At 48.1% G+C, this 57,176-nt stretch carries 54 protein-coding genes, 1 tRNA gene and 11 pseudogenes (2 of these 66 cut by a window edge); 61 read left to right on the top strand and 5 right to left on the bottom strand.

Annotated elements, in window-relative coordinates; all coding sequences use genetic code 11:
* From jag to rsmG, 4 genes and pseudogenes are all read left to right on the top strand, one after another.
* Positions 1 to 485: the 3' portion of an RNA-binding cell elongation regulator Jag/EloR gene (gene jag / locus DWZ16_RS03920; protein ID WP_118522298.1), read on the top strand. It extends 184 nt beyond the left edge of the window; the window shows 485 of its 669 coding nt (coding positions 185-669); its start codon lies beyond the left edge, outside the window; it ends in the stop codon at positions 483 to 485.
* 189 nt (positions 486 to 674) lie between these two features.
* Positions 675 to 2,054: a tRNA uridine-5-carboxymethylaminomethyl(34) synthesis GTPase MnmE gene (gene mnmE / locus DWZ16_RS03915; protein ID WP_107000955.1), complete on the top strand. Its 1,380-nt coding sequence runs from the start codon at positions 675 to 677 to the stop codon at positions 2,052 to 2,054.
* A 346-nt stretch (positions 2,055 to 2,400) separates the two neighbouring features.
* Entirely contained in the window at positions 2,401 to 4,308 is a 1,908-nt protein-coding gene (mnmG, locus tag DWZ16_RS03910; protein WP_118493311.1) for a tRNA uridine-5-carboxymethylaminomethyl(34) synthesis enzyme MnmG, read from the top strand.
* Positions 4,309 to 4,511: 203 nt separating this feature from the next.
* Positions 4,512 to 5,194, top strand: a pseudogene (gene rsmG / locus DWZ16_RS03905) (16S rRNA (guanine(527)-N(7))-methyltransferase RsmG).
* 676 nt (positions 5,195 to 5,870) lie between these two features.
* Here the strand turns inward: rsmG and DWZ16_RS03900 are convergent.
* Positions 5,871 to 6,821: an alpha/beta fold hydrolase gene (locus DWZ16_RS03900; RefSeq protein ID WP_022358786.1), complete on the bottom strand. Its 951-nt coding sequence runs from the start codon at positions 6,819 to 6,821 to the stop codon at positions 5,871 to 5,873.
* Positions 6,822 to 7,279: 458 nt separating this feature from the next.
* On the opposite strand from DWZ16_RS03900, the gene DWZ16_RS03895 reads away from it, so the two are divergent.
* The 19 genes and pseudogenes from DWZ16_RS03895 to DWZ16_RS03805 all read left to right on the top strand — a co-directional run bounded on the left by DWZ16_RS03895 (position 7,280) and on the right by DWZ16_RS03805 (position 21,200).
* The gene (locus DWZ16_RS03895; RefSeq protein ID WP_243021913.1) at positions 7,280 to 7,819 is read left to right on the top strand and encodes an HD domain-containing protein; all 540 of its coding nucleotides are present in this window, start codon (positions 7,280 to 7,282) and stop codon (positions 7,817 to 7,819) included.
* A 158-nt stretch (positions 7,820 to 7,977) separates the two neighbouring features.
* Positions 7,978 to 8,748 carry a ParA family protein gene (locus tag DWZ16_RS03890; protein ID WP_107000951.1) on the top strand — a complete coding sequence of 257 codons (771 nt, stop codon included), beginning with the start codon at positions 7,978 to 7,980 and terminating at the stop codon, positions 8,746 to 8,748.
* Between the two features lie 77 nt (positions 8,749 to 8,825).
* Positions 8,826 to 9,536: a ParB/RepB/Spo0J family partition protein gene (locus tag DWZ16_RS16550; RefSeq protein ID WP_412694276.1), complete on the top strand. Its 711-nt coding sequence runs from the start codon at positions 8,826 to 8,828 to the stop codon at positions 9,534 to 9,536.
* Positions 9,530 to 10,000 (top strand): hypothetical protein, encoded by a 471-nt coding sequence (locus tag DWZ16_RS16545; protein WP_412693859.1) that lies wholly within the window; start codon positions 9,530 to 9,532, stop codon positions 9,998 to 10,000. Before DWZ16_RS16550 ends, DWZ16_RS16545 begins: the two co-directional genes overlap by 7 nt.
* A gap of 51 nt (positions 10,001 to 10,051) precedes the next feature.
* On the top strand, positions 10,052 to 10,555 hold the full coding sequence (locus DWZ16_RS03880) for a DUF4446 family protein (RefSeq protein WP_107000950.1): 504 nt from the start codon (positions 10,052 to 10,054) through the stop codon (positions 10,553 to 10,555).
* Positions 10,556 to 10,691: 136 nt separating this feature from the next.
* A complete protein-coding gene (locus DWZ16_RS03875) occupies positions 10,692 to 11,507 on the top strand; it encodes a DUF3881 family protein (RefSeq protein WP_412694279.1) in 816 nt (271 codons plus the stop codon).
* 509 nt (positions 11,508 to 12,016) lie between these two features.
* Positions 12,017 to 12,093, top strand: a tRNA-Arg gene (locus DWZ16_RS03870).
* A gap of 569 nt (positions 12,094 to 12,662) precedes the next feature.
* Positions 12,663 to 12,866 (top strand): hypothetical protein, encoded by a 204-nt coding sequence (locus DWZ16_RS03860; protein WP_223385014.1) that lies wholly within the window; start codon positions 12,663 to 12,665, stop codon positions 12,864 to 12,866.
* A pseudogene (locus DWZ16_RS03855) lies at positions 12,863 to 13,791 on the top strand (DUF6017 domain-containing protein). Before DWZ16_RS03860 ends, DWZ16_RS03855 begins: the two are co-directional and overlap by 4 nt.
* 6 nt (positions 13,792 to 13,797) lie before the next feature.
* Positions 13,798 to 14,625 (top strand): ParA family protein, encoded by an 828-nt coding sequence (locus DWZ16_RS03850; RefSeq protein ID WP_002304313.1) that lies wholly within the window; start codon positions 13,798 to 13,800, stop codon positions 14,623 to 14,625.
* Positions 14,582 to 15,508 carry a ParB/RepB/Spo0J family partition protein gene (locus DWZ16_RS03845; RefSeq protein WP_002304314.1) on the top strand — a complete coding sequence of 309 codons (927 nt, stop codon included), beginning with the start codon at positions 14,582 to 14,584 and terminating at the stop codon, positions 15,506 to 15,508. The genes DWZ16_RS03850 and DWZ16_RS03845 overlap by 44 nt, the downstream gene beginning before the upstream one ends.
* Before the next feature lie 8 nt (positions 15,509 to 15,516).
* Complete coding sequence (locus tag DWZ16_RS03840; RefSeq protein ID WP_002304315.1) at positions 15,517 to 16,044, top strand: hypothetical protein; 528 nt, start codon at positions 15,517 to 15,519, stop codon at positions 16,042 to 16,044.
* A 54-nt stretch (positions 16,045 to 16,098) separates the two neighbouring features.
* Positions 16,099 to 16,740: a DUF3846 domain-containing protein gene (locus tag DWZ16_RS03835; RefSeq protein WP_002588969.1), complete on the top strand. Its 642-nt coding sequence runs from the start codon at positions 16,099 to 16,101 to the stop codon at positions 16,738 to 16,740.
* 10 nt (positions 16,741 to 16,750) lie between these two features.
* A complete protein-coding gene (locus DWZ16_RS03830) occupies positions 16,751 to 17,062 on the top strand; it encodes a DUF5720 family protein (protein WP_002304317.1) in 312 nt (103 codons plus the stop codon).
* Between the two features lie 36 nt (positions 17,063 to 17,098).
* Positions 17,099 to 17,581: a PcfB family protein gene (locus DWZ16_RS03825; RefSeq protein WP_002304320.1), complete on the top strand. Its 483-nt coding sequence runs from the start codon at positions 17,099 to 17,101 to the stop codon at positions 17,579 to 17,581.
* Positions 17,581 to 18,534: pseudogene (locus tag DWZ16_RS03820) on the top strand (type IV secretory system conjugative DNA transfer family protein); the annotation flags it as partial. The gene DWZ16_RS03825 and the pseudogene DWZ16_RS03820, both read left to right, overlap by 1 nt.
* Positions 18,535 to 18,624: 90 nt before the next feature.
* Positions 18,625 to 20,504, top strand: a pseudogene (locus DWZ16_RS03815) (recombinase family protein).
* A 26-nt stretch (positions 20,505 to 20,530) separates the two neighbouring features.
* Entirely contained in the window at positions 20,531 to 20,884 is a 354-nt protein-coding gene (locus DWZ16_RS03810) for a TnpV protein (protein WP_007860259.1), read from the top strand.
* A gap of 16 nt (positions 20,885 to 20,900) precedes the next feature.
* Entirely contained in the window at positions 20,901 to 21,200 is a 300-nt protein-coding gene (locus tag DWZ16_RS03805) for a hypothetical protein (RefSeq protein WP_007860257.1), read from the top strand.
* Between the two features lie 27 nt (positions 21,201 to 21,227).
* On the opposite strand, the gene DWZ16_RS03800 is transcribed toward DWZ16_RS03805, so the two are convergent.
* Positions 21,228 to 21,596: a helix-turn-helix transcriptional regulator gene (locus tag DWZ16_RS03800; protein ID WP_118522297.1), complete on the bottom strand. Its 369-nt coding sequence runs from the start codon at positions 21,594 to 21,596 to the stop codon at positions 21,228 to 21,230.
* 144 nt (positions 21,597 to 21,740) lie between these two features.
* Here DWZ16_RS03800 and DWZ16_RS03795 point away from each other — a divergent pair, with 144 nt between their 5' ends.
* The 12 genes from DWZ16_RS03795 (at position 21,741) to mobQ (ending at position 30,468) form a co-directional block, all read left to right on the top strand.
* Positions 21,741 to 21,929, top strand: coding sequence for a helix-turn-helix domain-containing protein (locus DWZ16_RS03795; RefSeq protein ID WP_002596317.1), 189 nt, complete (start codon positions 21,741 to 21,743; stop codon positions 21,927 to 21,929).
* Positions 21,922 to 22,614, top strand: coding sequence for a response regulator transcription factor (locus DWZ16_RS03790; protein ID WP_118522296.1), 693 nt, complete (start codon positions 21,922 to 21,924; stop codon positions 22,612 to 22,614). Before DWZ16_RS03795 ends, DWZ16_RS03790 begins: the two co-directional genes overlap by 8 nt.
* A gap of 5 nt (positions 22,615 to 22,619) precedes the next feature.
* Entirely contained in the window at positions 22,620 to 23,537 is a 918-nt protein-coding gene (locus tag DWZ16_RS03785) for a sensor histidine kinase (protein ID WP_012816190.1), read from the top strand.
* A gap of 134 nt (positions 23,538 to 23,671) precedes the next feature.
* Complete coding sequence (locus DWZ16_RS03780; RefSeq protein ID WP_118522295.1) at positions 23,672 to 24,598, top strand: ABC transporter ATP-binding protein; 927 nt, start codon at positions 23,672 to 23,674, stop codon at positions 24,596 to 24,598.
* On the top strand, positions 24,591 to 25,376 hold the full coding sequence (locus DWZ16_RS03775; protein ID WP_007860246.1) for an ABC transporter permease: 786 nt from the start codon (positions 24,591 to 24,593) through the stop codon (positions 25,374 to 25,376). Before DWZ16_RS03780 ends, DWZ16_RS03775 begins: the two co-directional genes overlap by 8 nt.
* Positions 25,377 to 25,378: 2 nt before the next feature.
* Positions 25,379 to 26,158 carry an ABC transporter permease gene (locus tag DWZ16_RS03770; protein WP_006874367.1) on the top strand — a complete coding sequence of 260 codons (780 nt, stop codon included), beginning with the start codon at positions 25,379 to 25,381 and terminating at the stop codon, positions 26,156 to 26,158.
* Positions 26,159 to 26,165: 7 nt separating this feature from the next.
* Complete coding sequence (locus DWZ16_RS03765) at positions 26,166 to 26,627, top strand: hypothetical protein (protein WP_118522294.1); 462 nt, start codon at positions 26,166 to 26,168, stop codon at positions 26,625 to 26,627.
* A 455-nt stretch (positions 26,628 to 27,082) separates the two neighbouring features.
* Positions 27,083 to 27,496 (top strand): RNA polymerase sigma factor, encoded by a 414-nt coding sequence (locus DWZ16_RS03760; protein ID WP_112091016.1) that lies wholly within the window; start codon positions 27,083 to 27,085, stop codon positions 27,494 to 27,496.
* 103 nt (positions 27,497 to 27,599) lie between these two features.
* On the top strand, positions 27,600 to 28,052 hold the full coding sequence (locus DWZ16_RS03755) for an RNA polymerase subunit sigma-24 (protein WP_118522293.1): 453 nt from the start codon (positions 27,600 to 27,602) through the stop codon (positions 28,050 to 28,052).
* A gap of 9 nt (positions 28,053 to 28,061) precedes the next feature.
* Positions 28,062 to 28,523, top strand: a complete 462-nt coding sequence (locus DWZ16_RS03750) for an RNA polymerase sigma factor (protein WP_118522292.1) — start codon at positions 28,062 to 28,064, stop codon at positions 28,521 to 28,523.
* Positions 28,524 to 28,551: 28 nt separating this feature from the next.
* Complete coding sequence (locus DWZ16_RS03745; protein ID WP_118522291.1) at positions 28,552 to 28,842, top strand: DUF3847 domain-containing protein; 291 nt, start codon at positions 28,552 to 28,554, stop codon at positions 28,840 to 28,842.
* 180 nt (positions 28,843 to 29,022) lie between these two features.
* Entirely contained in the window at positions 29,023 to 30,468 is a 1,446-nt protein-coding gene (mobQ, locus tag DWZ16_RS03740) for a MobQ family relaxase (RefSeq protein ID WP_118522290.1), read from the top strand.
* Positions 30,469 to 30,575: 107 nt separating this feature from the next.
* Here mobQ and DWZ16_RS03735 read toward each other — a convergent pair whose 3' ends face one another.
* Positions 30,576 to 30,866 (bottom strand): type II toxin-antitoxin system YafQ family toxin, encoded by a 291-nt coding sequence (locus tag DWZ16_RS03735; RefSeq protein ID WP_002596328.1) that lies wholly within the window; start codon positions 30,864 to 30,866, stop codon positions 30,576 to 30,578.
* Entirely contained in the window at positions 30,863 to 31,141 is a 279-nt protein-coding gene (locus tag DWZ16_RS03730) for a type II toxin-antitoxin system RelB/DinJ family antitoxin (RefSeq protein ID WP_005924829.1), read from the bottom strand. Before DWZ16_RS03730 ends, DWZ16_RS03735 begins: the two co-directional genes overlap by 4 nt.
* Positions 31,142 to 31,267: 126 nt before the next feature.
* Between DWZ16_RS03730 and DWZ16_RS03725 the strand changes: the two genes are divergently transcribed.
* The 20 genes and pseudogenes from DWZ16_RS03725 (at position 31,268) to DWZ16_RS03630 (ending at position 47,647) form a co-directional block, all read left to right on the top strand.
* Positions 31,268 to 31,666, top strand: a complete 399-nt coding sequence (locus DWZ16_RS03725) for a cysteine-rich VLP domain-containing protein (protein WP_118522289.1) — start codon at positions 31,268 to 31,270, stop codon at positions 31,664 to 31,666.
* A gap of 113 nt (positions 31,667 to 31,779) precedes the next feature.
* A pseudogene (locus tag DWZ16_RS03720) lies at positions 31,780 to 32,513 on the top strand (phage replisome organizer N-terminal domain-containing protein).
* Positions 32,510 to 33,373, top strand: coding sequence for an ATP-binding protein (locus tag DWZ16_RS03715; RefSeq protein WP_118522288.1), 864 nt, complete (start codon positions 32,510 to 32,512; stop codon positions 33,371 to 33,373). The pseudogene DWZ16_RS03720 and the gene DWZ16_RS03715 overlap by 4 nt, the downstream one beginning before the upstream one ends.
* 43 nt (positions 33,374 to 33,416) lie before the next feature.
* Complete coding sequence (locus DWZ16_RS03710) at positions 33,417 to 33,611, top strand: transposon-encoded TnpW family protein (protein WP_002596333.1); 195 nt, start codon at positions 33,417 to 33,419, stop codon at positions 33,609 to 33,611.
* Between the two features lie 77 nt (positions 33,612 to 33,688).
* A complete protein-coding gene (locus tag DWZ16_RS03705; protein WP_097771823.1) occupies positions 33,689 to 34,054 on the top strand; it encodes a hypothetical protein in 366 nt (121 codons plus the stop codon).
* 95 nt (positions 34,055 to 34,149) lie between these two features.
* Positions 34,150 to 34,953, top strand: a pseudogene (locus DWZ16_RS03700) (TraG/TraD/VirD4 family protein); the annotation flags it as partial.
* Positions 34,954 to 34,965: 12 nt separating this feature from the next.
* Positions 34,966 to 35,286: a hypothetical protein gene (locus DWZ16_RS03695; RefSeq protein ID WP_002304332.1), complete on the top strand. Its 321-nt coding sequence runs from the start codon at positions 34,966 to 34,968 to the stop codon at positions 35,284 to 35,286.
* A gap of 5 nt (positions 35,287 to 35,291) precedes the next feature.
* A complete protein-coding gene (locus DWZ16_RS03690) occupies positions 35,292 to 35,684 on the top strand; it encodes a helix-turn-helix domain-containing protein (RefSeq protein ID WP_002304334.1) in 393 nt (130 codons plus the stop codon).
* Positions 35,685 to 35,767: 83 nt separating this feature from the next.
* Positions 35,768 to 35,983, top strand: coding sequence for a Maff2 family mobile element protein (locus tag DWZ16_RS03685; RefSeq protein WP_002576404.1), 216 nt, complete (start codon positions 35,768 to 35,770; stop codon positions 35,981 to 35,983).
* 25 nt (positions 35,984 to 36,008) lie between these two features.
* Positions 36,009 to 36,875 (top strand): VirB6/TrbL-like conjugal transfer protein, CD1112 family, encoded by an 867-nt coding sequence (locus DWZ16_RS03680; RefSeq protein ID WP_002304374.1) that lies wholly within the window; start codon positions 36,009 to 36,011, stop codon positions 36,873 to 36,875.
* 17 nt (positions 36,876 to 36,892) lie between these two features.
* The gene (locus DWZ16_RS03675) at positions 36,893 to 37,327 is read left to right on the top strand and encodes a PrgI family protein (protein WP_002304375.1); all 435 of its coding nucleotides are present in this window, start codon (positions 36,893 to 36,895) and stop codon (positions 37,325 to 37,327) included.
* Positions 37,287 to 39,674: a VirB4-like conjugal transfer ATPase, CD1110 family gene (locus DWZ16_RS03670; protein WP_002588967.1), complete on the top strand. Its 2,388-nt coding sequence runs from the start codon at positions 37,287 to 37,289 to the stop codon at positions 39,672 to 39,674. The genes DWZ16_RS03675 and DWZ16_RS03670 overlap by 41 nt, the downstream gene beginning before the upstream one ends.
* Positions 39,675 to 39,677: 3 nt before the next feature.
* Positions 39,678 to 41,414, top strand: a complete 1,737-nt coding sequence (locus DWZ16_RS03665; protein WP_002304377.1) for a C40 family peptidase — start codon at positions 39,678 to 39,680, stop codon at positions 41,412 to 41,414.
* A gap of 14 nt (positions 41,415 to 41,428) precedes the next feature.
* On the top strand, positions 41,429 to 41,686 hold the full coding sequence (locus DWZ16_RS03660) for a DUF4315 family protein (protein ID WP_002304378.1): 258 nt from the start codon (positions 41,429 to 41,431) through the stop codon (positions 41,684 to 41,686).
* Positions 41,676 to 42,357 (top strand): annotated as a pseudogene (locus tag DWZ16_RS03655) (DUF4366 domain-containing protein). The gene DWZ16_RS03660 and the pseudogene DWZ16_RS03655 overlap by 11 nt, the downstream one beginning before the upstream one ends.
* 151 nt (positions 42,358 to 42,508) lie before the next feature.
* Positions 42,509 to 43,741 (top strand): ATP-binding protein, encoded by a 1,233-nt coding sequence (locus DWZ16_RS03650; protein ID WP_002304383.1) that lies wholly within the window; start codon positions 42,509 to 42,511, stop codon positions 43,739 to 43,741.
* Positions 43,742 to 43,918: 177 nt separating this feature from the next.
* Positions 43,919 to 45,992, top strand: a pseudogene (locus DWZ16_RS03645) (DNA topoisomerase 3).
* A complete protein-coding gene (locus tag DWZ16_RS03640) occupies positions 45,989 to 46,834 on the top strand; it encodes an LPD16 domain-containing protein (protein ID WP_002304387.1) in 846 nt (281 codons plus the stop codon). The pseudogene DWZ16_RS03645 and the gene DWZ16_RS03640 overlap by 4 nt, the downstream one beginning before the upstream one ends.
* A gap of 13 nt (positions 46,835 to 46,847) precedes the next feature.
* Positions 46,848 to 47,444, top strand: coding sequence for a YodL domain-containing protein (locus tag DWZ16_RS03635; RefSeq protein WP_002304389.1), 597 nt, complete (start codon positions 46,848 to 46,850; stop codon positions 47,442 to 47,444).
* Complete coding sequence (locus tag DWZ16_RS03630) at positions 47,441 to 47,647, top strand: transposon-transfer assisting family protein (protein WP_002578948.1); 207 nt, start codon at positions 47,441 to 47,443, stop codon at positions 47,645 to 47,647. The genes DWZ16_RS03635 and DWZ16_RS03630 overlap by 4 nt, the downstream gene beginning before the upstream one ends.
* 48 nt (positions 47,648 to 47,695) lie before the next feature.
* Here the strand turns inward: DWZ16_RS03630 and DWZ16_RS15910 are convergent, their stop codons facing one another.
* Complete coding sequence (locus tag DWZ16_RS15910; RefSeq protein ID WP_021386789.1) at positions 47,696 to 48,289, bottom strand: hypothetical protein; 594 nt, start codon at positions 48,287 to 48,289, stop codon at positions 47,696 to 47,698.
* A 163-nt stretch (positions 48,290 to 48,452) separates the two neighbouring features.
* On the opposite strand from DWZ16_RS15910, the gene DWZ16_RS15905 reads away from it, so the two are divergent.
* The 6 genes and pseudogenes from DWZ16_RS15905 to DWZ16_RS03610 all read left to right on the top strand — a co-directional run.
* A complete protein-coding gene (locus DWZ16_RS15905; RefSeq protein WP_118199520.1) occupies positions 48,453 to 48,791 on the top strand; it encodes a TnpV protein in 339 nt (112 codons plus the stop codon).
* A gap of 161 nt (positions 48,792 to 48,952) precedes the next feature.
* Positions 48,953 to 50,584, top strand: a pseudogene (locus DWZ16_RS16540) (LPD11 domain-containing protein); the annotation flags it as partial.
* A 1,551-nt stretch (positions 50,585 to 52,135) separates the two neighbouring features.
* Positions 52,136 to 55,993: pseudogene (locus DWZ16_RS15895) on the top strand (SNF2-related protein).
* Complete coding sequence (gene mobC, locus DWZ16_RS03620; RefSeq protein ID WP_002578947.1) at positions 55,993 to 56,325, top strand: plasmid mobilization protein; 333 nt, start codon at positions 55,993 to 55,995, stop codon at positions 56,323 to 56,325. Before DWZ16_RS15895 ends, mobC begins: the two are co-directional and overlap by 1 nt.
* A 116-nt stretch (positions 56,326 to 56,441) precedes the next feature.
* Positions 56,442 to 56,726 (top strand): hypothetical protein, encoded by a 285-nt coding sequence (locus tag DWZ16_RS03615; RefSeq protein WP_002578946.1) that lies wholly within the window; start codon positions 56,442 to 56,444, stop codon positions 56,724 to 56,726.
* Positions 56,727 to 56,788: 62 nt separating this feature from the next.
* A pseudogene (locus tag DWZ16_RS03610) lies at positions 56,789 to 57,176 on the top strand (relaxase/mobilization nuclease domain-containing protein); it runs 1,023 nt beyond the window's last position.

The following is a 57,176-nucleotide window of genomic DNA, read 5'->3' as shown; positions in this document are numbered from 1 at the left end:
GTGCGATCGACTTTTTAAGCCAGGTATTTGATGCGATGAACTTAGATGTGAAGATCGCAGCGGCTTTCAATGAGGAAGAGTGCGAGATGAACATTGACCTCTCCGGCGAGGACATGGGTATTTTGATCGGTAAGAGAGGTCAGACCCTGGATTCTCTCCAGTATCTGGTCAGCCTGGTTGTCAACAAGAAGAGCGAGAATTACGTCCGCGTGAAGCTCGATACCGAGAATTACCGCGAGAGACGGAAAGAGACGCTTGAGACACTGGCAAAGAACATTGCTTACAAGGTAAAGAGAACGAAACGTTCCGTATCTTTGGAGCCGATGAACCCGTATGAGAGACGGATCATTCATGCAGCGCTGCAGAATGACAAGTATGTCACCACCCGCAGCGAGGGCGAGGATCCGTTCCGGCATGTGATTATTTCGCTGAAGCGTGAGGGCAGACGCGAGAGAAGTGACGGGTATGGGAGATATGAGAAGTAAATAAGTATGACGAAGAAGGTCTGGAGGTATCTAGACCTTCTTTTTTGTGGGGGATCGAGCGCGAGAGGTTTATCGTGAAAACATAAAAAAAGAAATAAATATTAGACTAGATTTGTAAATAAAGATGGGAAAATGCTTCCATATGGTATAGAATAAGAAGATAAAAAGCAAGGAAGGATTTATATATATATGGTATATACAGATACAATCGCCGCGATCGCGACGGCGCTTTCGAGTTCGGGGATTGGGATTATCCGGATTAGCGGTTCGGACGCTGTGGCGGTGGCGGAGCGGATGTTTGAACCGGCGGTGGCGGGGAAGAGGCTTTCAGAGCAGAAAACGTATACGATTCATTATGGATATATTCGGGATGGAGAGGAACGGATCGATGAAGTGCTGCTTCTTTTGATGCGCGGTCCGCACAGTTATACGGCGGAGGACACGGTAGAGATTGACTGTCACGGAGGCGTGCTGGTGATGAAGCGGATTCTGGAGCTGGCGGTAAAATGTGGGGCGCGGCTGGCGGAACCAGGCGAATTTACGAAGCGGGCGTTTTTAAATGGCAGAATTGATCTTTCGCAGGCGGAAGCCGTGATCGATGTGATCCAGTCGAAAAATGAGTATGCGCTGCAGTCTTCGGTCAGCCAGTTGAGCGGTTCAATGTCGCGGAAAGTGCGGGAACTTCGCGAAAAACTAATCTATGAGATTGCCTTTATTGAGTCCGCACTTGATGATCCGGAGCATATTTCTCTGGACGGATATCCGGAGCGCCTTCGGGAGACGCTGCAGCCGATAGAGATGGAACTGGAGGCGTCGATCGGGACGTTTGACAACGGGCGTATCATGACGGAGGGGATCAAAACCGTGATCTTAGGTAAGCCGAATGCAGGAAAATCGTCCCTGATGAATGTACTGTTGGGAGAGGAGCGCGCGATTGTGACAGAGATCGCCGGTACGACACGCGATACGCTGGAGGAAAATATCCGTCTGCGCGGGCTTAGCTTAAATTTGATCGATACGGCGGGCATCCGGGAAACGGAGGATATCGTTGAAAAGATTGGCGTGGAACGGGCGAGAAAGATTGCGGATGAGGCAGATTTGATCTTGTATGTGGTCGATGGATCAAGGGAGCTGGATGAAAATGACCGTCAGATCCTCGATTTGATCCGGGGACGGAAGGTGATCGTCCTCTTAAATAAGACAGATCTGGAACCGGTTCTCACAGAAGAAGCGCTTCGCGAAGCGTGCGGGCAGGAAGTGATTCCGGTATCGGCGAAGGAACAGCAGGGAATTGATCGATTGGAGGAAAAAATTCAGACGATGTTCTTGCAGGGAAACCTGAATTTCAACGATCAGGTCATGCTGACAAACGTCCGTCACAAGACGGCGATGGAGCAGGCGCTGAAAAGCCTGCGTCTGGTCGAGACAAGCATCGACAATGCGATGCCGGAGGATTTTTTCTCGATTGATCTGATGGATGCCTATGAACATCTTGGAACGATCCTTGGGGAATCACTGGAAGAGGATCTGGTGAATGAGATTTTCAGCCATTTTTGTATGGGGAAATAGATCAATTTTTTTGCAAGGTTTCTTTCCTTGTGGTATGATAGGGTGGATCTGAAAACAAGAAAGAATATAAGGCGTTTGATCGAATTGAAATGTGCAGCTACAGTAAAATCGGCTGCGAATCATACGGCGCATGAGCCGCAGTGTTTATCTCAGTCGAGAAGACTCCCGTGGTGAGTAATAGCAAATTTGTCTCAGTGGAAGCCTTGTCTCCGACTGAGATAAACGCTCCGCGAGGATGCGCAGTGATTCTGTAAAGAATATGTCAGCTACGCTGACAGAATCACGCGCCAAGTCTCACGGACGTTCGACTTGAATAGAACGCAGAGATAGAGAGGAAAGAGGAAACATGCCCTGTTTAACAGAAAATTATGATGTAGCGGTCGTCGGGGCGGGACACGCCGGCTGTGAGGCGGCGCTGGCAAGCGCGAGACTGGGACTCGAGACGATCGTGTTTACCGTCAGCGTGGACAGCATCGCCCTGATGCCGTGCAACCCGAATGTCGGCGGAAGCTCGAAGGGCCACTTGGTGCGCGAGCTGGATGCGCTCGGCGGCGAGATGGGAAAAAATATAGATAAAACCTTTATACAGTCCAAGATGCTCAACCAGTCCAAGGGACCGGCGGTGCATTCGCTCCGCGCGCAGGCGGACAAGCAGGAATACACCCGCCAGATGCGCCGTACCATGGAAAATACCGATCACCTGACGATCCGTCAGGGAGAGGTGGCAGAGCTGATCGTGGAAGAAGGTCAGATCAAAGGACTGAAAACGTACTCCGGCGCGACGTATTACTGCAAGGCGGTGGTGCTGGCAACGGGAACGTACCTGAAAGCGAGATGTATCTATGGTGATGTGAGCAATCCGACCGGACCGAATGGTCTGCAGGCGGCAAACCATCTGACAGATTCCCTGAAAAAGCTGGGAATCGAGATGTTCCGTTTCAAGACGGGCACACCGGCGCGTGTTGATAAGCGCAGCATCGATTTTTCTAAGATGGAAGAGCAGTTCGGCGATGAGAGGGTTGTGCCATTTTCTTTTTCCACCGATCCGGAGTCGGTGCAGAAGGAGCAGGTGTCCTGCTGGTTGACCTATACCAATGAGAAAACACATGAGATCATCCGCAACAACCTGGATCGATCGCCCCTCTTTTCGGGCGCGATCGAGGGAACAGGTCCGCGTTACTGTCCATCGATCGAGGATAAGGTGGTAAAATTTCCAGATAAGAACCGTCATCAGGTTTTTGTCGAGCCGGAGGGAATTTATACGAATGAAATGTATCTGGGCGGTATGTCCAGTTCCCTGCCGGAGGATGTGCAGTACGCGATGTATCGTACCGTGCCGGGACTTGAAAATGTAAAAATTGTTCGAAATGCATATGCAATTGAGTACGATTGTATCAATGCACGCCAGTTGAAGGCATCGCTGGAATTTAAGGCGATCCGGGGATTGTTCAGCGGCGGTCAGTTTAACGGAAGCTCCGGTTATGAGGAAGCGGCGGTACAGGGCTTTATGGCGGGTGTCAATGCGGCGCGCGAAGTGCTGGGAAAAGAACCGATCATCCTCGACCGTTCCCAGGCATATATCGGTGTCTTAATCGACGATCTGGTTACCAAAGAAAACCATGAACCGTACCGGATGATGACGTCGCGTGCGGAATACCGCCTGCTTTTGCGTCAGGACAACGCGGATCTGCGTCTTTCCCCGATCGGGCATGAGATTGGACTGGTCAGTGATGCGATGTATGAGCGTGTCCTCTGGAAAGAAAAAATGATCGAGGAAGAGGCAAAGCGTCTGGAGAAGATCAACATTGGCGCTGGAAAAGAAGTGCAGGAATTTTTAGAGCGCCACGGAAGCACCCCGCTCAAGACCGCGGCAACGCTGGCAGAGCTGGTACGCCGTCCGGAGTTAAGCTATGAAGCACTGGCAGAGCTGGATCCGAACCGTCCGGAACTTCCGGAAGATGTGATCGAGCAGATCAACATCAACATCAAGTATGACGGCTATATCCGCCGCCAGCTGCAGCAGGTTGCACAGTTCAAGAAGATGGAGAGCCGGAAGCTGGATGAAAACTTCGACTATTCCACGGTCGGAAGCCTGCGCCGTGAGGCAGTACAGAAATTAAATCTCTATAAACCGGCAAATATCGGTCAGGCATCCCGAATCGCGGGCGTGTCACCGGCGGATATTTCGGTGCTGCTGGTACACTTAGAGCAGAGCCGCCATGCGGGACATGGGGAAGAGAAGAAAGAACTGTAAATATAGAAACGAGCGGATTCAGAGACTGCATGGAAACAGGTAAACGCATTGCAGCAACTCAAAATGTAAGATAGATAAGAACCTGAGAAAAAATAGAACATATCATAAAGGATATATTTATGGCAGAAGAAAATAAAGTAGAAAGCGGTGTGGTTCTGCCTCCGGCAGACTTTACCGGGCAGCTTCAGAAAGAAGCGCAGGAGATGGGCGTCGCGTTAAATGAACACCAGATCAAGCAGTTCTACGATTATTATGAACTGTTGATTCATTGGAATACGATGGTGAATCTGACAGCGATCACGGAACAGAAGGAAGTTGTGACCAAACATTTTTCGGATAGTCTGGCACTTGTGAAAGCGGTGCCGGATCTGGCAGAGAAAGAGTATACGTTGATCGATGTTGGAACAGGAGCTGGATTTCCGGGTATCCCGTTAAAGATTGCATTTCCAAATTTAAAGGTCACGCTTCTCGATTCTTTAAATAAGCGGATCAACTTTCTGAACGAGGTAATTCAGGCATTGGAACTGGAAAAAATTCAGGCGGTTCACGGACGGGCGGAGGATGCGGCACATGATAATGTTCACGTGAAACATTTGATTTTTGCGTTTCACGCGCGGTGGCAAATCTGTCCACGCTGTCGGAATACTGCCTGCCGTTTGTCAAGGTGGGTGGCTGGTTTGTGCCGTACAAATCGGGCAAACTGGAGGAAGAGATGAAGACGGGAAAAGGTGCGATCCGCAAGCTGGGCGGCGAGCTGGAGGATGTGATTTCCTTCCACCTTGCCAATGAGGATGAGCGTAACCTGGTCCGGATTCATAAGACAGAGAGGACGGGAAAGAAGTATCCGAGAAAAGCGGGAACGCCGTCGCGGGAGCCGCTGAAATAAAGCAATCAAAGGGTGGATAGAGAAAGACTGTATATGGAACACGTAGAGTATGCAGTCTTTCTTTTTTATATAGGCGTGGTTTAAACAAAAATGTATGACTGAATATTTGTTCTGGAAGATTGTGTTCCAGAAGCCGTATCAGGCATAGGACAGAGGAAATCTGGAGAAGCAGGTAGAGGCGATGGCAGAGCTGGAAATAATAGGGAAAATTTATAAAATTTGAGTTTTCGTTACAGAATATAGTTTTTTTGTGCGAAAGCCGAGAGGATCAAGTGGGAATAATGCAGAATAAAGAGGATCATTCCGGGGGTTTTGTTTGTATATAGATAGTGCGGCGGGACCTGGATGAAACATTAGGACCGTTCCTATCAAGAAGAAACAAACAAGGCGCACGGAAGGATGACGCTGTGAATATGAAAGATACTGGAAAAATGGTATCTGCATCATGGTATGAGTATGAAAAAGCAATTTTTATGGAGATGTGGGAAAGAGAGAATAACTGTTGATGGGTAGGCACTTTTGGAACCGAAAGTGCCGTAAGAAAACGCGGTGGCAGCAGGAATTTGCCGTATTTAAATACGGCAAATTCCGTTACTGGGCACGTATGCATGAACAGTAATAAGCTTCGTCCTATGACGAAAAAACGCTCCGCGGTATGCATACTCATTATCCTTTTTTAAGAAAAAAACATATGGATCGCATCCATCACGGCATCCGGCTGTTCTAACTGCGGCAGATGTTTGGTCTTTGGGATGATAGAGGACTCGATTGCGGAATTATAAATCTTGTAATCCTGAATCGTCGCCTCGATCATCGGTTCCTCGGAACCGCCGATGATGAAGATGCTGTTGTCGATCTTCCTGAGAGCATTGGAAATATTGCACTTGGTATAGCGGCATTCAATACTGGAGAAGATCGCTTTTGGACATTCACCGAGATGTGCGGCTTCGTGGCTGCGGTCGATCTGAACCGGTTTTACGGTATACGGATTGTAAAAATATTTGGTGCGGAATGCCTCTTCGATCATAGAGCGGCTGCACGCAATGTGGTAAATGAGCGTTCCAGCCAGCGGGAGATCCAGAAGAAGCTTATAAAGCTTGGCATTTTTACCCGGAAGCTGACAACAGTCGGTAAGGCTGCTCGGGTTGATGAGCATGATCTGATCAAACAGTTCTGGAGAGTTGCTGCACGCCATGATAGACAGTGCCGCTGAATCACCGGTGGAGAGAATGTTGGTCCGATGTCCGATCTCAGATTTGATAAAATCACAGATCAGCTGGACGAACAGGTAATTTGTGTAGGTCAGGTTCGGCTTCTCGGAACGTCCGCAGCCGAGAAGGTCGAGCGTGTAGACGGTGTAGGAGCGGCTGAGCTGTTCGCGGATGGATTCCCACTCATAGCCGCTCGATGCAAAGTGCAGATCGTGAATCAACAGAAGCGGTTTGCCGGAACCGCATTTTGTATAGTAGATATTTCCCAGCCGCCATTTGTAGCAGAGAGAATTCTCTTCCCGGGTCAGACCGCGGGAGGTGGCAGAAAATTGAATATATTTATTTAAAAGTGCCAGTGAAACTGCGCCGCCGGCGGACAGCATCAGGCAGGTCATGATCTTGTTTTTTGTGTTCATATAGAAAGCTCCTTTTGAATCGAAAAATTAAACTTGAAAATATCTCATCAAGTAATTCTATTATACCATAAATACTAAATTCAGCTATCGCCTTTGGCTTGGCTTCATTAAGTATTTAGGTATGACTCGCACTAGGATCGAAAACACCTCGCTAAGTGCTCATATTATATCATATTTTCCTGTATTCCAGTTCAGCTATTTCCAGCGTTTTTTCACAGAATATCTGTTCACAGATGTGTGCCCAAGTAACGGGATTTTGCCGATGCTTCGCATTTCAAATCGGAAAAATCTGCAACCAGAACTGTAGCGTTCGGGATTTTCAGTTTGGAAAATTTCTACCTGTGAACAGTTATGAACATGCCATTTTATGTAAACAAAATTTCATTGAAAATCGATATTAAATTCATTATAATGTTCACGTATCAAAAAATCAATCGATGGGGAAAGAAATGCGCGATATGATAAAGAAGGAAAATAAGTTATGCTTTCAGCATCGTATGGAACGGAAGACAGAGAAATCTTTTCAGTTGTCGGCGGGCAGGCAGCGGCTGCTGGCGGAAACGATACGCGAACTGAAGCAGGAAGGGCGCTTAGACGAGGAGAAGCTGGCGATGCAGCATGGTACGACATCCATTTACCGCCACAGCCTCAATGTTGCCTACACAAGCCTTTGGATGATGGAACGGTGGCAGATTCGCTTGGAACCAAAATCACTTGTGAGAGGGGCACTGCTGCACGATTATTTTTTGTATGACTGGCATCAGAAGGATTCCTCGCACCGCCTGCACGGCTTCCGTCACCCGAAAACAGCGCTTGGAAATGCACAGAGAGATTACCATTTAAATTGGAAGGAAAAAAATATCATCGCACGTCATATGTTTCCGCTGATACCGGTGCCGCCTCAGTGCCGCGAGGCATGGATTGTGTGTCTGGCAGATAAATGGTGTGCTCTGGGGGAGACGGTGGAGCCGATGTTTCACGTGAAACATTTTAAATGAAATTTTTCTAAAAAAGTAGGAAATGAGTTTTAAGTGTGTTATACTATTAGGCAAGACAAGAACGGGAAAAAGCTGGAAATCGCTGTGCGGATGCCTGCGGGAAGGCTTTTTCCTGTCTTTCATGTGAGATAAAACCGAGGAAATGGAAGGAATACGGTATGGGACGAACGATTGCGATTGCAAATCAGAAGGGCGGCGTAGGTAAAACGACAACGGCGATCAACCTGTCGGCATGCCTGGCAGAGGCGGGACAGAGGGTTCTGACGATCGATTTTGATCCGCAGGGAAATGCAACCACTGGTTTGGGATTGGAAAAAGAACAGATTGAAGATACAGTCTATGAGCTGCTTTTGGGCGATTGCACACTGGAGGACTGTCTGATGCGCGATGTTCAGGAAAATCTGGATGTTCTTCCTTCGGATTCGAATCTGGCAGGAGCTGAGATTGAACTTCTGGATGTGGAAAATAAAGAGTCGGTGTTAAACGGTTATCTGGAGACAATCCGCGATCAGTATGATTTTATTATCATCGACTGCCCGCCGTCGCTGAGTCTTTTGACGATCAATGCGCTGGTAGCGGCAGATACGGTGCTGGTGCCAATCCAGTGCGAATATTATGCGCTGGAAGGATTGAGCCAGGTACTCCGGACGATCGGTCTGGTCCGGAAAAAGATGAATCCGTCGCTGGAGCTGGAGGGCGTGGTATTTACCATGTATGATGCGAGAACGAATCTCTCCCTGCAGGTCGTAGAGAATGTAAAACAGAACTTAAATGAGCGGATTTACAAGACGATCATACCGAGAAATGTGCGACTGGCGGAGGCGCCGAGCCACGGAATGCCGATCAACCTGTACGACAGCCGTTCGACCGGTGCAGAGAGCTACCGTCTGCTGGCAGCAGAGGTGATCAGCCGGGGAGAAGAGCTGTAGGCAGGAAAATAACGGTGAAGTGAAATTCAGAAAGGATGCCTGCCGGGGGCGTCGGGAGGTTCGTGAGGAGGAAGGAAATGTCAAAGAGAACGGGGCTTGGCAGAGGACTGGGAGCTTTTTTTGGAAATGATTACGAGGATGCAGAAGCGGGAAAAAGCAGCGCAAAGCCATCGGATGAAGCCGGAAAAAAGACTTCCGTTCGTGAGACGGAACAGGAGATAGAGAAAAAGAGCCTGGAAGAGCTGGATATGGTGCTTCCGGGATCTAAAAAACAGAAAAAATCGGCGTCTGCCGGAAAGACAGCTGCGAAAACAGTGGGAAAAGGCAGCCGTGTGGGAGTTGCAAAGGCATCCGGAAAGACGACGACAGAAGGAAAAACCCGCACAGCCGGGGAGACGGCGGCAAAATCGAAGACACAGACGGCAAAAGCGGAGCCGGTCGTAAAGATCGTTGAGGTGGAAAAAGAGAAATTTCTAAATATTTCGGAGATTGAGCCAAATGTCAGCCAGCCGCGTAAGATGTTTGATGAAGAACAGCTCGGAGAGCTGGCAGAATCCATCCGCCGTTACGGCGTGCTGCAGCCGCTTCTGGTTCAGAAAAAGGGCGATCGTTATGAGCTGATTGCCGGAGAGCGCCGGTGGAGAGCTGCCAAACTGGCAGGATTTCGGGAAGTTCCGGTGATCGTGCGCGAGTATACGAGACAGCAGACGATGGAGATCGCCCTGATCGAGAATGTACAGCGTGCAGATTTAAATCCGATTGAGGAGCGAAAGCCTACCAGATGCTGATTCAGGAGTTTGGGCTGCGTCAGGAGGACGTGGCAGAGCGCGTAGCGAAGAACCGTGCGACGATCACGAACAGCATGCGTCTTTTGAAACTGGATGAGAGAGTGCAGGAGATGCTGATTCAGGACCGGCTTACCGGAGGTCATGCAAGAGCGCTTCTTTCGCTGGAAGATGGTGAAAAACAGTACCAGTTGGCGCTTAAAACAGTAGAAAATCATTTGAGCGTCCGCGAGGTCGAGCGTCTGGTGAAAGAGCTTTTGAAGCCGAAAAAGGCGAAAAAGAAAGCAGAGCCGGAACGCGATATGGAGGTCTTTTTCAAGGATGTGGAAGAGAAGCTGAAAGGAGTTATGGGAACGAAGGTTTCGATCAACCGCAAGGATAAGAATAAAGGCAGAATCGAGATCGAATACTATTCATCAGCGGAACTGGAACGTCTGATTGAGCTTTTGGAGTCATTAAGACAGTAATCACACAAAATTCGTCCCAGGGGACGGATGATGGGAAATGAGGAATGAAAGATGGAGAGCAGTATTTTTAGCGGGATTGGCATCGATCCGGGGGTTATCGTGATCGTTCTGGCGATCCTGACACTCATATCATTTATTGCGTCCGTCATCTGTTTTTCGCAGTATAGGAAGTTGTATCGCAGATATGATATGTTTATGCGGGGAAAAGATGCGGAGACGCTCGAAGACACGATCATGGAACTGGTGGATGAGACCGAGTATCTGCGGGCAAAGGACGGAGATACAAAACGCCTGGTGGATTCGGTTGTCTCCAAGGCGCAGGCTGGATACCAAAAAACCGGTATTGTCAAGTACAATGCGTTTAAGGGCATGGGCGGCAATCTGAGTTTTGTCATTGCCATGCTGGATGATAACAACACGGGATTTGTGCTGAATTCTGTTCACAGCCGTGAAGGCTGTTACCTGTATCTGAAGGATGTCGTAGAGGGCAAGACCGAGGTGCTTTTAGGAAGTGAAGAGAAGGAAGCACTGGAGCGTGCGCTTGGGTATAAGTAAAGAAAATAAAGGATAGAAATGAGGCGGCTGTATGTGTTGGCAGCAGCTGCGGATTGTAGTTAGAAGGAGTCAATATGCATCGTTTTTTGCGAGCTGCCGGATTTAGTATGTATCAGAAGAAGAAGGACATCCGTGCCTGCTTCGCTGTCTGGCGAGAGAGGCGGGAACCTCCAGCTGTCTTCAGCTTGACAGGGAGACCGAATTATATGAGATCAAGACAGAAGTTGCGCCGGGGATCGGCGTGGCGATGTATGGGGAGCTGAATGAGCAGGATGAGATGGAGATAGAGTATTATTATCCCTATATCCTGAACGAGGAGGTAACCTCGCGGGCAGAATGTTCCATTCAGCGTCATACGGAGAAGGAAACCTATGCGGGGCTTCTGGATGAGTATAAGGTAGGGCTTTCGCTGATCTTTTATCTCTTGAATCCGATCGAATACAGGGAGTGTTACCGGAAAGAGCGCGAGCGCTTACAGGTGAATTCGGTCAGCCTGGCAGGATTTGCCAATCGGGGCAAGGTGCTTCTTCCGATCAAAAAGACGGCGCTGCAGATTGAAAAAGCCAAAGTGGCGGCGAAAAACCGGGATGAACTTTTGGAAGCGGCAAAAAATGGCGACGAGGATGCGATGGAGTCCTTAACAATCGAGGATCTGGATCTCTATTCGATGGCATCGCGCCGGGCGACGAGAGAGGATATTTATTCGATCGTCGATACAACTTTTATGCCAAGCGGGATCGAGTGCGATCAGTATTCGATTTTAGGCGAGATCAAAGAGGTTATATGTAAGAAAAACCGGTTTACCGGCGAGGAAATCTATGATCTCAAGGTGGAATGCAACGATCTGTATTTCCGCGTGGGTATCAATAAGATGGACCTGCTTGGAGAACCGCTTCCGGGACGTCGGTTTAAAGGAAAAATATGGATGATGGGAACGGCTCATTTTGCGTAAAGGTCTATAAAAAATCATCGGTTCCAAAAGTGCCTACCCGTGAACAGCTACACAGAAATTGCATACGGAGCATGTGAGAAGAGAAAATAGTTGCGGAACACATGAAAATGAATTATAATAAAATGCAGTATGAAAATACGATATATGTTTCACGTGAGGCATATAAATCTCTGTAGCTCAGTAGGATAGAGTGTTCGCCTCCTAAGGTAGAACCATGGCGGAACCCTTTTGAAGAAAAAGGGTAGCGTTTGAGGATCACTTAAGGAAGCGAAATCTGAAAAATCAGAAGAGATAAGAAAGAGATAATTCATCACGAAAGTGATTGAGTTCATAAAGTTGGTCGCCGTGACCGAAAAGGCTGAAAAAGCCCGAAAATACGGCATTTGTTCCCATAGTTAAATGGATATAACAAGCGCCTCCTAAGGTTGCGTTACAACGGCCACCTCAAAAAAAACTAAATAAGGGATTGCAGTTCGACTTTGATCGGGCTATAATCATATATCAGACACGTCCATATAGCTCAGCTGGATAGAGCACACGCCTCCTAAGCGTGGGGTCGGAGGTTCAAATCCTCTTATGGACGCCAGTGAACAACGCCGAAAGCCTTTGTTTTCAAGGGTTTTCGGCTTTTCTTATATAAAAAGCTACGAAAAAGCTCTTTCACTGTATGAGATAAAATTCTACTCCAAAATTTGATTTTTGACAACCCCTCCAGAATCGAACGGTTGTTATAAGACAAAATCGCCAGCTAATTTTTAGCAGAAAACGGGCTGTTCTTGCTAATGAAAATGCCCTTCCTGCTAATCAGCCCCAAAATCGTGCCAAAAATCCAGCTAATCAAAAAAGGCGGATGTTTTGAATACCATGCAGTTATAGCAGATAAAATTAAATATCGTTATGTACATAGAGCGTCTATTTGCCCCGCATTGGGGATGGATAGGCGCTCTTTTTTTATGCCCAAACCCATGGGCAAATACAAGAGATTGGAGGTGTTTTATTTGAGCAAGCCTGTTTATACCGCAGACAAGCCGAGCGACTGTCATTACTGCTACTTCTGGACGAATGGCAGAAAGGGCTGCCGTCTGGGTAGAAATAATTGCTACTACTTAATCTCTTTGCCGCCGAAACCCAAGTCGGAATGTGATGGCTGTCCCTATGGGCGAGATCACCCGTGCATTGGTTGGTGTACGAAGAAGGTTATGCGTGAAGTGGGGCTTCGTTGATATGGATGTGTATGAACAGGAATACCGCTTCTACTATTTTGCCCGATGTCCTTACGAAAAGACGGATACGACTTTCCGCAGCATTCCGCTGACAACAGAAAGTTTTCCGCAGAAAGAAGGTGGTGAAGCCGTGTGAGTTTTGATTATTTTTACGGTCAGCAATCCGATCTATTCACATTCTATCGAGTTCCGAAGGTGTTGTTCACGAACGAGAGGTTCTGGAATATTTCTGCCGATGCCAAGATGCTGTATGGCATTTTGCTTGACCGCATGAGCCTGTCTGCCAAGAATGGTTGGATAGATAAAAACGGTAGAGTGTATATCATTTTTACAATCGACGAAGCGAAGATGGCTCTGAACTGTGCTGAACAAAAGGCTATCAAGCTGCTCAGTGAACTTGAGAAGAAAGCAGGATTGATTGAACGTAAGCGCCAGGGTTTGGGAAAGCCCAACCTGATCTATGTGAAGAACTTTATCTCTGCTGTGGATTCACAACTCTTGAATTGTGAAAATCACAATTCTGGAACAATGGAAATCACAACTCAAGAACTTCCGAAATCACAATGTAATAATACTGATATTAAAAATACTGAATTTAGTGATACTGATTCTATCTTTCCTTCCGGAATGGTGGAATGATGGACGAGAATGACCGGTATCAAGAATACTTTGATTATTTCTCGGATCAGCTCAGTATGGATTTGTTGAAGAAGGATTACCCTTACGATTCCGAAATGCTGGATAACATTCTGGAGTTGATCGTTGAAACAGTTTGCACGAAGCGACCGTTGATTCGCATTGGTGCAGAGGAGCGTCCGGCAGAAATTGTCCGCAGTCGGTTTATGAAACTGAATGCCGAACACATTCGATATGTTATGGACTGCTTCAAGGAGAACACCACAAAGATTAGAAATATCCGTCAGTATATGCTGACTACGATATACAATGCGCCGACGACAATAGACACCTACTACGATGCTCTTGTTCGGCACGATATGTCACACGGATATTTGGAAGGAGGATTTAAGAAATTGAAAATGAAGCGAGAGGAAGGAGAGTGACGATAAATGTCGAAAAAAGCAACCATCATTGCGGTGGTCAATCAGAAAGGAGGCACTGGAAAGACCACCACCACCGAGAATCTGGGCGTTGGCTTGGCTCTTGAAGGAAAAAAGGTGCTTCTGGTAGACACCGATCCCCAGGCTTCCCTGACGGTCAGTTTGGGCAATCCCTGCCCGGATGATCTGTCTCCGACACTTTCCGATCTGATGGGAAAGATTATGATGGAAAACCCTATTACTCCCGATGAAGGGATTCTTCATCATCCGGAGGGCGTTGATTTGGTGCCGTCCAACATCGAACTCTCAGGTATGGAGGTAGCACTGGTCAATGCCATGAGCCGGGAAACCATTCTCCGGCAATACCTGGATACAGTCAAACAGAATTATGATTACATTCTTCTTGACTGTATGCCGTCTTTGGGTATGCTGACCGTCAATGCGTTGGCAGCTGCCGACAATGTGCTGATACCGGTTCAGGCAGCATACCTTCCTGCAAAGGGTCTGGAACAGCTGCTTGGAACCATCAACAAGGTCAAGAGGCAAATCAACCCGAAACTGAGGATTGAAGGGATTCTTCTGACGATGGTGGACAGCCGCACCAACTACTCCAAAGACATCAGCAATCTGATTCGGGAGAGCTACGGCGGAAAGCTGAAGGTTTACAAGACCGACATTCCCCGCTCTGTCCGTGCAGAGGAAATCAGCGCAGAGGGAACCAGTATCTTCAAGCATGATCCCAAAGGCAAAGTTGCCGAAGCCTATAAAATTCTGACGAAGGAGGTGTTAAACAATGCAGAAAAAAGGCGCAAACATCAGCTTGAAGGGGTACGATGATATTTTCTCCACCGATCAATCCAGAGCTGAAGCCCAGCAGGAGCGTGTGCAGGAAATTCCGCTTTCTGAGCTACACCCCTTTGAGGGACACCCCTTCCGTGTGGTTGATGATGAAGAAATGATGAAAACGGCAGAGAGCGTCCGAGATTTCGGAGTTCTCACTCCTGCGATTGTCCGTCCTGACCCCGACGGTGGTTATGAAATCGTTTCTGGTCACAGGCGGCACCGGGCATCGGAGCTTGCGGGTAAGGAAACCATGCCTGCGATTGTTCGTGACCTGGACGATGATGCAGCCATTATTTTGATGGTTGATGCGAATTTGCAGAGGGAGAGTATCCTGCCGAGTGAAAGAGCATTTGCTTATAAGATGAAGCTGGATGCGATTAAACATCAAGGTCAACGCACCGATTTAACTTCATCCCAAGTTGGGATGAAGTTGCAGGCAATGGATATAGTCGGTCAGGAGGCAGGAGAAAGCAGAAATCAGGTACACCGTTATATCCGTCTGACCGAACTGATTCCGGAACTGCTGGATATGGTAGATACGGGTCAGATCAAATTCAATCCTGCGGTGGAGCTTTCCTATCTGGCAAGTGAAGAACAGAAGGATTTTCTTTCTGCAATGGATTATGCTCAAGCAGCTCCTTCCCTTTCGCAAGCACAGCGAATTAAAAAGCTCGCACAGGAGGGCGAGTGTACGCTGGATGCGATGTGCGAGATTATGAATGAAATCAAGAAGGGAGAGCTGGACAGAGTAACCTTCAAAACGGATTCGTTGCGAAAATACTTCCCGAAGTCCTATACCAACAAGCAGATGGAGGATAAAATCATTCAGCTTTTGGAGCAATGGCAGAAAAAAAGAGAAAAATCAATGGAAAGGTAAGGTAAAAAATGTTTACACCCAAAAACATTCAGGGCGCTTTGGAAGAACTCTACGACCTTTGCGATCCTGATTATATGGTAGATATGCTCGTAAACTACAGTGAGGAGTTCGATGATATTTCTCCTGCGCTTCTGGCAAAGTCGTTTCAGAAAAATGCCGAGATGATTAGCGAGTATCGAGTATTGTCCTCTGCTGGTGAGGGTATCGACTATCAGGGAAAGGTACTTCTGAACAGCAGAGCCGTGCGGCTTCTGTCCTATGTAGAAGATATGAGCGGCGATGAAAAAGTTCGCACGATTCAGAGCAAGGAGCTGTGGTTAGCAGAAGATATGACATTCTATGTGGTGTCCTGTATGTCTACGATCACGATGGACAAGGAAGAAGCCATTTGTCTTAACGAACACCGCAGCGTGGTTACTACGGTGGAATGCGAGGACGATATTTTCTTCGACATGGGTTCCCTGATTTGCGAACTGGACGATATTTGCTTGTTCGAGCTTTTAGCCGATGTGGATGCGACTATTTATGAACTGTAACAGGTTCATGGATGGTCGCTTTTCTTATTTCCAAAGAAACGGAGGTATCGAAACTTGAAAGAATACGATGTGAAGATCACCGAAACCTTGGAGAAAACGGTTACGGTGCAAGCAGAATCTCACGATGCGGCAGAGGAACAGGTTAGAGCCGCTTATTACAATTCGGAGTACATTCTGGACTCCGAAAACTTTACCGGTGTTGCGTTCGGCACGACCGAGGAACGGGAGGTTCAGAAAGAACAGGCAGATACCATGAATGTGTTGCTGGTAAAGCCGTTCATGTATCCGCAGGCTGTGCAGATCGGCTGTGAGCTGGAGGATTTGCAGAAAGCCGTAGGTGGCGATATTGAGGCAACTTATCCGTTCAATGAGCCGGTTGCACTGGTGATGCACGACGAAGGTAAACTCGTAGGCAAAGAACTGAACCGTGCGCTGCGTGATGATGACGGCGATATTTATGACATTATCGCCGGTGATTTTCTGGTTGTGGGATTGGGCGAGGATGATTTTTGTTCTCTGTCCCCGGAACTGATGAAGCAGTTTGAGGAACACTTTCATCAGCCTGAGACTTTTGTACGCATGGGGCGCAGCATTATGGCGCTTCCCCTGCCGGATGACATGGTGAAGAAAGAAGATGCACCTGTCAAAGCTGATTCGGTTCCCCACAAAAGTAACCCTGACCGAGATGTTCTGTAAGGAGGTTCTTATGCAAAGAAATTCGACGATTGGAGAGCTGATGGAGCGAAAGCGGATTCAGGATGGTGCCAAGGAGTACCAGGGACATACCTATATGGACTTGGCACGATTTGATGACGCCACCAAGCACATGATTATTTTCGATGTGCTGACCGATGAATCGCCTGTCGGTTGGAAAGGCGAAAGAAATCGCCTGTATTTGAGCGATGTGGGTTATCAGAAGGCTCTGGATAACCAGAAAGCTGGCAATATCAAGATTATCAGCCATGCCGCAGTTGCCAAGGGCAATCTGTATTACGACCACAGAGATATGGCACGATAATCTGTTCACTCTACTGCTTGCAGGAGGTGATGAATCATGCAGGAAGAAGTTGAAAACAGAACAGTAAACCTGGCGATCAGCACAACCAAGCTGACGGGGCGCACTATCATTGCCGGTATCCGCAAGTATTTGCAGCACCGGGAAAAAGTGAAGATGAAAAAGGCACGAGACCCTGCCGTTCATGGAAAGCAATCCGTGAAACAGCTTTTGGGACAGAATCAGGGTGCTACGAATGTTGAGATCGACAAAGAGAGTATCCGTGATTTTGAAAAGCTCGCCAAGAAGTATGGCGTGGACTTTGCCGTAAGAAAAGATAAGTCCGTTGATCCTCCCCGGTTTCTTGTTTTTGTCCGTTCTAAAGATGCAGATGCTTTGGATGCAATCTGCAAGGAACATCAGGCAAGGGCATTAACCAAGAATGAAAAGCCGAGCGTTCTGGCGCAGCTGAAGAAGTTCAAGGAAATTGTCGCAGCGATTCCGAAGAAGGTTCGAGAGAAGAAACAGGAGCGTGATCTGTGATGGATAAGAGAAAAATGAAAAAGCTCCTGATTCTGAATTTACCGTATTTTCTGGTAGGGTTGTTCGCTACGAATTTAGGAGAAGCATGGAGATTGGCTGAGGGGGCAGATTCATCTGCGAAAATCCTCAGCTTTTTTCATGCCCTTCCGATAGCCCTGAACAATCCGTTTCCCAGCTTTCACCCGTTGGATTTGCTGATTGGTATTCTCTGCGGCGCAGGACTTCGGCTGGCTGTCTATCTAAAAGGCAAAAACGCAAAGAAGTACCGACACAATGTTGAGTACGGTTCTGCTCGTTGGGGAACGGCAAAAGATATTGAGCCGTTTATTGCACCAAAGTTCGAGGACAATGTGATCCTGACGAAAACGGAGCGGCTGATGATGAGCAATCGCCCGAAGAATCCTGCCAATGCCCGAAATAAGAATGTTCTGATTATCGGCGGTTCGGGTTCCGGTAAAACTCGCTTTTGGTTGAAGCCAAACCTTCTCCAGATGCACAGTTCCTATGTGGTCACTGACCCGAAAGGCAGCATCGTGATTGAGTGCGGCAACGCCCTTTTGAAGCATGGCTACACCATCAAGATTTTCAACACCATCAACTTTCAGAAGTCGATGCACTATAACCCATTTGCCTATATCCATTCAGAAAAAGACATTCTGAAACTGGTGACAACGCTGATTGCCAACACAAAGGGTGATGGAAAAGCCGGTGATGAGTTCTGGACGAAGGCGGAAACGCTGCTCTACTGTGCCTTGATCGGATATATCCACTATGAAGCTCCGGTTGAGGAACAGAATTTCTCCACCCTGATTGAGTTCCTGAACGCAATGGAGGTGCGGGAAGATGATGAGGAGTTCCAGAACCCGGTGGATCTGATGTTTGAAGCCCTGGAAAAGAAAAAGCCGAATCACTTTGCAGTCCGTCAGTATAAAAAATACAAGCTGGCTGCCGGTGATATATGCTCTAAGTGACTTCTTAATCATGATTGTGTCATGGTTAGTGAAGCAATCACTTAGAGCATTTTTGTTTCAGGAGGTACAGCCATGAGAAATGAAAAAATTACCCCACTGTACGAGCGCCTGAGCCGGGACGACGAGTTACAGGGCGAGAGCAATTCCATATCCAACCAAAAACAGATGTTAGAGGATTTTGCCCGCCGGAATGGGCTGCCAAACCCTACGCACTTTACCGATGATGGTATCTCAGGCACCCGTTTTGACCGCCCCGGATTTTTGGCGATGATGGAGGAAGTGGAGGCAGGGCGTGTAGAGGCAATCGTCATCAAGGACATGAGCCGGTTGGGGCGCGACTATCTGAGGTCGGTCAGGTCATGGAGGTTTTGCGGCAACGCGGTGTTCGTCTGATCGCCATCAACGACGGTGTGGACAGTCTGAAAGGCGATGACGATTTTACCCCATTCCGCAACATCATGAATGAATTTTACGCCCGTGATACCAGCAGGAAAATCCGTTCTGTGTTTAAGTCAAAAGGTATGAGCGGCAAGCACCTGACCGGCACTGTGATTTACGGCTACTTATGGGACGAAAAACGGGAGCATTGGCTGGTAGATGAGGAAGCCGCCGAAGTGGTACGCCGTATCTTCTCCCTCACGCTGGAGGGATATGGGCCTTATCAGATTGCCTGCAAATTATCCGCAGATCGGATTGAAATTCCCGTCGTACACCTTGCCCGCTTCAACGAGGGTGTGAACCGTTCAAAGCCGGTCAAAGACCCCTATGGATGGGGATCATCTACCATCGTGAACATTTTGAAAAAGCGAGAGTATTTAGGGCACACCATCAATTTCAAGACCCGCAAGCACTTTAAGGACAAGAAAAGCCACTATGTTTCTGAGGACGAGTGGACAATCTTTGAAAATACCCATGAAGCCATTATTGACCAGCAGACCTTTGATTTGGTGCAGAAAATCCGCAACAATGTACGGCGCTATCCAAACGGCTGGGGCGAAGCAGCTCCCCTCACAGGCTTACTCTATTGTGCCGATTGCGGCGGCAAGATGTATGTCCACCGCACCAACAATGGCAAGCGGATTTCTCAATATACCTGTTCCAATTATACCAAAGTTCCGTGTGGGACACTATGCCCTACACAACACCGTATCAATGAGAGTGCTGTTCTGACATTGGTTTCTGACACGCTCCGGGCTATCGCTGAATATTCCAGAAATGACCGGACGGAATTTATTCACACCGTTCAGGAAACGCAGGTTGCCCAACAGAGTGCCGATATATCGAAAAATCGCAGGCGTCTGGCCGCTGCTCAAAAGAGAGCCGGAGAACTGGAAAAACTGATTTGCAAAATCTATGAGGACAACGCCCTCGGCAAACTGCCGGATGCACGATATAGGGCGCTTGATGCACAGTATGCCAAAGAGCAGGACGCACTTGAGATTGAAATTGCGGAGCTGGATAAGGCTGTTACCGGTTACGAACAGAGCCAGAAATCAGCAGAGAAATTTATAGCCCTGATTGATAAGTACGAAAATTTTGACACGCTGACCAACACCATGCTCAACGAGTTTGTAGAGAAAATCCTTGTCCATGAACGCGCCCGAAAAGGCAGTCAGGACACCACGCAGGAAATTGAAATCTACTTCAATTTTCTAGGACGCTATATCCCACCATCCTTACAGCCGGTTCCTTTAACCCCGGAGGAACAGGAAGAACTGCGGAAAAAAGAAGAACGCAAGGACAGGCTTCATCAGAACTATTTGAAGCGGAAAGCCAGCGGTGCACAAAAACGATATGAGGACAAAATCAAGGCGAAGAAAAAAGCGGAAATGGACGCTAAGAAATCCCTGATCCGGGCTGAGGACATGAAAAAAGGCGTTTATTCTACTGTTAGCCAGCTGCCTAAAGAAGAACCGCGCAAAGGCAGCATAGCAGCCAGCGCAGCGGTTTAACCATCACGGAGCAAAGGAGCATGAATATGAATAAGTTGACTTACATTCGTTGTGGAGATTATGATATACCCAACCTAAAACTTTCTGAACAGCCGGAAACTTCTATCGGCAAGTACGGCAGGATGCGAAAATCCTACCTGAAGGAACATCGTCCTATTCTCTACAACCAACTGCTGATGAGCGAGAAGTTGTATCCACACCTGTTAGAGATTGACCGGACAGCGCAGGAGCGTATGGACACCATGTTACCTCACATGATGGAGGCTGCGGGTGTCACGGAGGAACTGAAAGCCTGTGATCCTATGCGTTGGGTGGGGCTGATGAACACATTAACGGCACAGATTGAGGAAATTTTAATCAGGGAACTGATTTGCAGCTGAATGGGAGGTGCGGGAAATGCTGACCTTTGAAAAGGTTTTGAAAGTGTTTCAGGCATATCTGGATGATGATCCTCTGTATGAGGTGGTGCAGACCAGCCACGGTTATACATTGATGGCATGGGAACCTCACCGGAATGACTGGTACAGCGCCGAAATACAGAAAACTCCGGAGGATTTACGGAACGCTTTGTTGGGTACATACGCCAACTTTCTGGAAGATAAGATTACCGGAAATGACCGCGAGCTGACTGTGACAGAAACCGGAGAAATCCAGCAGAGGTGCCGGGAACTTTGGGAAAAGTGCCGGGAAACTTGATATAGAAACGCCAGAAGGAGGCCGCGATTATGCGTCCTCCTTCTGCTTCGCAGTGTATTCCATTTTGAGCGCCCCGTCTATGGCACCTTCGATAATCGGCAGGTATTCTTCAGGGCAAAGCTTCAGCTTGTGGCTGACCCGTTGCCGCTGTTCGCTTTCTTCCCGCATGATCTCCGGGTTAAAATACCGTTCCACAGGAAGTCCGCAGATCTTAATCAACTGGATCATCACAGGCAGGCTCGGAATCGCACCTTGATTCTCAATGTTGGCAAGATACCGCCATTCAATCCCAACCATTTCTGCCAATGTTTTTCGTGCCAGACGCTTTGCCTCTCGTGCGGCTTTGACATCTGCGCCGAAGGTTTCAAAACCGGGACAATCTTCAACTTTCGCCATATAACATCACCCGGTTACATTGTATAATTCATACTTTGCCCGTGGAATGTTGCTATATGCAGGTTAGTTGAAGTTTATAATTCATATTTCGTTTCTTGCATTGTTCGAGAAAGAGAACTATAATATATCCTATGGAGGTGCGAAATGGACTATATGACATTGAAAGAGGCCGCCGAGAAATGGGGCGTGACACCTCGTAGAGTAAATTACTATTGCGCTGCTGGGCGTATCCCCGGCGCTGTAAAGATGGCTGGTGTTTGGCTGATCCCAAAGAACGCAGAAAAGCCGATTGACGGAAGGACAAAACAAGGGAAGGGGTTGCACCATGAATAAAATCCTGATTATAGATGATGACAGAGAACTGTGCGCTTTGATTAAACGTAGCGTACAAGCAGAAAACATAGAAGCTGATTTTTGTAATACCGGAAAAGAGGGCTTACAAAAATTAAGAGAGCAAGAGTATCAGCTTGTGGTGCTGGATGTGATGATGCCTGGTATGGATGGCTTTGAAACGCTGGAAGAAATCCGCAAAGAGAACAGTCTGCCGATTTTGATGTTCACATCTAAAAATGACAGCATTTCTAAAGTACGGGGCTTACGAGCCGGGGCGGACGATTATCTGACAAAACCGTTTGATATGGACGAACTGATTGCCCGTATTGCGTCCCTTATTCGCCGCTACACCCGTTTTAATCATCAAGCCGGAGCTGTGCAAAAACTGGATTTTGATGGATTGCAAATTGACCTTGAAAATCGTTCTGTTACGACGGAAAATGGCATTTTTGAACTGCCCCCAAAGGAATTTGATTTGCTCCTGTACTGTGCAAAACATCAAGGGAAAATTTTGACCAAACAGCAGATTTATGAGGAAGTATGGGGCGAAGAATATTTCTATGATGACAGTAACATTATGGCGATCATCAGTCGGCTTCGTAAAAAATTAGAAGTCAATCCTTCAAGCCCAAAGTATATACAAACGGTCAAAGGGATTGGCTACCGGTTTAATAAGGAGGTGTAGTCAGCATGGAAATTATCGTATTCTTGTCCATTGTGATTGCTGTTGTGGCTGTATTGACTTCCATCGTTCTCGTTCGGCGTGTAAAAAAACAAATAGCAGAAATGACCGATGTGCTGGTTGATGTGAAAAACGGAAATGGCAACCGGCGTATTCTATCTGCAACAAATGAACTGACAGCACCTCTTGCCTATGAAATCAATGAGATCGTTGTGGCCTATGAAAGCAGACTTTCAACTGTACGGCAGACAGAAGAAACCAACCGCCAGCTTATGACGAGCCTTTCCCATGACGTGCGAACGCCCCTTACTACTCTGCTTGGGTATCTTGACGCTACACACAAAGGACTGGTCACAGGAAAAGACCGGGATGATTATATTGAAACCGCCCGTCGGAAAGCCCATGATCTGAAAGAATACATTGATGTACTCTTTGACTGGTTCAAGTTAAATTCAAACGAGTTTGCTTTGGAGATCCAGAGCGTTGAGGTTGCAGAGCTGACAAGAAATATTCTGATCGACTGGATACCGATTTTTGAGGATAAACAGGTTGATTATGACATTGATATTCCTGAACAGCCTGTCCGGGTAAGATTGGATATGGATAGCTATATGAGGATCATCAATAACCTTATTCAAAATGTAATCGCTCACAGCCATGCGGACAAAATCAAAATTTCCCTATCGAAGAAGGAAAATAACATGGAGCTGCTGCTGGCGGATAATGGAGTGGGAATTGAGAAAGAAGATTTGAAACACATATTTGAACGGCTTTATAAGTGTGATAAAGGACGCTCTGAAAAAGGCAGCGGACTTGGTCTTTCTATTGTCCATCAGCTTGTAGAAAAGATGGGTGGAAGTATAACAGTTGAAAGTTTGCCGGGAAAAGGAACTGAATTTATGTTGCTTTTTCCTTTGGAGAGTTAAGCGGGTTCCCGTCTTTATGGCGGGAGCCTTTGTCATTTTACTGGATTTCAAATTGCAAGGTTAATGCAAGGTTGCGGCAAGGTTAATGCAAGGTTGGCATGATAGAATACCTTACAGAACAGGAGGTTTTGAATATGGATACAAATTATATCATTGAAACAAAAAATCTGACAAAGCAATACGGCTCACAAAAGAGTGTGGCTGACTTAAATATCCATGTCAAGCGTGGGAGAATTTATGGTCTGTTGGGTAGAAACGGAGCCGGAAAAACCACAACTATGAAAATGCTGTTGGGTTTAACGAAGCCTACTTCCGGTGAGGTCAAAATCTGGGGAAAGTCTTTGCAAGGAAATGAAAAGAAATTGCTGCCCCGCATTGGCAGTTTGATTGAGTCCCCTGGTTTTTATCCCAATCTGACCGGTACGGAGAACCTGCGTATCTTTGCTACCCTGCGTGGAGTACCAAACAATCATGCCATCAAAGACGCTCTGGATTTGGTCGGGCTACCTTATAAGGATAAAAAGCTGTTTTCGCAATACTCTCTTGGCATGAAGCAGCGGTTGGCGATTGCCCTTGCAGTCATGCACGATCCGGAGCTTTTGATTTTGGATGAGCCGATCAACGGTCTCGATCCCATCGGTATTGCAGAAGTGCGATCCTTTATCCGTGAGCTTTGCGACACAAGAGGAAAAACCATTTTAATCTCCAGTCACATTCTTTCGGAGATTTCCTTGCTGGCTGACGATATTGGAATTATTGACCACGGTGCATTGCTGGAAGAAGAAAGCCTTGCTGAGCTGGAGCAAAAAAGCAGTAAACATATCCGGTTTACGCTCTCTGATACTGCACAGGCGGCAAGAATTTTGGAACGCAATTTCCATGAAAACCATTTCTCTATACAGGACGACCACAATCTGCGCCTGCACAACCTTGATCTGCCTGTGGGGAAAATTGTAACTGCCTTTGTAGAAAATGGATTGGAGGTATCGGAGGCGCATACTTGTGAAGAAAGTCTTGAAGATTACTTCAAGCGTGTGACAGGGGGCGAAGGAATTGCTTAAACTAATCAAATGCGAATTTTTGAAATTGAAACGGAAGAAATTTATTCCGCTGATTATTCTGGCTGCTTTTCTGTTTCCAATCCCGCTGACTTATCTGATGACAACGCCCTCTATGATGGAGCGATATACGGATCAGGCAGATGCTTTCGACGGACTATTTAACATGGTGTTAGGATATGGTATCCAGTTTTTATTGCCCTGCATTATCGGTGTGATTGCCGCTATCCTGTTTTTTATGGAACGCGACAACGACACATTCAAAAATCTGCGTACAATTCCCGTAACCAGCACGCAAATGGTGCTTGCAAAAATTGTTGTCCTGTTTCTCTTTGGAATTGTTTTTTGTGTGGCTTCTACCATTGCAACAATTCTTTGCGGATTTGGAACATTAGAAGTTTATGGAACAGGCTATAAATTGTTTTTAGCAGTTGAAACAGGAATTTTCATTACGGCAGGAACACTCCCGTTGATTGTTCTTGTTGTCTTTTTCAGTAAGACCTATGTTTTTTCCATTTTGCTGTGTGTCTTTTACAGCGTTCTGAACATGAGTGCTACGGCATTGTTTGACACACTGCCTAAAACCATGTTATGGCTTCTGCCCACGCCACTGACTACATTTTGGAGTGCAGGAGATATGGCGGCTCATGGAATAAAAATGGACTTGGAGCAAATGACAGGGCTAATTCCTTCAACATTTCAAGTTGTATTCATTCTTGGGATCATGGCATTAGTTTCGTTCTTACTGATTGACAGATTATATAAGCAGAGGGGGGAATAAACATGGTTCGCATTGTAAAAACAGAATTTTATAAATTGAAAAGGTATCATATCCTTTGGGCGGGTGTTGCGCTCATGCTCCTATCCGTCTTGCTGACCTTGTTTACCTCTATGGCGAATGATGGTTCCGTTTGGGATTTCGCCTATCTTACAGAACAGGTCATCAAAAACAATATGTCCATGATTTTTCCGATGTGTATCAGCCTAATTGCTGGATATATGATTTCTCGTGAGCAGACGGATGACACATTGAAAAATATTCTGACTGTGCCGATCTCTTTTAAGAAACTGCTGACCGGGAAATTGATTGTGTGCGGCGTATTGTCTATTATTTTCGGGCTGATATGCAGCCTGTTTACAATCATAGCAGAAATGATTGTGGGATTTCCCGGCTTTGAAATTTCCTTAGCACTAAAAGCAACCTTGCAGATTACCGCGGTTAATTTCTTTTTATATCTTGCGGTTCTGCCGATTATCGCTCTTACTTGTCGGAGGGCGGGCAGCTTTTTAGTCGGTGTAATCATTGCTTTTGTCTATGGATATGGAGGGATGTTTGCCGCAGGAAATATGACATTAGCAAACCTTTATCCGATTACCGCAAGTCTCGGAATGGTAGGCTACCGTAGCTATGATACCGCAGTCAACTGGAATATCGGAACCTGTTCTTGCAGTCTTGTGCTTGCTGTTGTTATTTCTGCCATCTTGATTTTGTGCATGAAAGAGCGAGAAGCAACCCAAACAAAGAAAAAGGCCAAAAAGGTAGCACCAAAGAAAGGCTGGTGATGATTTTATGAAGAAAACAGTTTTAGCATTGGCATTTGTTCTTTTTGGAAGTTTTATGCTTTCTGGCTGTTCAAAAGATGAAATTCTCGATCATTATAATAATATCGTTCAGTCAGCTGGAACCATAGAGCTTACAGGAAAGTTATCTTTGGAAGGAACAAAAGAAAAAGGGATCGATGATTATACGGGAACTTATACGGCTGATTATGAGAATTTTTCAGATACAGAGTATTTGTTCGGAGGAACTTCCATAAAAAGAGAAGCCGGTAAGGAGCTGTCTATTGACTGCACTTTGGAGGTTACGGAAGGTACTGCAAAAGTATTTTGGATTTCTGGATCGGATGAAGCAGTCACTTTGATTGAAACAACCGGAACTTATAGTGACACAATTACACTTCCTGATGGTGGAAATTATATCGGCATTGAGTGTGAGGACTTTACTGGAAACATTGAATTGAATATTGAATAACATTCTGCCGCACGACGGCAAAAGAAAAAAGCCGTCGTACAGCAGACACATTTCCACGCGCCTATGAAGCGGCGGCTTTGAGAAGATCAGAGCCGCCGTTTCTTTTCGTCTATCCCAATCTAACGACGACCTAACACCGTGTAAATCCACGGCGGCACATAGGAGGATTGCCGCCGTGTCTATTTTTGCCTTTTTACACAGTACCCATGATCTGCACCAGCTAAAAAAAGCCTGTTCCCAGCAGCGGAGCAATGCGGTCAGAAGTATGCACTATACCATGTAACTAAACAGCAAAATATACTCTATTACGCTCGTATGGCTTTATGCCGTCCGGGCGCTTTTTTGTCCCTGTGGAGCCGGAACATCGGGTCAGCATGGCCCGAACTTTATCCCCGGTGCCGTTCTCCGCCGCCCCATTCAGATTTACCAAAAAAATCTGAATGGAGGAAAGGCAGATGGAAGTTACCATCAATTATAACGGACAAGCTGTGGCCGTGGAGGTCACGCTGGAAGTCTATGAATTTCTTGACCGAGCCGATCACAAAACGGAGAACCTGTTTCATGAACAGCGGCGGCATTGGGATGGCCGGGAGTTTGACGAGTACATCATTACCACCGAGGGCGTAGGAGCCTACGGAGAAACGCCGGAAGAATATCTTTGCCACATGGAAACGCTGCATGAGCTGATGGCTGTTCTGGACACCTGTACTGAGGCCCAGCGCCGCCGGTTCCTGCTCTATGCGCTTGAGGGACTGAGCCTTGCAGAGATCGGTGTGCTGTGCGGCTGCTCCAAAGTGGCTGTGTATCAAAGTGTGGAGGCGGTCAGAAAAAAATTTATAAATTTCTTTGAGAACAGGCTTAACGAATGACCTGTTTTCTGGCTACCAAGTGAAAGGGATCATTTCCCTTATCTCAGCGAGGGGCGGACAGCGGACGAGCTGCCCGCCTTTCCGATTTTCAGGAGGTAAGCCTATGAAAACAATCAATCTGCGGTGGATGTATCCCCACTACCGGCATGACGAGTTTGTGGATGTTACGGACGAGGTATGGACAGCGATGTATCAGGCCCAGCGGGAGATGGAGAACTATGAGCGCCGGAAAGTCTACCACCGCGCCTACTACTCTCTGAACGCATACAGCTGGCTGGAAAATTACGCGCTGGAACACAGCAGATCGCCGGAAGATATTTTGCTGGAACGAGAAGAAATGACCACCCGCCTGCACCTGATTGCAGCTCTGCCGGTGGCTCTGGCTCATGCCACTCCGACACAGGCCCGCCGTGTTCACGCCTACTACATTGCCGGTATCAAGCAGCTGGAAATCGCCCGGAGAGAGGGCGTCCACAGCAGCAAGGTCAGCGTTGCCATCCGCCGGGGTCTGCGGAATATGCGCCGTTGCTATAATGGCCTTTTCCAAACAGAGTGAGGCGTGCCTATGCAGACCATCAATCTCAAACAATATTATCCATTTTGCAAAGAGGACATTTTTGTGGAGGTGTCCGATGAGATCGTCGAAGCGTTTCTTCTGGATAAGAGAGCCGAGGCCGCCAGAGAACGCAAGATGTTCCGGTATAAGGCGTTTTACTCCCTCGATTGTAACGACGGAATCGAAAATGCCGCTATCGGCTGGGCGCAGCCATCGCCGGAGGATCATCTGATAGAAAAAGAGGAATTAGCCGAATACGAAGAACTGATACAGCGATTGTACGAAGCCATTTCTTCCCTGTCCCCCATACAGGCTCGCCGTGTCCACGCCCGCTATATATTGGGTATGAAAGTGAAAGACATTGCCGCAATGGAGGGTATCACACCATCGCAGGCGGGAAAATCCATCCACGCTGCACTGCGGAGGCTGCGCCGGTACTTTGCGCGTCAGAAATGGACGGTCAATCTATGAGCGTTTCCCAAGAAAAGAGGTGCATGACATGAACGAAAAAATTACAGCCCACCCCCAAAAAGAAGAACGGGAGAAAGTCCTGAAGGAGATCCGGCAGCTTGAAAACCGAAAGAAGATTTTGGAGAACAAGCAGCGGAACGAAGAACGCAGGGTTCGCACCCGCCGCCTGATTGAGCGCGGAGCCATTTTGGAGGGGATTTTCCCGTTGGCTCCCGACCTTTCCGGCGCAGAGGTCAAAGCATTTTTGATTGCCCTGTCCCATCTTCCGGGGGCTGCGGAATTGACTGCAAACCTGTCAAAATCCGGGGATACGCCATAAGTCCCTTGTTACAAGGGCGCACTTATACACCGTTGCCGGTGCTGTGCGCTGCCGGGGGCGTTGCGTACTTCGTCCGCGATGAGCTACGCTCCCCAAACCCCTTGTGCGCTCTGCGCAGCCAAACACCCGCTTTGCGTTTGTCCGGCTCCACAGAGCCTGTTATCCCCTCACTGAAAGGAGGTGTTCTCCATAGATTTCTGTCATATCCCGGTCAGTATCATCAAGCGCAGCGCAGGCCGTTCTGCCGTTGCCGCAGCTGCTTACCGCAGCGGAACCAAGCTGACAAATGAATGGGATGGAATGACCCACGACTACACCCGGAAAGGCGGCATTGTCCATGAGGAGATCATGCTGCCTGCCCATGCCCCGCCGGAGTTTGCAGACCGTTCTATCCTCTGGAACAGCGTGGAGCAAATTGAGAAAGCAAGGGATAGCCAGCTTGCCCGCGAGATTGAGGCAGCTTTGCCCCGTGAACTGTCCGGCCAACAACAGCTTGCCCTTGTGCGTGCCTATGTGAAGGACAACTTTGTAGACAAAGGAATGTGTGCCGACTTTGCTATCCATGACAAGGGAACCGGCAACCCTCATGTTCATATCATGCTGACGCTCCGGCCTCTCAAAGAAAACGGACAGTGGGGCGCAAAGTGCCGCAAGGCATACGATCTGGACGAGAACGGACAGCGCATCCCGGATGGGAGAGGCGGCTGGAAAAATCATCGGGAGGATACGACCAACTGGAACGATAAAGGGAATGTGGAGATTTGGAGGGCAGCGTGGGCGGCCTGCACCAACCGGGCATTGGAGGCTGCCGGTCAGCCCGCCCTGGTAGACCACCGCAGCTACAAGCGGCAGGGCATTGATAAAATTCCCTCTGTCCATCTGGGGCCAGCTGCCAGTCAAATGGAAAAGCGCGGTATCCGCACCGACAAGGGGGAAGTAAACCGGCAGATCGCCGCTGACAACAAACTGCTGAAAGAAATTAAAGCCCGCATTACCCGCCTTTATCGCTGGTCGAAAGACGAAGCGGAAAAACCACAAACACAGCAAAGCAGCTTGACCGCTTTGTGGGAGGCCCAGCAGCAGCTGAACGCTCCCCGCACCCGCACCGGAAAAATCCGGGCTTTGCAGGAAAGCGCTGCACTATTCAGCTTTTTACAGGCAAACGGCATCCAGTCTATGCAGCAGCTCCATGAAAAAATCGCTGATATGAACAGCCGTTACTATGACCTGCGGGGAAAGATCGTCAAGGCTGAGCGCCGGATCGCCATTCTTACCGAACGCGGGGAGATGTGGGAACAGTACAACCAGTACAAGTCCATCCACAAACAGCTTGCCAAAGTAAAGCCGGAAAAGCGGGAACAGTTTGAGCAGTGCCACAGCCGGGAACTGATCCTGTATGACGCAGCAGTCCGGTATCTGAAAGACTTGAAAGACAGCGGCGAGGGAATCACCCCGAAGGCATGGCAGCGGGAAATCGACCAGCTGACCGCCGGAAAGCAGACGGACACGCTTGCCATGAAATCCATGCGGGAGGATTTGAAAGCAGTGGAACGGCTCCGCAAAACCGCCGAGCAGCTGTCCCGGCAGGAACGGAACAAGTCTCACGATCAGGAGCCGGAGCGGTAAAGGATACTGCATTTTGGCGTACCCCTGTCAAGTGCGTCGCGTTTCACGACACCCTTTTGCATACAGAAAAACCGCCGTACAGGTTTCCCCATACGGCGGCAGAATGTTTATTTGCCGAACAAGTCGCTGTGTGTGCCGGTGCGGGCCAGCGTCAGCACCAGAACATCATCCTCTATGCGGTAGACAAGCAGCCAGTCCGGGAGAATATGACATTCCCGATGGCCTGCCCAATCGCCGGACAGGTCATGGTCACGGTTCTTATCCGGCAGCGGTTCGCCCATTGCCAGCAATGCTACGACCTGCTCCAGCAGCTCAATCTTCAAGCCACGCTTTATGGCTCGTTTGTAGTCCTTTTTGAAACTGGTCGTGTACTTGACGGTATATTTGGTTTCTTTCATCTTTTCAGGTCAGCAAACAACTCGTCAAGGTCATTGTAACCCTTTACAGACGGGTCTTTTGCAATCCTTTCCGCTTCCAGCATGGCAGCAACCGTTTCTTTGTTCGGCTGTTCCAGCCTTACCTCAAAGGGAATGCCGCCTTCACGAAGCGACTGGCGCACAAAGATGTTAAACGCCGTAGTCAGGTTCATGCCAAGTTCAGTAAACAGTGCGTCCGCTTGCGCTTTCAAATCTGCGTCCATGCGGATACTGATGTTTGTGGTATTTCCAGCCATACGATCAACCCCTTTCTGCTGGCAATTATAGTATATGCCATTTGCACGAAGAAAACAATGCTTTGCACGAATATTTAACAATAAATTCATTCAAGGAGGATACCTGCTTTATGAAAGAAATCATTTATGAAGAACAACAAGTCTGAACCTATCCCCGTCATGGATTACCGCCAGTACCGCAGAGTGCGGAGGCTGGTGCATGAGTGCTGTAACTACATCGACGGAAACTGTATCGCCCTGGACGATGGGGAGAAATGTGTCTGTGTCCAGTCCATTTCCTATTCCCTGTTGTGCAGGTGGTTTCGGACGGCGGTATTGCTGCAGGATAAGGAACTGGAAACGGCGCTGTTCCACCGGATGAATGCGAAGAAATGCGCCGTATGCGGGGCGCTGTTTACCCCCGGTTCCAACCGGGCCAAATACTGCCCGGAATGTGCCGCACGCATGAAGCGGATCAACGCCGCAAAGCGCAAGCGGAAACAACGGGAGAAATGTCACGCTTTAGGGGCTGAAAAACCCTTGTAAATCAAGGATTTTTTCGAGGGTGTCAAAGGCAGGCTGATAGATTTATCCTCCGACCCCTAAAACGGCCTTAAAATGCGTACAGAATCCCAAGAGAAACCCCAAGGAGGAACCCTATGTCAGACAACCGAAAATATTATTACCTGAAACTCAAAGAAAACTATTTTGACGATGATTCCATCGTGCTGCTGGAAAGTATGCAGGATGGTGTGCTGTATTCCAACATTCTGCTCAAGCTGTATCTGAAATCGCTGAAACATGGCGGGCGGCTCCAGCTTGACGAGGACATCCCTTACACGGCGCAGATGATCGCCACCATCACCCGCCAGCAGATCGGCACTGTGGAGAGAGCCTTGCAGATCTTTTTGAAGCTGGGCCTTGTGGAAGTACTGGACAGCGGCACATTCTACATGAGCAACATCGAACTTTTAATCGGCCAGTCCTCTACCGAGCTGAGCGAAAGCGGGCTGCGAGGCTCCAAAATAAGGCTCTTTCTGCGCCCCGGACAAACGGCGGACATTTGTCCGACATTCGTCCACCAGAGATAGAGATAGAGTTAGAGAAAGAGATAGAGATAAAGAGAGAGATAGAGAAGGGACACCCCGCCCACGCCTATGGCCGTTACCAGAATGTTTTCCTGACGGACGGGGAACTGGCAGACTTACAGGCCAGCTTTCCCACTGTATGGGGCCAGTACATCGAAAAGCTGTCCGAGTACATGGCTTCTACCGGCAAGCGGTATCAGAGCCATGCTGCCACCATCCGGCGCTGGGCCGGTGAGGATGCGAAGAAAGCAGCCCCGCCCACCCGCAACCGGGATTACAGCGTAAAGGAGGATGAAACCGTATGATTGAGATTACCGCAGAAATCCGGGCGCTGATCGACAAGGCAGCCGCCGGTGTGGAACTGCCCGGGGACGAGTACATAGACCCGGCAGACGGCCTCATTCACTGTAAGAAATGCGGCGGCCAGAGGCAGACCGTTGTGCCATGCTTTGGGAAATCCGGCTACTTTATGCCGCGCTGCATCTGCCAGTGCCAGCGGGAGGCTGAGGAGCAGCGCAAGGCTGCTGAAGAACGGCAGCGCCGCATGGAGCGTATCAAACGCCGGAAGGCCCAGGGCCTGCAAGACCGCTATCTGTACGACTACACCTTTGCCAACGACAACGGCCAAAACCCATTGATGGACAAGGCCCGCGCCTATGTGGAGAACTGGAAGGAGGCATATAAAAACAACACCGGCCTGCTGTTGTTCGGGGATGTGGGAACCGGCAAGTCCTTTTTCGCCGGTTGTATTGCCAACGCCCTGCTTGACCGGGATGTGCCGGTGCTGATGACGAACTTCCCCACCATTCTGAACCGCCTGACCGGGATGTTCTCTGAGGACAGGTCAGAGTTTATTGCCAGCTTTGACGAGTATGACCTGCTTATCATTGACGATCTGGGTGTAGAGCGCAGTACCGAATATGCCATGGAGCAGATGTTTTTCGTCATTGACAGCCGCTACCGCAGCCGCAGACCTATGATTATCACAACAAACTTGAAACTGTCCGAGCTGAAGAATCCGCCTGATCTGGCCCACGCCCGTATCTATGACCGTATTTTGGAACGGTGTGCGCCGATCCTCTTTGACGGGAAGAATTTCCGGGAAGAAAATGCCGGTGCTACCCGACAGACAGCAAAAGACATTGTAAACAGTAAGCACGACTGATTTTTTACCGGGCGGCACAGACCCGTTCGGAGAAAGGAGCGCCATGAACAAAGAACCCCGTACTATGCAGGTGGCAGACGCCGTTACTGCGTCCAGAGCGCCGGAAAACACGCCGGCGATGGTAAAGAAAATCGGCAAGACAACCTACAAGGTTCATGTCCATTTCAGCAATACCAGCACAGAAACCATGAGCGATAAAATCAAGCGTATGCTCAAAAATGAAATTCAGCAGATGTGACAGACTGATAAACGAAGCCGCCTTGTGCTAAACTGATGATGGTACGCACCAAAATTTTTGTCAAGGAGGACACGAAAATGCTTTACACAGAAAAAGAGAAGCATGAAATTGAACGAGTAAAGGAGGTCTTTGCGGAACATCTGCGGCAAAGCCCTGATTTTGAACTGCTCTGGTCGGACAAGGTAGGCTATGTCTGGCTGGCGATTGGCGTCAATCCAGTCTATGTGGATACCGGTATCAGGATAGAATCTGCCGCCGATCTCTGCGGCAGGTGTTTGGATGATGTTGCTACGGATGTTTTATATATGACAGGCAACGATCATGCACTGGAAGCAGCCGATCCGCTGGAATTGGCCGAAATCAAGCGGCGCTGGGAGCCATATATCAACCAGCTGCCAGACTATGCGTATCTCTGCAAAGACCTGCTGAACGGAAAAATGTAATCTATCAAACGAGGTGTCAGGAGCCATACGGTGCTTCTGGCACCTTTTTTGTAGATTTTTTGTGAATTTGATTAAAAAGTCCTTGACAATTTGTCTCTGGCAAGACCGCTAAGTCGATTTTGATTTCCTGCGGCGCTCGTCTGGCTCCTTTTGATATTCAGGAGGTCAGAGATGTGACTGCCTATGACGAGTTGCAGTTGGATACTCTCGGAGATAAGAAAACGGCGCTCTTTCTGATTATGTCAGATACGGATGCGACGTTTAATTTTTTGATCTCCATGATTTACACACAGCTGTTCAACTTGTTGTGCGAGAAAGCAGATGATGTGTACGGCGGCAGACTGCCGGTTCATGTGCGCTGCTTGATTGATGAGATGGCAAACATCGGTCAGATTCCCAATCTGGAAAAACTGGTAGCGACAATCCGAAGCCGTGAAATATCGGCTTGCCTTGTTCTCCAGGCACAATCACAGCTGAAAGCCATTTATAAAGACAATGCCGATACCATCATCGGCAACATGGATTCCCGAATTTTCCTGGGTGGTTCTGAGCCAACCACGCTCAAAGAACTGAATCAGGCATTGGGAAAAGAAACTATCGACACCTACAACACCTCCAACACCAGAGGTAACAGCCCGTCTTACGGCTTGAATTATCAGAAGTTAGGCAAAGACCTTGCGAGCGTAGATGAGCTTGCGGTTCTGGATGGCAGCAAGTGTATTTTGCAGTTGCGTGGTGTCAGACCGTTTCTTTCTGACAAGTACGATCTGACGCAGCACCCCAATTATAAGTACACATCAGACTTTGATAAGAGAAATGAGTTCAACATTGAGCAGTTTCTGAGTCGAAGGTTGAAGCTCAAGGCAGGTGATGAGTTTGTGGTAGTCGATGCGGATTAAGGAGGTTTCTGTTTGGAAAATCTGAAAACGGTATCTGCCCTGGTTAAGAACATCTTGGAACACGACCACAAGGCAAGAAATACCGACAATCATTTGTACCTGATGGTACTGGAACACTATTCCGGTCTGCGTGGCATCGACATTCATGCCATGACGGTTCCTGTGTTTTTGAAGGAACTGGATAGACGCAGCTTTCCGGGGTTTGAAACTGTCCGCAGAAGCAGACAGAAAGTGCAGGCAACCTACCCTGACCTTGCTCCCAGTGAAGCCGTAGGCAAGCGCAGAGCAAAAAATGAGGTTGTATATCGAGAATTTGCAGAAAGCGAGGTGTAAAAAAAATGACTTGGTGGATCACGGATACCTCTATTGGGCAGCGATTGAAGTTCGTTAGACGATTTCGCCGCCTTACCCAGAAAGAGCTTGGACTCCTGATGGGGTATTCCGAGAAAACAGCGGATGTCCGTATTGCTCAGTATGAGAAAAACGCTCGAACCCCTAATGCAGAAACCACAGCGAAACTCGCAGAGGTTCTGAAGGTTTCACCTGTCGTTTTTTCACCGACAATCTGTGCTTCTCGTGAAGATTTGTTGCAGTCAATGTATTGGCTGTTTCTTATGAAAGGTGGTGGTGATATATATGATTGTGAAACTGAATATGCAAGAAGCAGAATGGAACAGAAACTTGGCGTGATAACCGTCGAGGAGTTCCTTGAAAAGATTCTCGTAAACTAAGCCTTCCGTCCGGTTTTGATGCCGGTAGTACGGAGGGCTTTTTCTATTCTCAAAACAATTTCAAATTTTAGGAGGAAAATATTATGGCATTTTTCAATAGCGCAGTAACCGTTCTTCAGACTCTCGTTATCGCTCTGGGCGCAGGTCTTGGCATCTGGGGTGCAATCAATCTGCTTGAGGGCTACGGCAACGATAACCCCGGCGCAAAGTCCCAGGGCATGAAGCAGCTCATGGCTGGCGGCGGTGTTGCCCTCATCGGCACCACCCTTGTACCTCTGCTCTCCGGACTGTTCGGTTAATCACAAAACAAGGAGGTAATCGCCTTTGGACAGCATACTCCAACAGATCACAGACTGGCTGAAAGAAATGCTCGTTTCAGCTATTATGGGAAATCTGTCGGGGATGTTTGAGTCCGTCAACAACCAGGTTGGCGAGATAGCAACCTCCGTTGGCATGACCCCGGCGAATTTTTCGCCGGGTGTCTTTGCCATGGTACGAAACATCTCCGAGTCAGTGATTATCCCAATCGCAGGCTTGATTCTGACCTTCATTGCCTGTTATGAGCTAATTCAGATGATTATTGACCACAACAATCTGGCAAATTTTGAAACCTGGATCTTCTTCAAATGGGTGTTCAAGACTTTTGTTGCGGTCATGTTAATCACAAACACATTCAATATCACGATGGCTGTGTTTGATGTGACACAGCACGTTATAAACGCAAGCGCCGGTATCATATCCGGAAATACTGCCATAGATGCTTCGGCATTGGAAACAATGGAAGAAACGCTGATGGCAATGGATTTGGGTCCTTTGCTCGGCTTGTTCCTGCAATCCTTTATCGTGCAGGTCACGATGTCCGCTTTGGCAATCATCATCTTTGTGATCGTCTACGGTCGAATGATTGAAATTTATCTGATGGTCAGCCTTGCCCCGATTCCGCTTTCCACTTTTGGAAACAGAGAACAGAGCAATATCGGACAGAATTATCTGCGTTCGCTGTTTGCAATCGGATTCCAGGGATTCCTGATTATGATCTGCGTGGGCATTTATGCGGTGCTGATTCAGTCTATCGCATTCAGTGATGACATCATCGGTTCTATCTGGGGTGTTATGGGCTACACCGTCCTTTTGTGCTTCACCCTGTTTAAGACTGGTTCGCTTGCGAAGGGTGTATTCAGCGCTCACTAAGGGAAGGAGGAAATTGTTTGGCAGCGTATATTCCCGTACCTCGTGACCTGACGAGGGTAAAAACAAAAGTGTTCTTCAATCTGACGAAACGGCAGTTACTTTGCTTTGGTGCGGCGGCGCTCATCGGAGTGCCGATTTTCTTTCTGGTCAAAGCAACCGGAAATGTGAGCCTTGCAGCACTGTCCATGATGATCGTCATGTTACCGTTGTTCTTTCTGGCAATGTATGAAAAGGATAGTCAGCCGTTGGAAGTGGTTGTAGAACACTTCATTCAGACCAAATTCGTTCGTCCCAAGGTTCGCCCTTATCAGACGGACAACTATTATGACGCTTTGATGCGTCAGTACAAACTGGAAAAGGAGGTTGAACGAATTGTTTTTCAAAAAGAAGCCACAGGCAAGAAACATCAAAATGCCTGCAAATCTGAATCGGAAGCAGCAGCGAGAAATTAAAGCTGTTGTGGAACGGGCAAAGAAGGACAACGGTATTCCGCAGACTGCACAGCAGTCCATTCCCTTTCAGAGAATGTTCCCGGATGGCATCTGCCGTGTCACTGACAGTTATTACACCAAGACCATTCAGTTTCAGGACATCAACTATCAGCTGGCACAGCAGGAAGATAAGACTGCCATCTTCGATGAGTGGTGCAGTTTCCTGAATTTCTTTGACAGCTCCATTCACTTTGAGCTTTCCTTTATGAACCTGAGTACCGATGCTGAAAGCTTTGAAAAGAGTATCCGTATCCCGTTCAAGAAGGACAGCTTCAATCCCGTCCGTGCCGAGTATAGCCAGATGCTGAAAAAGCAGTTGGCGCAGGGCAACAACGGCTTGACCAAAACCAAGTACCTGACATTCGGCATTGAAGCCGAATCCATGCGGCAGGCAAAGCCGAGACTCAACCATATCGAAAACGATCTGCTCAATAACTTTCGGCGTTTGGGTGTCATTGCCACTACCATGAACGGCAAAGAGCGGCTGCATCTGATGCACTCTATGTTCCACATGGGTGATAATGATAAGTTCTTCTTCGATTGGAAGTATCTTGTGGAATCCGGGCTGTCCGTAAAGGACTTCATTGCTCCGACGGCGTTTGCCTTTAAGACCAACCGCACCTTCCAGATGGGCAGTATCTTCGGTTCGATGTCTTATCTGGCAATTACGGCATCAGACCTGTCTGATCGTATGCTGGCGGATTTTCTGGATATGGAATCCACGCAGATCGTGACCATGCACATCCAGTCGGTTGACCAGACTGCGGCGATTAAGACCATCAAGAGAATCATCACCGAGCTTGACCGTTCCAAAATCGAGGAACAGAAAAAGGCTGTGCGTTCTGGCTATGACATGGACATTATCCCATCTGACCTTGCTACCTATGGTAAAGATGCGAAGTCACTTCTGAAAGAATTGCAGAGCCAGAATGAGCGAATGTTCATGGTGACATTTCTGGTGCTGAACACCGGGCGCACCGAGCAGGAACTGGAGAACAATGTGTTCCAGGCACAGAGCATCGCCCAGAAGCATAACTGCAATCTGCGTCGTTTGGATTTTCAGCAGGAATCCGGACTGATGAGCAGCCTGCCTTTGGCACAAAACCTGATTGAGATTCGTCGTGGCCTGACTACCAGTTCCACGGCTATTTTTGTGCCTTTCACCACGCAGGAGCTGTTCCAGAATGGTGGAGAAACGCTCTATTACGGGCTGAATGCTCTGTCGAACAACCTTATCATGGTGGACAGAAAGAAGCTCAAGAACCCCAACGGACTGATTCTGGGTACTCCCGGTTCCGGTAAATCCTTTTCCGCAAAGCGTGAAATCACCAATGCGTTCCTGGTTACGGATGACGATATTATCATCTGCGACCCCGAAGCGGAATATGCGGCTCTGGTTCACAAGTTCAATGGTCAGGTGGTAAAAATCAGCTCCTCCAGTACCAACTATATCAACCCTATGGACATCAACCTGAACTACTCTGAGGATGACAACCCGGTAGCACTGAAAGCTGATTTTATCCTGTCCCTCTGTGAGTTGATTATGGGCAGTAAGGATGGCTTGCAGCCTATCGAAAAGACGGTTATCGACCGTTGTGTGCATCAGATTTACCAGAGATATTTCGACAATCCTGCCCCTGAGAATATGCCGATCCTTGAGGATTTGTATGATGCCCTTCTGAAACAGGACGAAAAGGAAGCCCACCATGTAGCGACCGCCTTGGAAATCTATGTTAAGGGTTCTCTGAAACTGTTTAACAACAGAACCAATGTGGATATTCAGAATCGTCTGGTGTGCTTCGACATTAAGGAGCTGGGCAATCAGCTGAAAAAAATCGGTATGCTGATCGTTCAGGATCAGGTCTGGGGGCGTGTAACTGCCAACCGTTCTGCCGGTAAATCGACCAGATATTATATTGACGAGTTCCATCTGCTTCTGAAGGAAGAACAGACGGCAACCTATTCCGTAGAAATCTGGAAGCGATTCCGTAAATGGGGCGGCTTGCCGACCGGTATTACTCAGAATGTCAAAGACCTGCTTCGTTCCCCGGAGATTGCCAACATCCTCGAAAACTCTGATTTCATCTATATGCTGAATCAGGCAAGCGATGACCGAAGTATTCTGGCACAGCGGTTGAACATTTCGCCGCATCAGCTGTCCTATGTAACCAACTCCGGTGAGGGCGAAGGACTTCTGTTCTATGGCAATGTGATTCTGCCGTTCATTGACCGATTCCCGACAGATCTGGAACTGTATCGCATTATGACCACGAAGTTAAACGAGGTGGCACAGGAAAAGGAGGCGTAATGTATGGCGAAAAGACCTACACGACTCCGTTTTACCGAAGATGACCTTGCAGATTCTCATGTGAAGAAAGCTGCCGACCGTGCAGATAAGGCGGTTGATAGGGCTGAAAAAGCGGCAGACAAATTGGCTTCTAAAAAGGCAAAGCCGAAGCTAAAGCTGGAAACAGATGCAGCCGGTTCCCGTAAAGCAAAGCTCCGTTTTGAAAAAGCGGAGTTTACGGAAATCGAGCGCCCATCTGTGGCAAAGCACATGGCAAGCCGTGGTGCCGCAGTCACGCTCACATCCAAAGCACATCGGGCGGTGTCAGAATATGAGGATGATAATATCGGCGTTCAGGCTGTGCAGGAAACGACCAAGGCTGTTGAATCCACTGTCTATACCGTCGATCATGCCGTTTACAGTCACAAGCTGAAAGCCTACGACAAGGCGGAAAAGCTGGTTGAGAAGTCAGATAAAGCAAATGTAAATGCCCTGTATGAGAAGTTCAAAAAGGACAACCCCGATGCCGGTTCCAATCCCTTTTCCCGTTGGCAACAGAAAAGGGCAATCAAGAAAGAATATGCTGCCGCCAAAGCCGGTAAGAATACCGCTTCGACAACGGCTTCTGCATCTAAGGGTGCAGGCAAGGCAACGGGCAAAGCAGCTCAGGGAGCCAAGAACATCACAGAAAGAGTAACGGAGTTCTGCACCACACACTCTAAAACGATTCTGTTTGTTTTGATTGCCGGACTGCTTTTTATGATACTCTCAGGGATGTTCTCGTCTTGTTCGGCTATGTTCCAAGGCGGCACACAGATCATTCTGGGAACTTCTTTTACTGCAAAAGAGGAAGATATTATTGGTGCGGACAATGATTACAAGGCTTTGGAAGCTGCGCTCCGCAATAAAATCAATAATATCGAGCGTACTCATAGCGGATATGACGAGTACCGGTATGACCTTGATGAAATCAACCACAATCCTTATGAGCTGGCGGCGTATTTGACGGTGAAGTTTGAGGATTACACCAGAGATGAGGTGCAGGCTACCCTGCAATGGCTATTTGAGCAACAATATGAGCTGACCCTGACGGAAGTAGTAGAGATTCGTACACGAACAACATCTTCTACTGATCCCGAAACGGGAGAGACAACAACAGAGGAAGAAGATTACGAATATTATATTCTGAATGTGAAGCTCAGAAATAAGGGCTTGAACAGTGTGATTTCAAATTCCGGCTTGTCGGAAGATGATATGGAGCGATATAGAATTTTGCTTCAGACAAGGGGCAACAGACCGGATATTTTCGGAAATGACATTTACGCCACCCCTGGCGGCGAGTACACCGATTATGATATTCCGGGCGAAGCGCTGACAGACACAAGATTTGCCAATATGATTCGGGAAGCTGAAAAATATCTGGGATACCCGTATGTGTGGGGCGGCAGCAGCCCGTCTACCTCCTTTGACTGCTCCGGATTTGTTTCCTATGTAATCAATCACTGCGGAAACGGTTGGAGTGTTGGTCGTTTGACCGCAAACGGTTTGATGGGCGTATGCGACATTATCCCGAAAAGCTCTGCCAAACCGGGAGATTTGATTTTCTTCCAAGGCACTTATGATACCTCCGGTGCATCACACGTTGGTATCTATGTTGGCAATGGTATGATGATCCACTGCGGAAACCCCATTTCCTACGCTTCTATCGAATCGAATTACTGGCAACAGCATTTTTACTGCTTCGGCAGAATCAGAAACTAAAGGAGGGATGGCGATTGAGTGCCAAGTTAGACAGAATAGGTGCAGACCTTGAAAAAGCCCGTAAGAAACGGGCAGAATGGGATGCTAAGGTGAAAGACCTGGAACGCAGATACCGTGAGGAGGAAAATTCCGAAATCCATGAGATGGTTCATGCTGCGAACCTGAATCCCGAACAGCTTTCCGAGCTGCTCCGTATGTTTGCTGCGGATATGGCTCCGAAGCCTGATACGATCAATACTATGAATGAGGAGGAAACGCAGAATGAGATTTAAGAAAATTGGAGCCGCATTGCTGGCGTGTGCAATGTGTTTTGGCGTGTTTTCTACAACGGCATTTGCTATGTAGATGAAAGCGTAGCGACTGAAGAACCTGCGGTCGAAGAAAAAGTTCCCGAAACAGAGCCGGAGGAGCCGATGCTACCGCTTACTCCCGACGGCAATCTGACTTTGGTTGATGACGCTGGCTCGCCTACGAAAAGCGGAAAGCAGTTCATTACCGCTGTAACCAAAAACGGAAACTACTTCTATATCATCATTGACCGTGATGATAAGGCGAGGAAACCGTGCATTTTCTGAATCAGGTGGATGAAGCCGACCTGCTCAAGCTGATGGACGAGGAAGAAGTTGCAGAGTTCACCAAGCCGGTTGAGGAAACAAAGCCGGAAGTAGTTGAAACAGTTCCTGAAATTACAGAACCGACACCGGAGGAAAAGCCGAAATCCACAAATATGCTCCCGGCGATTCTTACTCTGATTGTGCTTGCCTGTGGTGGTGGATTCTTCGTATTTAAGAAAGTCCAGGAAAAGAAGAAGGCACAGGAAGCGGCAAAGCCTGACCCAGATGCTGATTATGTGGACGATGACGAGGACTATGGGTACGATCCGGAGTTTGAGGACGACGATGAAGATAGCTCCGTCGATGAAGATGATAATGAACCTGTGTAAACAGGATAGGCTTGATGCCTGGGGCAGCCTTCGGGTTGCCTTTACATAGTTTCCGCTTTCAAAAAATAAAAAAATTTGCGTTTTTGAAAGTGACATCTTGCATATACTATTAGCAGACAGTATAATAAGTACAGCGAAGCGGTTTCGAGAAATGAAAAAACTTCAATTTTTGAAAGCGGGTGACTATATGAAAACAATCACGAGAGCAAAATATCTCGATAGAATCATTGAACTGAATGGTACTCCTGACATCAAGATCATCACGGGCATTCGTCGATCTGGTAAGTCCAAATTGATGCAGGCGTATATTGCGTATCTGAAAAGCAATTTTGAAAACATCAATATTATCTTCATCGACTTCATGGATTTGGCGTATGAAGAAATCAAGGAATACCATGCCTTACACGCCTATGTGGAAGAACATTATCAGGAAGGAAAAACGAACTACCTGTTTGTAGACGAGGTTCAGATGTGTCCCAAGTTTGAGTTGGCAATCAATAGCCTGTACTCTAAGGGAAAATACGACATCTATGTAACAGGCTCTAATGCTTTCCTGTTGAGTGCAGATCTGGCAACTCTGTTTACCGGACGCTATATTGAAATTCATGTGTTTCCTTTCAGCTTCCAGGAATATTGCCAGTATTATGATGATATTAGTGACAAAGATAAGCTCTTTGATGAGTACGCTATCAAGGGCGGTTTAGCAGGTTCCTATGCTTATAGAACCGAAAAAGACAGAACAAACTATATCAAAGAGGTCTACGAAACGATTGTTACAAGGGATTTGGTACAGAAATATACTCTCCCGGACACTTTGGTTTTACAACGTCTGAGCGAGTTCCTTATGGATAATATCAGCAACCTGACTTCTCCGAATAAGGTCAGTCAGCTACTGACAGCAAATGAGACTCCAACCAATCATGTAACCGTCGGCAAGTACATTAAGTATTTGTGCAATGCTTTTGTATTTTATGATATTAAGAGATATGACATCCGAGGTAAGAAATACCTTGAAAGCTCTGAAAAGTTCTATTTGTGTGACAGCGGTATTCGATATGCAATACTGGGAAGCAGAAATATAGACTATGGCAGAGTATATGAAAACGTTGTTTGTATCGAGCTTCTTCGCCGTGGATATGATGTCTATGTCGGCAAGCTCTATCAAAAGGAAATCGACTTTGTTGCTCAGAGAGGTAGCGAAAAGATTTATATTCAGGTCAGCGACAACATTTCCGGGCAGGAAACATTTGAGAGAGAATGCTCTCCTCTGCTTCAGATTCGAGACGCTTATCCGAAAATGATTATTGCCAGAACCAAACATCCCCAATATAGCTATGAAGGAATCGAAATTCACGATATAGCCGATTGGTTGCTACAAGAATAAGCAAGGTGAAATATCTCCGTCATTCTCTTTTGAAATGATGGAGATATTTTTATTATGACGGAGATTGTAGAACAGAAAATTGTATCAGGTTGCAAAAATCCTTTCCGAACTTTTTACATAGCAGTCATGCACTACGGTGTGTGGCTGCTTATTTTTTTGTGAAAGGAGCAGATGCAAATGAAATTAGTTTTGGCTGAAAAGCCTTCGGTTGCACAGAGTATTGCCAAAGTGTTAGGTGCTGCCAAGCGTGAGGATGGCTACTTAGAGGGAAACGGATATGTGGTCAGCTGGTGTGTAGGGCATTTGGTGGAGCTGGCACAGCCGGAAGTCTATGATGCGAAGTACAGCAAATGGGCTTATGCAGACCTTCCTATCTTCCGATGGACTGGCAGTATGAGGTTCTGCCGGTACGAAAAAACAGTTTGGGATTCTGAAAAAGCTCATGGCCAGAGAAGATGTTGCGAGTCTTGTGTGTGCAACAGATGCCGGTCGTGAGGGCGAGCTGATCTTTCGGTTGGTGTACCACAAAGCCGGGTGCAGAAAGCCGTTTGAGCGGCTTTGGATTTCCTCGATGGAAGATGTAGCAATCAAGGAGGGCTTTGAAAATCTCAGGTCTGGAACGGAATATGATGCTTTGTATGAAGCAGCACTGTGTCGAGAACGAGCCGACTGGATTGTTGGTATTAACGCTACTCGACTTTTTTCGACCCTTTACGGGCAGACCCTGAATGTTGGTCGTGTTATGACCCCTACCCTTGCTATGGCTGTTATGCGAGAAGCTGCCATTTCCGCATTCAAGCCTGAACTGTTCTACACAGTTCAGATTGGATTGGATGGTTTTACGGCTGCAAGCGAACGCTTCAAAACCAAGGCAGCAGCCGAAGCTGTCAAACAAAGCTGTTCGGTGGCAATCGTTCAGAAAGCTGAATGTAAGGAGAAAACAGAAAAGCCGCCTGCGCTCTATGACCTGACCAGTTTACAGAGAGAAGCCAACCGTGTGCTTGGCTACACGGCACAGCAGACCTTGGACTACACGCAGAACCTCTATGAAAAGAAACTGGTCACTTATCCCCGTACCGACAGCAGGTTTCTGACGGAAGATATGGCACATAGCCTGACCGACCTCGTAAAGCTGGCTTTCCACACATTCCCCGTGGAGGATGTGGATAACATACCAGTTCATGCAGAGCAGGTTGTGAATAACAAAAAGGTCACAGATCACCATGCCATCATTCCGACCAGAGAATTGCAGAAATGCAATCTGAGCGAACTTCCCAAGGGTGAACTTGCAATTTTGCAACTGATCTCGAATCGGTTGTGCGTAGCTGTTGGCGATCCGCACCGATACGCAGAGACAGTTATTGAGCTGGACTGTGGCGGTACCGTGTTTTCCACCAAAGGCAAAACTGTTGTGCAGGATGGATGGAAAGCTCTGGTTCAGAAAAATGATTCGACAAAATCCGACGAAAACGTGCAGACACTCCCTTCTGTTTCCGTTGGTGACGAAATGACCGTCAGCGGCACGGAAATCAAGGAAGGGAAAACATCTCCCCCTAAACACTTTACCGAGGATACTCTGCTTTCTGCTATGGAAACTGCCGGTGCGGACGAAATGCCTGATGAGGTGGAGCGCAAAGGTTTGGGAACGCCTGCGACCCGTGCCGGTATCATTGAGAAGCTGGTTCGCATCGGTTTTCTGGAGCGTAAGGGTGATAAGAAAACCAAACACCTGATTCCGACCCACAAGGGTACGGCTCTGGTAACAGTCATGCCGGAACAGATTCAGTCCCCATCCATGACGGCGGATTGGGAAGAAAAATTGTTGCTCATTGAGAAAGGCGAATATGCCAGCGAGGACTTTATGGACGAGATCAAAGATGTGATTGCCGGTCTGATTCAGAACTATGAAGTAATCCGTGATTCCGAGGTTATGATGTCGAAAGAAGCCAATTCTATCGGCAAATGCCCGCTCTGCGGCAGTGCTGTAGAGGACAAAGCCAAGGCATTTTTCTGTTCCAACAGAGCTTGCAAATTTGCCCTCTGGAAAAACAATCGCTACTTTGCGAGCATCGGCAAGAGCATGACTTCTGCCACGGCGCAGAAATTGCTTGGTTCCGGCAAGGTAAAGCTCAAGAATTGCAAGTCCGAAAGAACGGGCAACACCTTTGATGCCACCGTCTTTATGGAGGTATCAGATGATGGCAAAACGAAGTTCAGTATGGAATTTGAAAATGGAGGAAAGCGCAAATGACAAATGAGTACAACCCGGATGGTAAGGAAATCCGATTTATCGACAGCCATTATAAGGATTTGTTTCATATCCCCGATGGCAGCTGTGTGCAGATTCACTACCCGGATGAAATGGTTGTGAAGCCCTGCACCTTCATTGACGAGTATCATACGCAGATCGGATACAATGTGTTTCATATCTGCCAGTTTGCAGAAATTATGGAGCGCAACGGCGCAAGCTATATGCCGGAGCCTGAGATTATGGGCGATGAAGCCGCATGGAAGGTCGGAAAGGATAGAATCCTTGCGGTGCAGACCTGCGAAGATGGTTACGACTACACCCTGTTGGATGAAAACTACAACGAGATTGATGGCGGTCAGGTTGATAACCCTGAACTGTCCATGCTCGAAGTCCGCCGGGATATTCTGGAATCCTTCGGGCTGGAGCGCCGGGAACTGCGGGCAATGTTCTATGAGGATGTCATGGAGCAGGCTTTTGAAGTCGGCAGACAGGCGGTGGTGGTCAATGACCCTATCGCTGAGCTTGCTTTTAAGCTCGACCGTTTTGCAGAGAACTTCGACCCCTATGAATATATGGATCAGGTCGATGATGTGCAGGCGCATATCCAAGAAATCAAGGCAGATCTTGCCGCTGGTAATACGGCTCCGTATCGTGAGTTCCTGAATACAGCCATTGAAGAAGCCCGTGAGGAAACTGCGGTTGAGGTTGCCAAAGTGCTGAAAAGTCAGCTGGATAAGCTCGACTCTCCGAAGCGTGAGTCGGTCATGGAAAAACTGGCACAGGCCGCAGAAAAAGCTGCGCCTGCCAGTCCCTCTCCCAAACGCAAAGAGCCTGAACGATAAGGAGGACACGGATATGAAAAACGAAAAATGGGATGATGTTCACGGAAATACCACCCCGGATGACAGAATGGTTGCTTTTCTGGAAAGCCCCACGGATTCCTATGCGATTCTTCAGCTGCGGGAAGATGTAGACGATAATATCCCGCTCATGTTTGCAAATTACAGCTACCTTCAGAAGAAAGAAATGGAGCCTGAGATTGACCGTTACGAGGTGGTCTATCATGGCTCCATTTCTATGTCCGAGGATGTGAATCGGCAGCTGGAAGATTTGTATGTAAAGTTCAATATTGACCACCCGGATGATTTCCGTGGTCACAGTATGTCGGTCAGCGACATCGTAGCCTTAAAGGTAGTCGGTGAGGTATCCTTTCACTATGTAGATTCTGTTGGGTTTCAGAAGCTGGAAAACTTTATGAAGTCCGAAAACTACCTGAAAAACGCAGAGATGGCAATGGAAGATGATTATGGGATGATTGACGGTATCATCAATAACGGAAAAGCGTCCGGATTAGAGGAACGTCCTTCGGTGTTGGAGCAGTTAAAGGAAAAGCCCGTGCCGGATGTTTCCCATAAGCCGCCCAAGAGCCACCCGGAAAGGGAGATTGAATGATGGATTTCACACAGGATGAGCGGAACATGATGATGCTTTACAGCCCTGGCACAAGGTCAGGGCTGTGTGAAGCACTGACACTGATGAAGGAACAGCTTTCGGAGGACGAGTCAGAGCTTTTTGCTTTGGCAGACTCGGTTCTCCGTAAAGTTTCAGCCATGGACGATGCCGCCTTTGAGAAGCTGAACCTTTATCCGGATTGATAGGATTGGAGGGATACAATGAACGCAAAAGAGCGATTTTATTCCGGATTAGCAAAAGAAACGATTGGGAAAATCACCTCGAACACAGATAACTGGACTTCGTTTTTGAGAACGATGTCCCGCAACTATGAGTTCACCTATCCGGAACAGGTGATGATTTATGCTCAGCGCCCCAATGCGACCTTTTGCAAGCCCTATGAGGACTGGAACGCTGAAAATTACCGCAGATATGTAAAGCGTGGCTCTACCGGCATTGCTCTGTTTGTGATGAACAGGGATAAACCGTATCTGCGCTATGTGTTTGATGTGGCGGATACCGGCGTTCGCCGTTCTTCCCCGGAACTGAAACCGTGGGAGGTGACGCCTGAAAACCGCTCCTATGTCATGGAAGCGATGGAGCGTACCTTCGGTGTTGCCGCTGACGGGGTACTGGAAGCACAGCTTGAAGATATTGCATCCGCACTGGCGGCTGAGTATTGGGACGATTACAAAAAGCAGTTCCTCGACATCGTTGCCAACAGCTTCCTTGAGGAGTATGATGAACTCAACATCGAAGTAGCTTTCAAAAATGCGGTGGCAAACAGCGTATCCTATACGATGTATTGCCGGTTCGTGGAAAGTCCCGACAACTACTTCGAGCATGAGGATTTCCAGAAGGTGTTTGATTTTAACACCAGACAGACGGTAAATGCCCTTGGTACTGCGGTGAATGCCATCAGCACAAGGATGTTTCAGGAAATCGAAAAAGCGATTGGAGAACATGAGCAGATTAAAGCTACCGAAAGGAGTACAGATTATGAGCGAGATGACTTACAGACAGGCCGGAGATTATCAGATTCCGAACCTTCAGTTGGAGAACGAGGGAGAGAAACCTCTGGGCAAGTACGGCAGGATGCGTCGAGCATTTTTGGAACAGAACAATCCGATGCTCCTGAACGACATGATTCTGACGGAGAGCCTGTTCCCGCACCTGTGGGAGATCGAGGAAACAGCGAAAGCCAGAGTGGAGTTTCTGATGGAGCAGTACCTGAAGGACAGCCCCGCACCGGACAAGGAAACGCAGCAGATGGCGTGGGTGCAGCACATGAACAGCCTGAAAGCACAGGCGGAGGAAGTCGTGATGACGGAGCTTATCAACAGCTGAGTCTGAACCTTTTCCTCTCCGAAAATGAACAAATCAGTTTTATCGACCGAGCAGAGAGCTTTACGCCCTCTGCTTTTTCTTTTGCCCAGGAAGAAATCGACCACTTCCTTCTGCTTGGTAGCAATACCGATGAAGCCCGAAAAGTCGTAGCGCTGGAATATATGAAGCAGAAGCCGTTGGAAGAAATCGTTCAGACCTTAAAGCAGGTCTATCACGGCGGCTATGGTCTGAAAGAAGATAGCGGGAATATCTGTGCGTGGTATGCCGAGGACGGTATCCACCTTGCCAAAGGTTCCTCTGCCATTGACAGCCCCAGAGCGCAGATCGTTTCTTGGGAAACGGTTGCCGAGCGCATTGGAGAACTGCTTGAAAATGGTCGGTTCGCAACTAATGTGGAACTGGTAGAAGCATCCGGATATGAGCGTCAGAAGTTGGCAGAATCCCTGTGGCATCTTTATCACGATTTGAGTGAAGAAGCCCGTTCCAGCAACTATCTGGCAATTCTTCATCAGGAACCGTTTCGTGGTTTCCCTGACGAAACCGCAGACTTGGCTGAAAAGTTGGATGACCCTCGTTTCCACGCAACCTTGGTACAGCAGTATTCGGAATTTAGAAAAACCCTTGCGGAAAATCCCGATCTGCTTCGTTTTCACTATCACAAGCTGAATCTCATTCAGAAACAGCTGTATGAGTTGAATATGCCTTTGCGTGAGTATCAGACCGATATGATGCAGATGCCCCTTGTCCGCCAGTTCATTACGGATGATGAAGTCAATGCAGACTTGACCCGTGGAAGCGGCTTTTCCGGTGGTAAAGCCCGTATTTATAACTACTGGCAGGAGAATCATTCTGCCAAGGAAAAGATGGACTTCCTGAAGCATGAATACGGAACCGGTGGTCATTCCCATGCCTGCTCTGGTGCAACGCACAGCGGTCAGGATCACGATGCCAAGGGTGTTGCTTACACCAAGAGCGGTTGCGATAAATTGCAGATGTCCTGGGCGCAGGTGGTGCAGAGAATCGACGGTCTGATACGAAAGGGACGCTACCTCAGCCCGGAGGAAGAAGCGGAACGACAGGCTATCGAAGAAGCTAAAACTGATCCGTTGGAAGATGTTTATGACCGTTTCGCAGTGATTGATACCGAGGATGGCGAGTATGCGATCTGGGATAATCAGACCGATGACTACTATGTAGACCCGGAAGGCGTTACGGAATACTTCACGGACGAATGGCTTGCCAATGACTATTTGGAGGAAGTTCGTCAGTCCGTAGCTGCGATGGAGTCGGTTCAGCCAGAAGCGCCTGTGGCAGAGCCTGCCGAAGTTGTGGAAGCATCTGCTTCCGAGGAACCGAAATGGAATTATCAGGTCGGTGACACGGTATATCTGGACGATACAGCTTTCCGTGTGGAGCAGATCACGGACAGAGAAGTTCAGCTGCGTGACCCTACGCTTGCTTATCCCATCTTCCGTGCCGAGAATCGTGAGAATTTCGAGCGTATGCTCTCTCAGGACGAAAGAAACCATGCGGTAAGGGTTGATGCCCAAACCGAAGAAAAGCCCGTTACAGAGGATTTTCTGGGCAAAACCGAACCGAGGGACTACACCCCTGAGTATCAGCTGTTAGACCGTCTGCGTATGGACTGCGAATACTTCCTTGGTGCAGGACAGCACAGCGAAAAGCATCTGTGGGCAGGCAACCGCCATGCACAGATTGCCAAGATGCGTGAGCTGTATGAAATGATTCCCGACAAACCAGAATGGCTGACACCTGAGATGATTAACAGCTACGAGGAGCGCATGGCTCCCCGCTATCTGGTTGCCGCCTACCATCACTTTGAAAACGGCTTCGATGATAAACTGGACTACTACACTCTGGAAGAAGCGGAAAAAGCTGCCCAGGGCTATGTGGACGGAACCATGGAGGATGACGGATTCAAGTACGATGGTGCTGCCGTTTACGATCAGCAGGAGCATAAGTGCATCCGTATCTATGGGGACTACCCTGACGAAAAGGCACACGCACAGGTCAGAGCCAGTGCGGAACCCGAACAGCAGGAACCGGAACACTTCATCGATCATTTTTATGTTGCCGAGGACATTCAGAAGCGGGGTGCGCTGGACATCAAGGAATACAGTTCCTTTGATGATGCCCTGCGAGCCTACTATGCACTTCCTGACACGCAGAGAAAAGCCCTGGGTGCAATGAATACCAGAGATCTGCCGGGTAGTCTGGACTTCGTACAGTGCGTAGATGGAAAGGACACCATCATTCAGGATTATGCCCAGGTGGACGGATGGCAGAATGCCGAAGTCATGGACATTATCGCTCAGCTTGAGCAGTCCATCACCACCAGAGAAATCCCACCTGTTCCTGCGGTGAACTTCCACATCACGGATGACAACATCGGTGAAGGTGGACCGAAGCAGAAATTCGCAAGAAACATCGCAGCCATTGAAACTCTGTTCAAACTGGAAAGCGAGAACAGGAACGCCACTACCGAAGAACAGGAGATTTTGTCGAATTATGTCGGTTGGGGCGGTCTGGCAGATGCCTTTGACCCGGACAAGGGAAATTGGGCGAAGGAGTATCAGACACTGAAAAACCTGCTTTCCGAAGATGAATATGCTGCGGCAAGAGCTTCCACCCTGAACGCACATTACACCAGCCCTACGGTCATTCGCTCCATCTACGATGCGGTCGGACAGATGGGCTTTGAAACAGGAAATATTCTGGAGCCTGCTATGGGTATCGGCAACTTCTTTGGTATGCTCCCTCCTGAAATGCAGAGCAGCCGTTTGTATGGTGTGGAACTGGATTCCATCACCGGCAGAATTGCTCAGAAGCTCTATCCCAACGCAGAAATCAAAGTAGCCGGTTTTGAAACGACAGACCGCCGAGACTTTTACGATCTGGCTGTGGGTAATGTCCCTTTCGGCAACTACAAAGTGTCCGACAAGCCGTATGACAAGCTGGGATTCTCCATTCACAACTATTTCTTTGCCAAGGCTTTGGATCAGGTTCGTCCCGGTGGTGTGGTCGCTTTTGTGACAAGCCGTTACACCATGGATTCCAAGAACTCTGACGCAAGGCGATATATGGCGCAGAGGGCGGAACTGCTTGGTGCAATCCGTCTGCCAAACGATGCCTTTAAGAAAAACGCAGGCACGGAAGTCGTGTCCGACATCCTGTTCCTGCAAAAGCGTGACCATCCGATTGACATTGTACCGGAATGGGTAAACCTTGACCGCACCGAAGAAGGACACACCATGAACAGCTACTTTGTCGCTCATCCTGAAATGGTTCTGGGCGATACGGTGGAAGAAAGTACCGCCTACGGCATGGACATTACAGTGCGTCCCATTGAGGGCATGGAACTGTCCGAACTTCTGAAAGAAGCAGTTTCCCACATCCAAGGAACCTATCAGGCTGTGGAGCTTCCCGAAGCTGACAAGGGTAAGGAAATCGAAACCATTCCTGCAACCCCGGATGTAAAGAATTTCTCTTATACCGTGGTGGATGGCAATGTGTACTTCCGTGAAAACTCCCTGATGCGCCGTGTAGACCTGAATGAGAAAGCAAAAGACCGTGTGATGGGCATGGTGGAACTTCGTGGTATCGTCAACGAGCTGATCGAATATCAGCTTGAGGATTACCCGGATGAAATGATTACTCAGAAACAGGCAGAACTGAATGATGCCTACGATGCGTTTGCCGCAAAGAACGGGCTTATCAATAATCGAGCCAATGGTCAGGCATTTGCTGACGATTCCTCCTACTATCTCCTGTGTTCTCTGGAAAATGTGGATGAGGACGGCAATCTGAAAAGCAAGGCGGATATGTTCACCAAGCGAACCATCAAGCCGGAACGCAGAGTGACGAGCGTGGATACGCCGTCCGAAGCTCTGGCAATCTCTATCGGTGAGCGTGGCAAGGTGGATTTGCCGTTTATGGCACAGCTGCTTGGAACACCTGGAGAATACGATGCGATTCAGGCAGAGCTTCGAGGGGTGATCTTCAAAGACCCGATGGCTCCCGATGCTGTGGAAGTTGGATGGCAGACTGCCGATGATTACCTTTCCGGTGATGTAAGAAGCAAGCTGCGTGTCGCACAGATGGCGGCAGACAGGGATTCTTCCTTCCACATCAATGTGGAAGCCTTGCAGAAAGCACAGCCGAAGGACTTGGATGCGTCCGAGATTGATGTGCGTTTGGGTGCAACATGGATTGATGCCGATTATATTCAGCAGTTCATGGAGGAAACCTTTGAAACGCCGTATTACTTGCGCCGTTCCATTGAGGTCAAGTTCTCCGAGCTGACCGCAGAGTGGCGCATCAACGGTAAGAGTTCTCCCAACTACAACGATGTGGCGGCGTATGTCACCTACGGTACAGAGCGAGCAACGCATATCGGATTCTGGAGGAAACGCTGAATCTGAAGGATATTCGTATCTATGATACGATTGAAGATGCAGATGGTAAGCAGAAGCGTGTCCTCAATAAAAAAGAAACTACCCTGGCACAGCAGAAACAGCAGGCAATCAAGGATGCGTTCCGAGATTGGATTTGGAGAGATCCGCACAGACGAGAAACCCTTTCCACCAAGTACAACGAACTTTTTAACTCCACCAGACCTCGTGAGTATGATGGCTCTCATATCCGTTTCGGCGGCATGAACCCGGATATTACCCTCCGTGAACACCAGAGAAATGCTATCGCTCATGTGCTATATGGTGGAAATACGCTGCTTGCACACGAAGTTGGTGCGGGCAAGACCTCGAGATGGCTGCATCGGCTATGGAGAGTAAACGGCTTGGATTGAGCCAGAAATCCCTGTTCGTTGTGCCGAATCACTTGACCTTACAGTGGGCAAACGAGTTCCTGCACCTCTATCCGAGTGCCAAGCTCCTTGTTGCCACCAAGAAGGATTTTGAAACAGCAAACCGTAAGAAGTTCTGCGCTCGTATCGCAACGGGTGACTATGATGCAGTCATCATCGGTCACAGCCAGTTTGAAAAAATCCCGCTTTCTGCCGAACGACAGGAACGGCAGCTGCGGGAGCAGATTGATGAGATCGAGGGTGCGATTGCGGAGCTGAAATGGCAGCGTGGCGAAAACTTCACGATCAAGCAGATGGAGAAAACACGAAAATCATTGGAAGCCAGACTGGACAAGCTCCTTGCCGCTGACAAGAAAGATGATGTCATTACCTTTGAGCAGTTGGGTGTAGACCGGCTGTTTGTGGACGAAAGCCATGCGTTCAAGAATTTGTTCCTCTACACAAAAATGCGAAATGTGGCAGGTCTGTCCACCTCCGAAGCCCAGAAATCTTCGGATATGTTTATGAAGTGCCGCTATATGGATGAGCTGACCGGCGGGCGTGGTGTGATCTTTGCAACCGGTACTCCAGTAAGTAACTCGATGACCGAGCTTTATACGGTCATGCGCTATCTCCAGTACAGTACGCTCCAGCAAAAGAACCTGACCCATTTTGATTCCTGGGCATCGACCTCGGAGAAACAACAACTGCGATTGAGCTTGCACCGGAGGGAACCGGCTATCGTGCCAGAACCCGATTTGCGAAGTTCTTCAACCTGCCTGAACTGATGAATATGTTCAAGGAGGTTGCCGACATCAAGACCTCTGACCAGTTGCATCTCCCTGTTCCCGAAGCAAAGTTTGAAACGGTTGTGGTTCAGCCCTCTGAGTACCAGAAGGATATGGTGGCTTCCCTTTCAGAGAGAGCAGCAGATGTTCATGCCGGTATTGTAGACCCGTCCGTCGATAATATGCTCAAGATTACCAGCGACGGACGAAAATTGGGACTGGATCAGCGGCTAATGAACACCCTGTTACCCGATGACCCTGACAGCAAGCTCAATGCCTGCGTGGGAAATATCCTGCGTATCTGGCAGGACGGTCAGGCTGACAAATTGACCCAGTTGGTGTTCTGCGACCTTAGCACACCGAAAAATGATGGAACCTTCAATGTCTATGATGATGTCAAAACCAAGCTGATTGCAAACGGTGTGCCTGCGGAAGAAGTTGCCTTTATCCATGATGCAGATACCGAGGCAAAGAAAAAAGACCTCTTTGCCAAGGTTCGTACCGGGCAGGTGCGAGTGCTTCTTGGCAGTACGCAAAAGATGGGTGCAGGAACCAACGTCCAGGACAAATTGGTGGCAGTTCACCACTTGGATGTGGGTTGGCGTCCGTCTGATATGACCCAGAGAAACGGTCGTATCATCCGTCAGGGCAACCGGAACAAAGAGGTTCAGGTGTATCAGTATGTGACCGAGGGAACCTTCGATGCCTACCTGTATCAGACCTTGGAAAACAAGCAGAAGTTTATTTCTCAGATTATGACCTCCAAATCACCGGTTCGCTCCTGTGACGATGTGGATGAGCAGGCGCTGTCCTATGCGGAGATCAAGGCGCTGTGTGCCGGCAATCCGCTTATCAAGGAAAAGATGGACTTGGACATTGATGTGGCAAGGCTGAAGGTGCTGAAAGCTGACCACCAGAGCCAGCAGTACCGTATGGAAGATAAGCTTCTGAAATACTTCCCGGCTGAGATTGAAAAGCAGACAGGCTATATTCATGGCTTTGAAGCTGATATTAAAACCGTGGAAGCACACCCGCAGATTGCCGATGGCTTTTGCGGCATGGAAATCATGGGCAAAGCCTACACCGAAAAGGCAGATGCCGGTGAAATCCTCCTTGCGGCTTGTAAGGACACGAAAAGTGCCGATCCGGTTCCTCTTGGCAGTTACCGTGGCTTTCAGATGGAGCTTTCGTTTGACAGTTTCCGGAACGAGTTCGATGTGACCCTGAAGGGCGCTGTGAGCCACAGAGTAGCCCTTGGAACGGACGCACGAGGAAATATCACCCGACTGGACAATGCCCTTGCAGGCATCCTTGAGCGCTTAGAACGAGCCAATGAGCAGTTGAATAATCTCTACAATCAGCAGGAAGCAGCCAAGGCGGAGGTTGGAAAACCGTTCCCGCAGGAAGCAGAGCTGACAGCCAAAAGTCAGCGACTGGCAGAACTGGATGCAGCCCTGAATATGGAGGACTCTGTGGAAAATCGTGACGAAAGAAGCGAGTCAGAGCGTCCTTCTGTGTTGGCTGATCTGAAATCCAAAGCGGAGCATATCCCGCCTGCAAAATACTCTGAAACCCGTGAGGAGGTGTTGTAATGGCAAAGCGAGATCAGGATGTTCATTTCCTTGCATCCAAGGAGGAGGTCGAGCGAATCCATGAGAAGATGGACGAGCTTGGCATCCGCAGCATGGGAGCCTATCTGCGGAAAATGGCTCTGGATGGTTACTGTATCAGACTGGATTTGCAGGATGTGAAAGCCCTGGTTTCGCTCCTGCGAATCTGCTCCAACAACCTGAACCAGTACGCAAAGCGAGCGAACGAAACAGGCAGCATCTATCGTGCTGACATTGAGGATTTGCAAAAACGGCTGGAGGAGATCTGGACGGACATGAGAGAAGTTCTTGTTCGCCTGTCCTCAATCCAGTAATCCGACAACTTGTTGGGAAGTCGCAGTTTCGGCTGCGGCTTTTACATAAGGGTTGACATCATTGCGTTATGGCAGATACCCTTGTACAATATAATTAAAAGAAAGGGGTTGAGCCTATGAAGCTGGTATTGAAGATATTGGCACTGCCGGTGCTGTTCGTTGTAAAAGTGATTTGCATTCTTGGAAATCTGCTTACAAATGTTGTGTCCTATGTAATTGGTTTATTGCTCTTGGTCATTGGCGGATCTGCGATTTACTGCATTGTAAAGGCTTTGTGGCAGTCCCTGCTTATTCTTGTGGTTCTTGGAATTGCGACAATAGCAGCGGTGTTCTTGCTCGTCTGGGCTGTTATGAAAGTCGAGAATATTGGAGAAAGTCTGGGAGCATTTATCAGGTCATAAGATAATATCAGAGAAAAGTCACCGACCGGTGGCTTTTTCTTTTTGGGAAGGAAGTGATGGGAATGGCAGCGACAAGATTGATTGCACTCCATGTGAATAAGGGAAAGACGGTCGCTCAATGTTTGGCAGACAGAACCGACTACTCACAAAATGCCGCAAAAACCAATGATGGCGAATTTATCAGTTCCTATGAGTGTGATCCAAAGACAGCAGATGAGGAATTTCTGCTTTCCAAACGGCAGTATCAGCATATTACCGGCAGACAGCAGAAGAACAATATCATCGCATACCAGATACGCCAGTCCTTTAAGCCGGGAGAAATCACCCCGGAAGAAGCGAACCAAGTCGGCTATGAAACAGCGATGCGATGGACAAAGGGAAAACACGCTTTCATCGTTGCGACCCACATCGACAAATCCCACATTCACAATCATATCATTTATAATTCGA

Origin of the sequence: Clostridium sp. AF29-8BH (genome assembly GCF_003478145.1) — a bacterium.
In the GTDB taxonomy this organism is placed as follows: Bacteria; Bacillota; Clostridia; order Lachnospirales; family Lachnospiraceae; genus Otoolea; species Otoolea fessa.
The sequence above is the reverse complement of the archived record's forward strand: the minus strand, read 5'-3'. Positions and strand labels throughout refer to the sequence as shown.

What these genes read in the sequence shown, in the direction of transcription:
- DWZ16_RS03825 (WP_002304320.1), top strand. Translation starts at nt 17,099, where the DNA reads ATGCAGGAAGAAGTTGAAAACAGAACAGTAAACCTGGCGATCAGCACA.
- DWZ16_RS03690 (WP_002304334.1), top strand. Translation starts at nt 35,292, where the DNA reads ATGACTTGGTGGATCACGGATACCTCTATTGGGCAGCGATTGAAGTTC.
- DWZ16_RS03670 (WP_002588967.1), top strand. Translation starts at nt 37,287, where the DNA reads ATGCCTGCAAATCTGAATCGGAAGCAGCAGCGAGAAATTAAAGCTGTT.
- DWZ16_RS15905 (WP_118199520.1), top strand. Translation starts at nt 48,453, where the DNA reads ATGACTTACAGACAGGCCGGAGATTATCAGATTCCGAACCTTCAGTTG.
- DWZ16_RS03895 (WP_243021913.1), top strand. Translation starts at nt 7,280, where the DNA reads ATGATAAAGAAGGAAAATAAGTTATGCTTTCAGCATCGTATGGAACGG.
- DWZ16_RS16550 (WP_412694276.1), top strand. Translation starts at nt 8,826, where the DNA reads ATGTCAAAGAGAACGGGGCTTGGCAGAGGACTGGGAGCTTTTTTTGGA.
- DWZ16_RS03810 (WP_007860259.1), top strand. Translation starts at nt 20,531, where the DNA reads ATGAATAAGTTGACTTACATTCGTTGTGGAGATTATGATATACCCAAC.
- mnmE (WP_107000955.1), top strand. Translation starts at nt 675, where the DNA reads ATGGTATATACAGATACAATCGCCGCGATCGCGACGGCGCTTTCGAGT.
- DWZ16_RS15910 (WP_021386789.1), bottom strand. Translation starts at nt 48,289, where the DNA reads ATGCTCGAAGTAGTTGTCGGGACTTTCCACGAACCGGCAATACATCGT.
- DWZ16_RS03760 (WP_112091016.1), top strand. Translation starts at nt 27,083, where the DNA reads ATGGAAGTTACCATCAATTATAACGGACAAGCTGTGGCCGTGGAGGTC.
- DWZ16_RS03765 (WP_118522294.1), top strand. Translation starts at nt 26,166, where the DNA reads ATGAAGAAAACAGTTTTAGCATTGGCATTTGTTCTTTTTGGAAGTTTT.
- DWZ16_RS03705 (WP_097771823.1), top strand. Translation starts at nt 33,689, where the DNA reads ATGCTTTACACAGAAAAAGAGAAGCATGAAATTGAACGAGTAAAGGAG.
- DWZ16_RS03665 (WP_002304377.1), top strand. Translation starts at nt 39,678, where the DNA reads ATGGCGAAAAGACCTACACGACTCCGTTTTACCGAAGATGACCTTGCA.
- DWZ16_RS03685 (WP_002576404.1), top strand. Translation starts at nt 35,768, where the DNA reads ATGGCATTTTTCAATAGCGCAGTAACCGTTCTTCAGACTCTCGTTATC.
- DWZ16_RS03785 (WP_012816190.1), top strand. Translation starts at nt 22,620, where the DNA reads ATGGAAATTATCGTATTCTTGTCCATTGTGATTGCTGTTGTGGCTGTA.
- DWZ16_RS03715 (WP_118522288.1), top strand. Translation starts at nt 32,510, where the DNA reads ATGATTGAGATTACCGCAGAAATCCGGGCGCTGATCGACAAGGCAGCC.
- mobC (WP_002578947.1), top strand. Translation starts at nt 55,993, where the DNA reads ATGGCAAAGCGAGATCAGGATGTTCATTTCCTTGCATCCAAGGAGGAG.
- DWZ16_RS03800 (WP_118522297.1), bottom strand. Translation starts at nt 21,596, where the DNA reads ATGGCGAAAGTTGAAGATTGTCCCGGTTTTGAAACCTTCGGCGCAGAT.
- DWZ16_RS03860 (WP_223385014.1), top strand. Translation starts at nt 12,663, where the DNA reads ATGGGCGAGATCACCCGTGCATTGGTTGGTGTACGAAGAAGGTTATGC.
- DWZ16_RS03900 (WP_022358786.1), bottom strand. Translation starts at nt 6,821, where the DNA reads ATGAACACAAAAAACAAGATCATGACCTGCCTGATGCTGTCCGCCGGC.
- DWZ16_RS03710 (WP_002596333.1), top strand. Translation starts at nt 33,417, where the DNA reads ATGAACAAAGAACCCCGTACTATGCAGGTGGCAGACGCCGTTACTGCG.
- DWZ16_RS03880 (WP_107000950.1), top strand. Translation starts at nt 10,052, where the DNA reads ATGGAGAGCAGTATTTTTAGCGGGATTGGCATCGATCCGGGGGTTATC.
- DWZ16_RS03790 (WP_118522296.1), top strand. Translation starts at nt 21,922, where the DNA reads ATGAATAAAATCCTGATTATAGATGATGACAGAGAACTGTGCGCTTTG.
- DWZ16_RS03850 (WP_002304313.1), top strand. Translation starts at nt 13,798, where the DNA reads ATGTCGAAAAAAGCAACCATCATTGCGGTGGTCAATCAGAAAGGAGGC.
- DWZ16_RS03805 (WP_007860257.1), top strand. Translation starts at nt 20,901, where the DNA reads ATGCTGACCTTTGAAAAGGTTTTGAAAGTGTTTCAGGCATATCTGGAT.
- DWZ16_RS03725 (WP_118522289.1), top strand. Translation starts at nt 31,268, where the DNA reads ATGAAGAACAACAAGTCTGAACCTATCCCCGTCATGGATTACCGCCAG.
- DWZ16_RS03635 (WP_002304389.1), top strand. Translation starts at nt 46,848, where the DNA reads ATGAAAAACGAAAAATGGGATGATGTTCACGGAAATACCACCCCGGAT.
- DWZ16_RS03795 (WP_002596317.1), top strand. Translation starts at nt 21,741, where the DNA reads ATGGACTATATGACATTGAAAGAGGCCGCCGAGAAATGGGGCGTGACA.
- DWZ16_RS03640 (WP_002304387.1), top strand. Translation starts at nt 45,989, where the DNA reads ATGACAAATGAGTACAACCCGGATGGTAAGGAAATCCGATTTATCGAC.
- DWZ16_RS03630 (WP_002578948.1), top strand. Translation starts at nt 47,441, where the DNA reads ATGATGGATTTCACACAGGATGAGCGGAACATGATGATGCTTTACAGC.
- DWZ16_RS03770 (WP_006874367.1), top strand. Translation starts at nt 25,379, where the DNA reads ATGGTTCGCATTGTAAAAACAGAATTTTATAAATTGAAAAGGTATCAT.
- DWZ16_RS03830 (WP_002304317.1), top strand. Translation starts at nt 16,751, where the DNA reads ATGCAAAGAAATTCGACGATTGGAGAGCTGATGGAGCGAAAGCGGATT.
- DWZ16_RS03615 (WP_002578946.1), top strand. Translation starts at nt 56,442, where the DNA reads ATGAAGCTGGTATTGAAGATATTGGCACTGCCGGTGCTGTTCGTTGTA.
- DWZ16_RS03840 (WP_002304315.1), top strand. Translation starts at nt 15,517, where the DNA reads ATGTTTACACCCAAAAACATTCAGGGCGCTTTGGAAGAACTCTACGAC.
- DWZ16_RS03735 (WP_002596328.1), bottom strand. Translation starts at nt 30,866, where the DNA reads ATGAAAGAAACCAAATATACCGTCAAGTACACGACCAGTTTCAAAAAG.
- DWZ16_RS03780 (WP_118522295.1), top strand. Translation starts at nt 23,672, where the DNA reads ATGGATACAAATTATATCATTGAAACAAAAAATCTGACAAAGCAATAC.
- mnmG (WP_118493311.1), top strand. Translation starts at nt 2,401, where the DNA reads ATGCCCTGTTTAACAGAAAATTATGATGTAGCGGTCGTCGGGGCGGGA.
- DWZ16_RS03845 (WP_002304314.1), top strand. Translation starts at nt 14,582, where the DNA reads ATGCAGAAAAAAGGCGCAAACATCAGCTTGAAGGGGTACGATGATATT.
- DWZ16_RS03755 (WP_118522293.1), top strand. Translation starts at nt 27,600, where the DNA reads ATGAAAACAATCAATCTGCGGTGGATGTATCCCCACTACCGGCATGAC.
- DWZ16_RS16545 (WP_412693859.1), top strand. Translation starts at nt 9,530, where the DNA reads ATGCTGATTCAGGAGTTTGGGCTGCGTCAGGAGGACGTGGCAGAGCGC.
- DWZ16_RS03890 (WP_107000951.1), top strand. Translation starts at nt 7,978, where the DNA reads ATGGGACGAACGATTGCGATTGCAAATCAGAAGGGCGGCGTAGGTAAA.
- DWZ16_RS03650 (WP_002304383.1), top strand. Translation starts at nt 42,509, where the DNA reads ATGAAAAAACTTCAATTTTTGAAAGCGGGTGACTATATGAAAACAATC.
- DWZ16_RS03730 (WP_005924829.1), bottom strand. Translation starts at nt 31,141, where the DNA reads ATGGCTGGAAATACCACAAACATCAGTATCCGCATGGACGCAGATTTG.
- DWZ16_RS03745 (WP_118522291.1), top strand. Translation starts at nt 28,552, where the DNA reads ATGAACGAAAAAATTACAGCCCACCCCCAAAAAGAAGAACGGGAGAAA.
- DWZ16_RS03750 (WP_118522292.1), top strand. Translation starts at nt 28,062, where the DNA reads ATGCAGACCATCAATCTCAAACAATATTATCCATTTTGCAAAGAGGAC.